This window comes from Nonomuraea sp. NPDC049504 (assembly GCF_040676845.1).
Taxonomy (GTDB): domain Bacteria; phylum Actinomycetota; class Actinomycetes; order Streptosporangiales; family Streptosporangiaceae; genus Nonomuraea; species Nonomuraea salmonea.
Map to the genome: position 1 here is coordinate 60,511 of NZ_JBFAPT010000012.1, position 54,194 is coordinate 114,704.

60 protein-coding genes, 3 tRNA genes and 2 pseudogenes (1 of these 65 running past the window's edge) are annotated in these 54,194 nt (G+C 72.2%); 31 read left to right on the top strand and 34 right to left on the bottom strand.

Features of this window, described 5'->3' with window-relative positions; all coding sequences use genetic code 11:
- The 3 genes in view from AB0K28_RS23200 to AB0K28_RS23210 are tightly spaced (at most 54 nt apart) and all read right to left on the bottom strand, a layout consistent with a single transcriptional unit that may run on beyond the window.
- A protein-coding gene (locus tag AB0K28_RS23200; RefSeq protein WP_345386549.1) for a DUF3516 domain-containing protein crosses the window boundary here: on the bottom strand, positions 1-306 show its 5' end (the start). It extends 2,193 nt beyond the left edge of the window; only the first 306 of its 2,499 coding nucleotides appear in the window; it begins with the start codon at positions 304-306; its stop codon lies off the left edge, out of view.
- 54 nt (positions 307-360) lie between these two features.
- On the bottom strand, positions 361-864 hold the full coding sequence (locus tag AB0K28_RS23205) for an N-acetyltransferase family protein (protein WP_364373443.1): 504 nt from the start codon (positions 862-864) through the stop codon (positions 361-363).
- A 46-nt stretch (positions 865-910) separates the two neighbouring features.
- Positions 911-2,188 (bottom strand): acyltransferase, encoded by a 1,278-nt coding sequence (locus tag AB0K28_RS23210; RefSeq protein WP_364373446.1) that lies wholly within the window; start codon positions 2,186-2,188, stop codon positions 911-913.
- Positions 2,189-2,374: 186 nt separating this feature from the next.
- On the opposite strand from AB0K28_RS23210, the gene AB0K28_RS23215 reads away from it, so the two are divergent.
- Together AB0K28_RS23215 and AB0K28_RS23220 are read left to right on the top strand one after the other, a co-directional pair.
- Positions 2,375-3,622, top strand: coding sequence for a sensor domain-containing protein (locus tag AB0K28_RS23215; RefSeq protein WP_364373448.1), 1,248 nt, complete (start codon positions 2,375-2,377; stop codon positions 3,620-3,622).
- Positions 3,613-4,260 (top strand): response regulator transcription factor, encoded by a 648-nt coding sequence (locus AB0K28_RS23220; RefSeq protein ID WP_364373450.1) that lies wholly within the window; start codon positions 3,613-3,615, stop codon positions 4,258-4,260. The genes AB0K28_RS23215 and AB0K28_RS23220 overlap by 10 nt, the downstream gene beginning before the upstream one ends.
- A gap of 284 nt (positions 4,261-4,544) precedes the next feature.
- Here AB0K28_RS23220 and mihF read toward each other — a convergent pair whose 3' ends face one another.
- Both mihF and AB0K28_RS23230 read right to left on the bottom strand, forming a co-directional pair.
- Positions 4,545-4,850: an integration host factor, actinobacterial type gene (gene mihF, locus AB0K28_RS23225; RefSeq protein WP_043641121.1), complete on the bottom strand. Its 306-nt coding sequence runs from the start codon at positions 4,848-4,850 to the stop codon at positions 4,545-4,547.
- Positions 4,851-5,453: 603 nt separating this feature from the next.
- On the bottom strand, positions 5,454-6,707 hold the full coding sequence (locus AB0K28_RS23230) for an ROK family protein (RefSeq protein ID WP_364373453.1): 1,254 nt from the start codon (positions 6,705-6,707) through the stop codon (positions 5,454-5,456).
- A gap of 23 nt (positions 6,708-6,730) precedes the next feature.
- Between AB0K28_RS23230 and AB0K28_RS23235 the strand changes: the two genes are divergently transcribed.
- The 10 genes from AB0K28_RS23235 (at position 6,731) to rbsK (ending at position 17,583) form a co-directional block, all read left to right on the top strand.
- Entirely contained in the window at positions 6,731-8,032 is a 1,302-nt protein-coding gene (locus AB0K28_RS23235) for an MFS transporter (protein WP_364373456.1), read from the top strand.
- A gap of 183 nt (positions 8,033-8,215) precedes the next feature.
- Positions 8,216-9,256 (top strand): LacI family DNA-binding transcriptional regulator, encoded by a 1,041-nt coding sequence (locus AB0K28_RS23240; RefSeq protein WP_364373459.1) that lies wholly within the window; start codon positions 8,216-8,218, stop codon positions 9,254-9,256.
- A complete protein-coding gene (locus AB0K28_RS23245; RefSeq protein ID WP_364373462.1) occupies positions 9,253-10,167 on the top strand; it encodes a sugar ABC transporter permease in 915 nt (304 codons plus the stop codon). The genes AB0K28_RS23240 and AB0K28_RS23245 overlap by 4 nt, the downstream gene beginning before the upstream one ends.
- Positions 10,164-10,982, top strand: coding sequence for a carbohydrate ABC transporter permease (locus tag AB0K28_RS23250; protein WP_345386530.1), 819 nt, complete (start codon positions 10,164-10,166; stop codon positions 10,980-10,982). The genes AB0K28_RS23245 and AB0K28_RS23250 overlap by 4 nt, the downstream gene beginning before the upstream one ends.
- Positions 10,983-10,991: 9 nt before the next feature.
- Positions 10,992-12,290, top strand: a complete 1,299-nt coding sequence (locus AB0K28_RS23255) for a sugar ABC transporter substrate-binding protein (RefSeq protein ID WP_364373465.1) — start codon at positions 10,992-10,994, stop codon at positions 12,288-12,290.
- Complete coding sequence (locus AB0K28_RS23260) at positions 12,287-13,237, top strand: ADP-ribosylglycohydrolase family protein (protein WP_364373468.1); 951 nt, start codon at positions 12,287-12,289, stop codon at positions 13,235-13,237. The genes AB0K28_RS23255 and AB0K28_RS23260 overlap by 4 nt, the downstream gene beginning before the upstream one ends.
- Positions 13,238-13,242: 5 nt before the next feature.
- A complete protein-coding gene (locus AB0K28_RS23265; RefSeq protein ID WP_364373471.1) occupies positions 13,243-14,241 on the top strand; it encodes an ADP-ribosylglycohydrolase family protein in 999 nt (332 codons plus the stop codon).
- On the top strand, positions 14,238-15,374 hold the full coding sequence (locus tag AB0K28_RS23270; RefSeq protein ID WP_364373474.1) for an ADP-ribosylglycohydrolase family protein: 1,137 nt from the start codon (positions 14,238-14,240) through the stop codon (positions 15,372-15,374). The genes AB0K28_RS23265 and AB0K28_RS23270 overlap by 4 nt, the downstream gene beginning before the upstream one ends.
- Positions 15,371-16,702 carry an ADP-ribosylglycohydrolase family protein gene (locus tag AB0K28_RS23275; protein WP_345386522.1) on the top strand — a complete coding sequence of 444 codons (1,332 nt, stop codon included), beginning with the start codon at positions 15,371-15,373 and terminating at the stop codon, positions 16,700-16,702. The genes AB0K28_RS23270 and AB0K28_RS23275 overlap by 4 nt, the downstream gene beginning before the upstream one ends.
- Positions 16,699-17,583 (top strand): ribokinase, encoded by an 885-nt coding sequence (gene rbsK / locus AB0K28_RS23280; RefSeq protein WP_364373478.1) that lies wholly within the window; start codon positions 16,699-16,701, stop codon positions 17,581-17,583. The genes AB0K28_RS23275 and rbsK overlap by 4 nt, the downstream gene beginning before the upstream one ends.
- A gap of 139 nt (positions 17,584-17,722) precedes the next feature.
- On the opposite strand, the gene AB0K28_RS23285 is transcribed toward rbsK, so the two are convergent.
- The gene (locus AB0K28_RS23285) at positions 17,723-18,217 is read right to left on the bottom strand and encodes an NUDIX domain-containing protein (protein WP_364373481.1); all 495 of its coding nucleotides are present in this window, start codon (positions 18,215-18,217) and stop codon (positions 17,723-17,725) included.
- A gap of 42 nt (positions 18,218-18,259) precedes the next feature.
- Here AB0K28_RS23285 and AB0K28_RS23290 point away from each other — a divergent pair, with 42 nt between their 5' ends.
- Positions 18,260-18,469, top strand: coding sequence for a hypothetical protein (locus AB0K28_RS23290; RefSeq protein ID WP_345386518.1), 210 nt, complete (start codon positions 18,260-18,262; stop codon positions 18,467-18,469).
- Between the two features lie 353 nt (positions 18,470-18,822).
- Here the strand turns inward: AB0K28_RS23290 and AB0K28_RS23295 are convergent, their stop codons facing one another.
- Positions 18,823-19,527: an FCD domain-containing protein gene (locus AB0K28_RS23295; protein WP_364373484.1), complete on the bottom strand. Its 705-nt coding sequence runs from the start codon at positions 19,525-19,527 to the stop codon at positions 18,823-18,825.
- 174 nt (positions 19,528-19,701) lie between these two features.
- Here AB0K28_RS23295 and leuA point away from each other — a divergent pair, with 174 nt between their 5' ends.
- A complete protein-coding gene (leuA, locus tag AB0K28_RS23300) occupies positions 19,702-21,417 on the top strand; it encodes a 2-isopropylmalate synthase (protein ID WP_345386514.1) in 1,716 nt (571 codons plus the stop codon).
- A 54-nt stretch (positions 21,418-21,471) separates the two neighbouring features.
- Here leuA and pyrF read toward each other — a convergent pair whose 3' ends face one another.
- Positions 21,472-22,296 (bottom strand): orotidine-5'-phosphate decarboxylase, encoded by an 825-nt coding sequence (gene pyrF, locus AB0K28_RS23305; RefSeq protein WP_345386512.1) that lies wholly within the window; start codon positions 22,294-22,296, stop codon positions 21,472-21,474.
- 149 nt (positions 22,297-22,445) lie between these two features.
- Between pyrF and AB0K28_RS23310 the strand changes: the two genes are divergently transcribed.
- Together AB0K28_RS23310 and AB0K28_RS23315 are read left to right on the top strand one after the other, a co-directional pair.
- Positions 22,446-23,552 (top strand): RNA-guided endonuclease TnpB family protein, encoded by a 1,107-nt coding sequence (locus tag AB0K28_RS23310; protein WP_345409257.1) that lies wholly within the window; start codon positions 22,446-22,448, stop codon positions 23,550-23,552.
- A 243-nt stretch (positions 23,553-23,795) separates the two neighbouring features.
- Positions 23,796-24,290: a DUF2283 domain-containing protein gene (locus AB0K28_RS23315; RefSeq protein WP_364373489.1), complete on the top strand. Its 495-nt coding sequence runs from the start codon at positions 23,796-23,798 to the stop codon at positions 24,288-24,290.
- A gap of 121 nt (positions 24,291-24,411) precedes the next feature.
- Here AB0K28_RS23315 and AB0K28_RS23320 read toward each other — a convergent pair whose 3' ends face one another.
- Positions 24,412-24,777, bottom strand: coding sequence for a hypothetical protein (locus AB0K28_RS23320; RefSeq protein ID WP_345386508.1), 366 nt, complete (start codon positions 24,775-24,777; stop codon positions 24,412-24,414).
- Positions 24,778-25,117: 340 nt separating this feature from the next.
- On the opposite strand from AB0K28_RS23320, the gene AB0K28_RS23325 reads away from it, so the two are divergent.
- On the top strand, positions 25,118-25,951 hold the full coding sequence (locus AB0K28_RS23325; RefSeq protein ID WP_364373492.1) for an HAD family hydrolase: 834 nt from the start codon (positions 25,118-25,120) through the stop codon (positions 25,949-25,951).
- Between the two features lie 60 nt (positions 25,952-26,011).
- Here the strand turns inward: AB0K28_RS23325 and AB0K28_RS23330 are convergent, their stop codons facing one another.
- The 5 genes from AB0K28_RS23330 to AB0K28_RS23350 all read right to left on the bottom strand — a co-directional run bounded on the left by AB0K28_RS23330 (position 26,012) and on the right by AB0K28_RS23350 (position 28,084).
- On the bottom strand, positions 26,012-26,452 hold the full coding sequence (locus AB0K28_RS23330; RefSeq protein WP_364373495.1) for a hypothetical protein: 441 nt from the start codon (positions 26,450-26,452) through the stop codon (positions 26,012-26,014).
- 128 nt (positions 26,453-26,580) lie between these two features.
- Positions 26,581-27,126, bottom strand: a complete 546-nt coding sequence (locus AB0K28_RS23335) for a TIGR00645 family protein (protein ID WP_345386502.1) — start codon at positions 27,124-27,126, stop codon at positions 26,581-26,583.
- A gap of 74 nt (positions 27,127-27,200) precedes the next feature.
- The gene (locus AB0K28_RS23340; protein WP_345386500.1) at positions 27,201-27,347 is read right to left on the bottom strand and encodes a hypothetical protein; all 147 of its coding nucleotides are present in this window, start codon (positions 27,345-27,347) and stop codon (positions 27,201-27,203) included.
- 97 nt (positions 27,348-27,444) lie between these two features.
- The gene (locus AB0K28_RS23345) at positions 27,445-27,651 is read right to left on the bottom strand and encodes a hypothetical protein (RefSeq protein ID WP_345386498.1); all 207 of its coding nucleotides are present in this window, start codon (positions 27,649-27,651) and stop codon (positions 27,445-27,447) included.
- A gap of 82 nt (positions 27,652-27,733) precedes the next feature.
- Complete coding sequence (locus AB0K28_RS23350; RefSeq protein WP_345386496.1) at positions 27,734-28,084, bottom strand: helix-turn-helix domain-containing protein; 351 nt, start codon at positions 28,082-28,084, stop codon at positions 27,734-27,736.
- Positions 28,085-28,189: 105 nt separating this feature from the next.
- Between AB0K28_RS23350 and AB0K28_RS23355 the strand changes: the two genes are divergently transcribed.
- Complete coding sequence (locus tag AB0K28_RS23355) at positions 28,190-28,948, top strand: NAD(P)-binding domain-containing protein (RefSeq protein ID WP_364373501.1); 759 nt, start codon at positions 28,190-28,192, stop codon at positions 28,946-28,948.
- A 119-nt stretch (positions 28,949-29,067) separates the two neighbouring features.
- Positions 29,068-29,439, top strand: coding sequence for a hypothetical protein (locus tag AB0K28_RS23360; RefSeq protein ID WP_364373504.1), 372 nt, complete (start codon positions 29,068-29,070; stop codon positions 29,437-29,439).
- A 56-nt stretch (positions 29,440-29,495) separates the two neighbouring features.
- On the opposite strand, the gene AB0K28_RS23365 is transcribed toward AB0K28_RS23360, so the two are convergent.
- Positions 29,496-30,152 (bottom strand): endonuclease V, encoded by a 657-nt coding sequence (locus AB0K28_RS23365; protein WP_364373507.1) that lies wholly within the window; start codon positions 30,150-30,152, stop codon positions 29,496-29,498.
- A gap of 36 nt (positions 30,153-30,188) precedes the next feature.
- On the opposite strand from AB0K28_RS23365, the gene AB0K28_RS23370 reads away from it, so the two are divergent.
- Positions 30,189-31,316 (top strand): alpha/beta hydrolase, encoded by a 1,128-nt coding sequence (locus AB0K28_RS23370; RefSeq protein WP_364373510.1) that lies wholly within the window; start codon positions 30,189-30,191, stop codon positions 31,314-31,316.
- On the opposite strand, the gene AB0K28_RS23375 is transcribed toward AB0K28_RS23370, so the two are convergent.
- The 4 genes from AB0K28_RS23375 to AB0K28_RS23390 form a co-directional block, all read right to left on the bottom strand.
- The gene (locus AB0K28_RS23375; protein WP_364373860.1) at positions 31,297-32,016 is read right to left on the bottom strand and encodes a type 1 glutamine amidotransferase; all 720 of its coding nucleotides are present in this window, start codon (positions 32,014-32,016) and stop codon (positions 31,297-31,299) included. The two genes, AB0K28_RS23370 and AB0K28_RS23375, sit on opposite strands and share 20 nt — an antisense overlap.
- Before the next feature lie 163 nt (positions 32,017-32,179).
- The gene (locus AB0K28_RS23380) at positions 32,180-33,007 is read right to left on the bottom strand and encodes a bifunctional 5,10-methylenetetrahydrofolate dehydrogenase/5,10-methenyltetrahydrofolate cyclohydrolase (RefSeq protein ID WP_364373513.1); all 828 of its coding nucleotides are present in this window, start codon (positions 33,005-33,007) and stop codon (positions 32,180-32,182) included.
- A 122-nt stretch (positions 33,008-33,129) separates the two neighbouring features.
- Positions 33,130-33,735: a cyclodeaminase/cyclohydrolase family protein gene (locus tag AB0K28_RS23385; protein ID WP_364373516.1), complete on the bottom strand. Its 606-nt coding sequence runs from the start codon at positions 33,733-33,735 to the stop codon at positions 33,130-33,132.
- A 28-nt stretch (positions 33,736-33,763) separates the two neighbouring features.
- Positions 33,764-34,285, bottom strand: coding sequence for a hypothetical protein (locus AB0K28_RS23390; protein WP_364373519.1), 522 nt, complete (start codon positions 34,283-34,285; stop codon positions 33,764-33,766).
- 158 nt (positions 34,286-34,443) lie between these two features.
- Between AB0K28_RS23390 and AB0K28_RS23395 the strand changes: the two genes are divergently transcribed.
- The gene (locus AB0K28_RS23395) at positions 34,444-35,361 is read left to right on the top strand and encodes a superoxide dismutase (RefSeq protein WP_364373522.1); all 918 of its coding nucleotides are present in this window, start codon (positions 34,444-34,446) and stop codon (positions 35,359-35,361) included.
- A 38-nt stretch (positions 35,362-35,399) separates the two neighbouring features.
- Here AB0K28_RS23395 and AB0K28_RS23400 read toward each other — a convergent pair whose 3' ends face one another.
- From AB0K28_RS23400 to AB0K28_RS23415, 4 genes are all read right to left on the bottom strand, one after another.
- A complete protein-coding gene (locus tag AB0K28_RS23400) occupies positions 35,400-36,035 on the bottom strand; it encodes an FMN reductase (protein WP_364373525.1) in 636 nt (211 codons plus the stop codon).
- A gap of 36 nt (positions 36,036-36,071) precedes the next feature.
- Positions 36,072-37,166 (bottom strand): LLM class flavin-dependent oxidoreductase, encoded by a 1,095-nt coding sequence (locus AB0K28_RS23405; RefSeq protein WP_364373528.1) that lies wholly within the window; start codon positions 37,164-37,166, stop codon positions 36,072-36,074.
- A gap of 78 nt (positions 37,167-37,244) precedes the next feature.
- Complete coding sequence (locus AB0K28_RS23410) at positions 37,245-37,895, bottom strand: NAD(P)H-binding protein (protein WP_364373531.1); 651 nt, start codon at positions 37,893-37,895, stop codon at positions 37,245-37,247.
- 10 nt (positions 37,896-37,905) lie between these two features.
- A complete protein-coding gene (locus AB0K28_RS23415; protein WP_364373534.1) occupies positions 37,906-38,634 on the bottom strand; it encodes a helix-turn-helix domain-containing protein in 729 nt (242 codons plus the stop codon).
- A 71-nt stretch (positions 38,635-38,705) separates the two neighbouring features.
- Between AB0K28_RS23415 and AB0K28_RS23420 the strand changes: the two genes are divergently transcribed.
- Complete coding sequence (locus tag AB0K28_RS23420; protein ID WP_364373537.1) at positions 38,706-39,074, top strand: metal-sulfur cluster assembly factor; 369 nt, start codon at positions 38,706-38,708, stop codon at positions 39,072-39,074.
- Entirely contained in the window at positions 39,071-40,054 is a 984-nt protein-coding gene (locus tag AB0K28_RS23425; protein ID WP_345386466.1) for an amidohydrolase family protein, read from the top strand. The genes AB0K28_RS23420 and AB0K28_RS23425 overlap by 4 nt, the downstream gene beginning before the upstream one ends.
- Here AB0K28_RS23425 and AB0K28_RS23430 read toward each other — a convergent pair.
- From AB0K28_RS23430 to AB0K28_RS23465, 8 genes and pseudogenes are all read right to left on the bottom strand, one after another.
- Entirely contained in the window at positions 40,016-40,126 is a 111-nt protein-coding gene (locus tag AB0K28_RS23430; RefSeq protein WP_364373863.1) for an FtsW/RodA/SpoVE family cell cycle protein, read from the bottom strand. The two genes, AB0K28_RS23425 and AB0K28_RS23430, sit on opposite strands and share 39 nt — an antisense overlap.
- Before the next feature lie 73 nt (positions 40,127-40,199).
- Positions 40,200-40,781, bottom strand: a pseudogene (locus AB0K28_RS23435) (FtsW/RodA/SpoVE family cell cycle protein); the annotation flags it as partial.
- A 37-nt stretch (positions 40,782-40,818) separates the two neighbouring features.
- A pseudogene (locus AB0K28_RS23440) lies at positions 40,819-41,085 on the bottom strand (rod shape-determining protein MreC); the annotation flags it as partial.
- Between the two features lie 12 nt (positions 41,086-41,097).
- The gene (locus tag AB0K28_RS23445) at positions 41,098-41,529 is read right to left on the bottom strand and encodes a nuclear transport factor 2 family protein (RefSeq protein WP_364373541.1); all 432 of its coding nucleotides are present in this window, start codon (positions 41,527-41,529) and stop codon (positions 41,098-41,100) included.
- A 607-nt stretch (positions 41,530-42,136) separates the two neighbouring features.
- Positions 42,137-42,208, bottom strand: a tRNA-Val gene (locus AB0K28_RS23450).
- Positions 42,209-42,216: 8 nt separating this feature from the next.
- Positions 42,217-42,287, bottom strand: a tRNA-Cys gene (locus AB0K28_RS23455).
- Between the two features lie 15 nt (positions 42,288-42,302).
- Positions 42,303-42,374, bottom strand: a tRNA-Gly gene (locus tag AB0K28_RS23460).
- 79 nt (positions 42,375-42,453) lie between these two features.
- Complete coding sequence (locus AB0K28_RS23465) at positions 42,454-43,653, bottom strand: hypothetical protein (protein WP_364373543.1); 1,200 nt, start codon at positions 43,651-43,653, stop codon at positions 42,454-42,456.
- Between the two features lie 124 nt (positions 43,654-43,777).
- Between AB0K28_RS23465 and AB0K28_RS23470 the strand changes: the two genes are divergently transcribed.
- Genes AB0K28_RS23470 through hutH form a run of 3 tightly spaced genes read left to right on the top strand, consistent with a single transcriptional unit; the run spans position 43,778 to position 46,647 of the window.
- A complete protein-coding gene (locus tag AB0K28_RS23470; RefSeq protein ID WP_345386454.1) occupies positions 43,778-44,329 on the top strand; it encodes a hemerythrin domain-containing protein in 552 nt (183 codons plus the stop codon).
- A 43-nt stretch (positions 44,330-44,372) separates the two neighbouring features.
- The gene (locus tag AB0K28_RS23475) at positions 44,373-45,080 is read left to right on the top strand and encodes a helix-turn-helix domain-containing protein (RefSeq protein WP_345386452.1); all 708 of its coding nucleotides are present in this window, start codon (positions 44,373-44,375) and stop codon (positions 45,078-45,080) included.
- A 16-nt stretch (positions 45,081-45,096) separates the two neighbouring features.
- Positions 45,097-46,647 (top strand): histidine ammonia-lyase, encoded by a 1,551-nt coding sequence (gene hutH / locus AB0K28_RS23480; RefSeq protein ID WP_364373547.1) that lies wholly within the window; start codon positions 45,097-45,099, stop codon positions 46,645-46,647.
- A gap of 4 nt (positions 46,648-46,651) precedes the next feature.
- On the opposite strand, the gene AB0K28_RS23485 is transcribed toward hutH, so the two are convergent.
- Entirely contained in the window at positions 46,652-47,851 is a 1,200-nt protein-coding gene (locus AB0K28_RS23485) for a Rid family hydrolase (protein ID WP_364373550.1), read from the bottom strand.
- A gap of 24 nt (positions 47,852-47,875) precedes the next feature.
- Between AB0K28_RS23485 and AB0K28_RS23490 the strand changes: the two genes are divergently transcribed.
- The 4 genes from AB0K28_RS23490 to AB0K28_RS23505 all read left to right on the top strand — a co-directional run bounded on the left by AB0K28_RS23490 (position 47,876) and on the right by AB0K28_RS23505 (position 51,236).
- Entirely contained in the window at positions 47,876-48,793 is a 918-nt protein-coding gene (locus AB0K28_RS23490; RefSeq protein WP_364373552.1) for a LysR family transcriptional regulator, read from the top strand.
- Entirely contained in the window at positions 48,760-49,773 is a 1,014-nt protein-coding gene (locus tag AB0K28_RS23495; protein ID WP_345386444.1) for a chorismate-binding protein, read from the top strand. Before AB0K28_RS23490 ends, AB0K28_RS23495 begins: the two co-directional genes overlap by 34 nt.
- The gene (locus AB0K28_RS23500) at positions 49,770-50,600 is read left to right on the top strand and encodes an aminotransferase class IV (RefSeq protein ID WP_364373555.1); all 831 of its coding nucleotides are present in this window, start codon (positions 49,770-49,772) and stop codon (positions 50,598-50,600) included. The genes AB0K28_RS23495 and AB0K28_RS23500 overlap by 4 nt, the downstream gene beginning before the upstream one ends.
- A gap of 123 nt (positions 50,601-50,723) precedes the next feature.
- Positions 50,724-51,236, top strand: coding sequence for a hypothetical protein (locus tag AB0K28_RS23505; RefSeq protein WP_364373558.1), 513 nt, complete (start codon positions 50,724-50,726; stop codon positions 51,234-51,236).
- Positions 51,237-51,245: 9 nt separating this feature from the next.
- Here AB0K28_RS23505 and AB0K28_RS23510 read toward each other — a convergent pair whose 3' ends face one another.
- Entirely contained in the window at positions 51,246-52,640 is a 1,395-nt protein-coding gene (locus AB0K28_RS23510) for a hypothetical protein (RefSeq protein ID WP_364373561.1), read from the bottom strand.
- Between the two features lie 173 nt (positions 52,641-52,813).
- On the opposite strand from AB0K28_RS23510, the gene AB0K28_RS23515 reads away from it, so the two are divergent.
- A complete protein-coding gene (locus tag AB0K28_RS23515; RefSeq protein WP_364373564.1) occupies positions 52,814-53,353 on the top strand; it encodes a DUF305 domain-containing protein in 540 nt (179 codons plus the stop codon).
- A 69-nt stretch (positions 53,354-53,422) separates the two neighbouring features.
- On the opposite strand, the gene AB0K28_RS23520 is transcribed toward AB0K28_RS23515, so the two are convergent.
- Positions 53,423-53,839, bottom strand: coding sequence for an SsgA family sporulation/cell division regulator (locus tag AB0K28_RS23520; RefSeq protein ID WP_103958541.1), 417 nt, complete (start codon positions 53,837-53,839; stop codon positions 53,423-53,425).
- Between the last annotated feature and the right edge of the window lie 355 nt (positions 53,840-54,194).

Sequence of the window (54,194 nt, forward strand, 5' to 3'; positions counted from 1 at the left end):
GGTGCCGAAGACGGCGCACAGGTCGAAGAACTTCTCCGACACCAGGGCCTTGATCGGCGCGGTGTAGAACGTGCGCATGTCGCGCGTCAGCGCCGTGAAGTGGGCGCCCGCCGCCACCAGCGACTTGCCCGACCCCGTCGGCGTGGCCAGGATCAGGTTGTTGCCGGAGACCACCTCGATGAGGGCCTCTTCCTGGGCGGGATAGAGGGTGAGCCCCCGCTCGGCGTTCCACGCGACGAACGCGTCGAAGATGGCGTCGGGATCGGCGTCGAGGTCTTCGGGCAGGCGGTCAACGAGTAGGCTCACACCCCTATCCTGCCGAAGTTTGCCGGGTGGTCGGACCGCCCGGGCCCAAGTGAGTCAGGTGGCGCGCAGATCCAGCTGGAAGAGCGCGGTGTCGACCCAGCGGCCCAGCTTGAATCCCACCCCGCTCAGCCGGCCCGCCGCGCGGAAGCCGAACTTCTCGTGCAGCCGCGCCGACGACGGGTCGCCCGCGTCCGCGATCACCGCGACGAGCTGCCTGGCGTGCGTCTCGCGGGCCCGCCCGATCAGCTCGCCCAGCAGCCGCCCGCCCAGGCCCTTGCCGGTGTACTCGGGGGCCAGGTAGATGCTGTCCTCCAAGGTGTGGCGGTAGGCGGGCTTCGGGCGGTATTGGGCGAGGTAGGCGTACCCGGCGATCTCGCCGTCCACCTCGGTCACCAGGAACGGCAGCCTCGCCGCCGCGACGGCCGCCGCCTTGGCCCGCCAGTCGGCGAGCTCAGGGGGCGTCTCGTCGAAGGTCACCGCGGTCGCCGTCACGTAGTGGGCGTAGATGCCGGCGACGGCCGGCAGGTCCTTGTCCTCAAGAGGGCGAATCGTCGTCATGCAGTCATTGTCGTGATCGGCGGATGACATCCGTGTTTCCTGCTCGTCACGCGCGCAGCCTGGGCGCCGTCATCAGCAGGCCGGCGAGCAGCGCCAGCACCGCCAGGAACGGCCCGGCGCCGGGCGCGAACCCGCCCACCGTCAGCGTCAGCACCCCGGCGCCGACCAGGCCCGACGCCACCAGCATGCCGCCCTGCCCGGCCGTGCCGTACGGCAGCGCGGGCGGCGCCTCGAACCGGGCGAACCCCTTCAGTAGCGGCCACATGACCAGGCACAGCAGCCCGAACCAGACCGGCCACCCGGCGAACCACAGCACGCTGCCCGGCCGCGGCGTGTCCACGCCCAGCAGCACCACGACCACCCCGGTCACCGCGAACAGGGCCGGCATGTGCCACAGGTACACCGTCATGACGCGCGGCCCGGCCCAGTCCAGCAGGCGGGCCAGCGGCAGCCGCATCAGAGCGGGACGCAGCAGCACGGCCAGCCCGATCTGGCCGACGCCGACCGCCAGCATGGCGAGCGTGGGCGGCGCCATGTTCGACACCTCCGCGCCGGGCAGGCCGATCATGCTGCCCGGGTACGGCCCGTACGCCACCAGCAGCGCCGCCGCCCCGAAGCCGCCCGCCGCCAGCAGGCCCGCCCCGCGCAGCCGGCCCTCGGCGTAGAAGAAGCCGAGCTGGTGCACGGCCAGCCAGACGTACACCACGTTCACGTACCCCAAGGCGTCGAAACCGGTCGAGAACCGCGCCACGTCCGTCACCACCGCACCCAGCGCCAGCACGACCGGCACCCGCCAGCCGTGACGCTCGTGCAGCCGCAGCGCGTACGGGGTGGCGACCACCGCCAGCAGATACACCGCGAGGAACCACAACAACTGCCCGGTCAGCCTCGCCCCCACCTCCAGCGGCTGCGCCGGCACGCCCAAGCTGAGCAGCAGCTGCGGCAGCGGGATCCACACCGCCGCCAGGGGCAGCAGCGGCCAGGCCAGCCGCCGCAGCCGCACCGCCTGCCACGCCGGCGCCGCCGTCCCGGCCCGCCGCGCGCGGGTGAAGCCGATCGCGTTCGCCGCGCCGCCCGCGAAGAACACCAGCGGCATCACCTGGCTCAGCCACGTCACCACCCACACGCCCGGCGTGGACAGCGCGTTGCCGGTCGTCAGCCGGCCGTCCTCGTAGTCGAGCACCGGGATCGTCCAGTGCTGGAGGACGACCAGCGCCATGCCGGCCACCCGCAACAGGTCGATGAAGTGATCGCGGCGCGCGATCGCAGGCGGCGCGGGCGGCGCGGGTGCCGCGACGGCCGGGCGGTCCAGCAGGACGGTCATGGGGAAGCCTCATCTCAAGGGGAAGCGAACGCACTCAAGGCTCCCGCCGTACGGCTCCGGGCACATTGACGCGAGCCGCAGTCCTCAGGTCGGCGTGCCACCACCCCAGGGGGTAGGGCCAGCCCTACCAAGGGACACCGGCGCACCCGCTCGTCCGGGCCCGCCCCACGACCTACCGTGGTCACCATGCGCTCCCTGACGAGGCGTGTCCTCCTCGACACCCGTTACACACTGGTCGGCTTCCCGACGACCCTGATCGGCTTCGTGCTCATGCTGCCGGGCTTCGCCGCCGGGCTGGGCAGCATGGTCATCTGGGTCGGGGTGCCGCTGCTGGCCGGCACCCTGCTGATCGCGCGCGGGTTCGCGGACGCGGAGCGAGGCTGGCTGTCGGACGTGCTGCGCAGGCCGCCCGTACGGCCCCGCTACAAGCCCGCCCCGCCGGGCGCCGGCCGCTTCCGCCGCCTTGTCAACCCCATGATGAGCGGGCAGTCCTGGCTCGACCTGCTGCACGGCATCATCAACCTGCCGTTCGCGATCCTCGCGTTCGTGCTGACCGTCGTGTTCTGGGCGGTGCCGATCGCCGGCCTCACCTGGCCGATCTACGGCATCGTCACCTCGCGCATCCCCGGCAACGTCGAGCTGCCCGAGCTGCTCGGCCTGGGCGACGGCTACGTCGTCAACGCGACCTTCTACTTCCTCGTCGGCCTGCTCTTCCTGCTGCTGATGCCGCTCGTCATCCGCGGCGCCGCGCTCCTGCGCGCCGGGCTCGGGCGGGCGCTGCTGACCGGCGTGGCCGAGCTGCACGAGCGCATCGACGACCTGGCGCAGGGCCGGGCCGCCGCCGTCTCCGCCGAGGCCAACGCGCTGCGCAAGCTGGAGCGCGACATCCACGACGGGCCGCAGCAGCGGCTGGTCTCGCTCGCCATGGAGCTGTCCAGGGCGCAGCGGCAGCTCGCCAAGGACCCCGAGGCGGCCCAGGCCACGCTCAAGTCGGCCATCAGCGCGACCCGCGAGACCCTCGACGAGCTGCGCGCGCTCTCGCGCGGCATCGCCCCGCCCATCCTGTCCGACCGCGGCCTCGCGCCCGCGCTGGCCGCGCTGGCCGGCCGGTGCACGGTCCCGGTCGACCTCGACGTGCAGACCGTGGAGCGCTACCAGGCCGCCGTCGAGAACGCCATCTACTTCGTCTGCGCCGAGACCCTCACGAACGTGGCCAAGCACAGCCGCGCGACCGTCTGCACCGTGCAGCTCGTCCGCCTCGGTGACGTCCTCATGCTGACGATCGGGGATGATGGGGTCGGCGGCGCACACGTCGCCAAGGGACATGGGCTCGCCGGGCTGGCCGACCGGCTGCGCGCCGTGGACGGTGAGCTGACCGTCCAGTCGCCCGACGGCGGGCCCACGGTGATCGTGGCGGAGGTTCCGTGCGGGTAGTCGTGGCCGATGACGCGGTGCTGATCAGGGAGGGCCTGGTCAGGCTGCTCGAAGAGTTCGGTTGCGAGGTGGTGGCGACCGTCGGCGACGGCGACGCCCTCGTGGAGGTGGTCGCGCAGCACAAGCCCGACGTGTCGGTGGTCGACGTGCGCATGCCGCCGTCGTTCACCGACGAGGGGCTGCGGGCCGCCGTCGAGGCCCGCCGCAGGGTGCCCGGCACGCCGGTGCTGATCCTGTCGCAGTACGTCGAGGTCTCCTACGCCGACGACCTGCTGGCCGACGCCAGGGGCGCGGTGGGCTACCTGCTGAAGGACCGCGTGGTGGACGTCGACGAGTTCCTGGAGGGCCTGCGGCGGGTGGCCGCGGGCGGCACGGTCTTCGATCCCCAGGTGGTGTCCCAGTTGATGGTGCGCAGGCGCAAGGACGATCCGCTGGCCCAGCTCACGCCGCGCGAGCGCGAGGTGCTCGGGCTCATGGCCGAGGGCCGCTCCAATCCGGCCATCGGACGGCAGCTCGTGATCAGTGACGGCGCCGTGGAGAAGCACATCAGGAGCATCTTCAACAAGCTCGGCCTCTACGCCGAGGACACCGACCAGCACCGCCGCGTCCTCGCCGTCCTGACCTACCTACGCTCCTGACCTACGCTCCTGACCGGTGTGCGCTCCCGGCGGGCCCGCGTCATGGAGTCGCCCGCGTTCTGCCGAGTTGCGGTTGTGACCGGCCACGCGGGCCTGGGGGATTCTGCTGTGGGGGGTGGGGGTGTGACCCCTCTGGGCGGGCCGGGGGTGGGGGTTCCGTGGGACGCCCGCCGGTCGAGCGGGGCGGCTCCGCTCGCCGGGCCCTGCCTGGCTGTGGGTGGCCGGGCTGTGAGGGGTCGCCGGCCGGTCCGCGCGGCGCTGCGCGCGGACCTGGCCGCCCGGCCTTAGCCGAGCGCGTCGACCAGCTTCTTGCGCTGCTGGGCGCCCAGGCCGCCGAGGCGGCGCTTCTCGTCGACGCCCGCCTCCTCCATCAGCGCGGTGGCCTTGGCCGGACCCACGCCCTTGACGGCGCGCAGCGCCTGCGACACCTTGATCTTCTTCGCGATGTCGTCGTCACGCTCCAGCAGCTGAGCGAACGTCAGCTCGCCCGCCTTGACCTTCGCCAGCAGGGCCGTGCGGGCGGCACGGGCCTCGGCTGCCTTGGCCAGAGCGGCTTGACGCTGCTCGGGGGTGAGAGTGGGAAGTGCCATCTCAGTTCTCTCCTCGGGGAGTTTTACGTTCGGGTTCTGTTACCCGTGGTGCAGTGGCTAATCATGGCGGATACCAGCGGTTCGTGTTGCGGAAAGTGCCCTGTCAACGTGCCTCCCGCATCGATGCGGCGGCCCCCGCACACGTCACGCCCGGCAGGACGGTGCCCCCGCTGACCCCTATGCCGCCGACCACGCGTTCTGTCACACCGTAGCCCGAAAAGAGCGGCATGCCGCTTTCTACGGGACGAATCCGGCACCCGCCGGGCCCGCCTGCCCGCCCCTGCCTCCGGAGCCTCCGCCGGTCTTCCTGATCGTCCGCCGACGCCTTGGGCGCGTCACCCGCCGGCGCCGGCCCGGCGATCTCGTGACCTGTCATGAGCTGGGCGGACGCCGCACCCGCCGCCCCGTCCACCGTCGGGACCAAGATCGCTGAGCGTCGTCGAACCCCAGCTCGACGGCCGCCTCGCCCGTGCGGGGCGCGGGTCCAGGACGTACGGGCACCCACCCCGGGGCCGGGAGGGGTGAGGCGGCTACGGACGGTTCCGTCCCGGCTTCCGGCTCTCTGGCCTGGCAAGATCGCCTACGGGGCCCTCAAGGGAGGCGTTATAGCGGCCTATCCCCGTCCGGGGTGGAATGCGTCACACTTTGCCGGTCGGGCGTGTCGGGGGCCTGGTCAGGGTGGTTTTTGCGCCACAGTTCAAGGCCCTCGACGGTCAGGAACGCGTCGAACACCGACTCCATCGCTCCCAGCAGCGCGCCCCGCCAGCCGAGCGCCGACCCCTCGATGCGCGGCGGCCGCTCCCGGCGGATCGCCATCAGGTACGGCTCGCCGGCCGCCAGGAGCGCCGCCCCCGCCCGCTCGAACAGCTCAGGGCCGTGGCCCGACAGGGTGACCACCTCGGGGTCGTGCGCGTTCACCAGGGCGGCGATGCCCCGGCCCAGCATCCGCGCGGTCGCCTCGACCGCCGCCGCGTCGTACGCGAGCACGTGCTCGGCCTGCTCGCGTCCCCGGCCGCCGCCGTGGGCCAGGCCGGCGTGCCGCAGCAGGGCGTTGGCTCCCACGTCGGCGCCCCAGCAGCCGAGGGCGCCGCACGCGCACAGCCGCCGGCTCTCCGTCAGCGGCATGTGGCCGAACTCGGCGCCGGCCCCGCCCGCCCCGGCGACCGGCCGCCCGTCCACCATCAGGACGCCGCCCAGGTCGAAGTCCACATGCAGGTGCAGCCCCACCCGCACGTCCCGCAGCCGCCCCCGCCGCGCCTCCGCCACCGCCGCGAACGCGGTGTCGTTCCCCACGACCGGCACCTCAGCCGGTGGACCCGCCTCGTCCCGGTCGCCGGCCGCCAGCAGGGCGGGGACGTCGACCCCGTGCCAGTCCAGGTGGGCGATGTCCACGAGGCCGCCGTGGCGTACCGGGCCGGCCAGAGCCACGCCCGTGCCGACGGCCCGGTGGCCGAGGCGGTCGCGGTGGGCGGCCAGGGCCGCGCCCAGCGGGCGGAGCGCGCCTTCCGGGGTGCCGTCGTGCGGGCGTATCTCTAGGACCGTGACGCGGCCGCCCAGCTCGCACTCCGCCAGCTCCCACGCGTCCTCGCGCACGTCCACGGCCAGCGCCACCGGTCCGTACGGATGCGGCCCAGGCACCTGCGTCGGCCGCCCGCGTGCGTGCTCACGCGCCGGCTCCTCGTGCAGCAGCTCGTCCTCGGCCAGCCCCGCCACCAGGACCGATGCCGTGCCTCTGGCCAGCCGCAGATCGCGGGTGAGCTGGGACCGGGTGCGGGTGGCCCCGCAGTCGTGCACGGCGCGCAGCAGCCTGACCCGGTTGTGCGCGCGCAGCTCGCCACTCGTCGTAGCACCATTCACGTTTCACAGTTTATGCTCTAGTCGTGAACAAAAGCGCCATTGTCGCCAGACGGGCTCGTGTCGGAGTTTTCGGATTCTTCTTCCTCGCCGGTCTTGTCATGGGGTTGTGGGCGGCCGGGCTGCCCTCGCTCAACGACCGGCTCGACCTCGGGCCCGCCCTGCTCGGCCGGGTCCTGCTGCTGATCTCCGCCGGTGCGCTGGCGTCGATGCTGCTCGCCGGGCGGCTGGTGGACCGGTGGGGGAGCAGGCGGTTGTGCTGGATCGCCGGGCCGCTGTCCGGGGTGGCCCTGCTGGGGCCCGCGCTGGCGCCGTCGGCCTGGGTGCTGATGGTGCTGGCGGTGGTGTTCGGCATGGGGCTCGGGGTGATGGAGATCGCCATGAACGCCCACTCCGTGGAGGTCGAGCGCTGCTACGGCCGGCCCGTCATCTCCGCCTTCCACGGCACCTGGAGCCTGGGCGGCGCGGCCGGCGGCGGCATCACCTCGCTGGTGCTCCAGGCCGGGCTGGACGCGCAGGGGCTGCTGGTGGTGGCGGCGATCGTGGTGCCCTTCCTGTACCTGCCCGCCGCCCGCCTCCTCCTCCCCGACGCCTGCACGAGCCCTGCCCCGCAGAACGCGGCCGAGGGCGTGGACGTGGACGTGGACGGGGGCGGCGGGAAGCCCGCTGAAGGTGCTGCGGGCGGCTCGGGTGGTGGGTCGCTCAAGTGGGGGCTCATCGCGCTGCTCGGGGTGGCGGCGTTCGCCGGGCATCTGAGCGAGGGCGCGGCCATCGACTGGGCCGCGCTGCACGCCAGGATGGTGCTGGAGACCGATCCCGCGCTCGCGCCGCTGGCGTACACGATCTTCTCGATCGCCATGACCACCGTGCGGCTGCTCGGCGACCCGATCAGGGCCCGGCTGGGCTCGGTGCTGACGATCAGGCTCGCGGGCGTGCTCGCCACCGCCGGGTACGTCCTGGTGCTGGTCTCGCCGCTGCTGGGTGACCCGCTGCGGGTGGTGTGCGCGTGGACCGGGTGGGCGCTGGCCGGGGTGGGGCTGGCGACGGTGGTGCCGGTGCTGTTCAGCGCGGTGGGCGCGGCCGGCGGCCGGGTCGGCAGGGCGCTGGCCATGGTGACCGCCTTCGGCTACACCGGCCTGCTGCTGGGCCCGGCGGTGCTGGGCTTCGTGGCGGAGGCGGCGTCCCTGCCGGTGGCGCTGTTCATCCCGGCCGTGCTGGCGGCCGTGGTCACGGTGGCCGGCTCCCCGGCCATCCGCGCCCTGCTCGCCCTTCCCGGCGCCACCCCGTCCCCGGAGGCGAGCCCGGCACCCGCTTCCGTGCGCGACTGAAAAAGTCCGACGGCCGCCCCGCCGCTGTCCGGCCGGGCGGCCGGTTTGCGTTCACCTGCTCTGACCTGGTGTTATGCGATCGTGACTTGACCTGCAAGTTACATCCAGGTTTCATGTGCCCCACGCCGTAAACGTTTACAGCAGATCATTCGTAAACGTTTACACCACGAGGGAAGGACAGCCTTGGGCGACGGACCCACGATCACCACCATCGCCGAGCGCGCCGGTGTCTCGATCGCCTCCGTGTCGCGGGTCCTGAACGGCCTGCCGACCAGGCAGGAGACCGTGCGCAAGGTGATGGCGGCCGCCGACGAGCTGGGCTACGTGCGCAACGCCGTGGCGAGGTCGCTCAAGTCGCGCCGCACCCACCAGATCGCGTTCGCCATGGCCGACGTCGGCAACCCCGCCTACCTGGCGATGCTGCGGGAGATACAGCCGGTGCTGAAGGCGGCCGGCTACCGGCTCGTGCTGCACTCCACCGACGCCGTCGTGGCCGACGAGATCGACGTGCTGCACAGCCTCGGCGAGCGGTACGTCGACGGCCTCATCATGAGCCCCCTGCGCGTCACCGACACCCACCTGCAGATGCTGGCCACGGCCAGGGCACCCGTCGTGATCATCGGCTCGGTGCCCGACGGGACGCGGGTGGACAACGTACGCGCCGACTCCCGCACCGGCGTCCGGCTGGCCGTCGACCACCTCTACGCGCTCGGCCGCCGCCGCATCGCCATGGTCAACGGCCCGCTCGACACGGTGCCGGGCGCCGCGCGCGGGGCCGCGTACCGGGAGGCGCTGACGGACCTCGGGCTGCCCTACGACGAGAACCTCGTGCAGATCGGCGACTTCTACCGCGAGGAGGGCCGCCGCGCGGTGGCCGAGCTGCTCGACCGCGCCCCCGAGATCGACGCGCTGATGTGCGCCAACGACCTGATCGCGCTCGGCGCGCTCGACGTGCTGCGCGCGAAGGGCCGGCGGGTCCCCGAGGACGTGGCGGTGGTCGGCATGGACGACACCAACCTGGCGGCGGCCTCGTGGCCGTCGCTGACCAGCGTCTCGCTCGGCTCGGCCGAGCGCGGCAAGGCGGCGGCGGAGCTGCTGCTGGAGCGGCTGCAGGGCGACGACGGCGGCCCCAAGCGGGTCACGGTGGCGCCCAGGCTGGCGATCCGCGCCTCCACGGCCGGCCCCGACTACGAGCGAACCCAGAGGAAGGAGGGCGGCGCGTGACGGCGACCGTGACGCGATCCGCGCCCCCGCGGCGGCCGGGAGCCCGGCGCCGTGCGGCGTCGCGGCAGCGGCGCGAGATGTGGCTGCTGATGCTGCCGGCGATGGTGCCGGTGGTGCTGTTCAGCGTGGGCCCGCTGCTGTACGGCATCGGCCTGGCGTTCACCGACGCCCGCAACACCCGTAACCACCAGACCGAGTTCGTGGGCCTGGAGAACTTCACCCGGCTGATGACGGACGACGAGTTCTGGGCGTCGTTCCAGATCGGCGCGATCTGGTCGGTGTCGGTGACGGTGCTGCAGTTCGTGGCCGCGCTCGGCCTGGCGCTGCTGCTCAACGAGAAGCTCAGGGGCCGCGGCGTGGCCAGGGTGCTGTCGGTGGTGCCGTGGGCGATGCCGCCGGTGGTGGTCGGCCTGATGTGGAAGCTCGTCTACCACCCCGACGCCGGCGTGCTCAACAACCTGCTCGGCACCGACATCAACTGGCTGGCCGACTTCTCGCTGGCGCTGCCGGCGATCATCGTGGTCGGCGTCTGGGCGGGCATGCCGCAGACGACGGTCGTGCTGCTCGCGGGCCTGCAGAACGTCCCGAAGGAGCTGTACGAGGCCGGCGCGATGGACGGCGCGGGCACCTGGCGGCGCTTCTGGAACATCACGCTGCCGCAGCTCCGCCCGGTGATCGTGGCGATCACCTCGCTCGACTTCGTGTGGAACATCAACCAGTTCGGCCTGGTCTACGTGCTTACGCAGGGCGGACCCGGTGGCCGCACCCGGCTGCCGATGTTGTTCGCCTACGAGGAGGCGTTCAGGTATCGCATGGCCGGTTACGCCTCGATGCTCGGCCTCGCCATGGCCATCGTCGTGCTCGCGGTGCTCGGTCTCTACCTGTGGCGCCAGATGAGGGAGGCCAGGTGAAGCGCGTCTCACAGTACGTCGCCCTGCTCGCGTACGTCGTCTTCCTGGCGTTCCCGCTGCTGTGGCTGTTGTCCACGGCGCTGAAGACGCCGCAGGAGATGGCGCTGACCGAGCCGACATGGATCCCGCGCGAGCCGACGCTGACCAACTTCGGCGCCGCGTTCGGCGAGCAGGACCTGGTCGGCGCGTCGCTGCGCAGCCTGGTGGTGGCGTTGTTCGCCAGCGTGATCACGGTGCTGATCTCGCTGCCCGCCTCCTACGCGATGGCCCGCTACCGGGGCCTGGTCAACAAGATCGCGATCGGGTGGGTGCTGGTCAGCCAGGTGTTCCCGTTCATCCTGATCATCATCCCGCTCTTCATGATCCTGCGTGACCTGGAGCTGGTGAACACGCTGCCCGGTCTGGTGCTCGTGCACGTCACGTTCACGCTGCCGTTCGCGCTGTGGATGCTGCAGGGGTACGTGCGCGCGGTGCCGCCCGAGCTGGAGGAGGCCGCGGCGGTGGACGGCGCCTCGCGGCTGCGCTCGATCGCGTCCGTGGTGGCCCCGCTGCTCGCACCCGGCGTGGTGGCGACGCTGCTGTTCTCCTTCATCTCGTCCTGGAACGAGTTCATGTTCGCGCTCGTCATCCTCCAGGACCCCGACGTCATGACACTCCCGCTGACGCTGGTGCGCTTCACCGGCCCGGAGGGGGTGGCCAGGCTCGGCCCGCTGGCCGCGGCGTCGCTCATGGCGACGATCCCGAGTCTGATCTTCTTTTCGATCATCCAGCGGCGTTTGAAGTCCGGCCTGATGGCCGGCGCCGTCAAGGGCTAGGAGGCTCATATGCGTATCACGTCCGCTCTGGCGGTGGCGGCGGTCCTCACGCTGGCCGCCGCGTGCGGCGGGGGAGGCGGCGAGTCGCCGGCTCCCGGCGAGCCGGTCACGATCGACTTCCTCAGCCTGGCGTGGCAGAAGGAGTCGGTGGCCGCGAACAAGCAGCTCGTGGACGAGTGGAACAAGGCCAACCCGGACATCCAGGTGACCTACGTCCAGGGCAGCTGGGACAACGTCAACGACCAGCTCGTCACCCAGTTCTCCGGCGGCACGGCGCCCGACGTCATCCACAACGACTCGCCCGCGCTGTCCGGTTTCGCCTCCGACGGCTACCTGCTGGACCTGAAGGACAAGCTGCCCGCCGAGCTGAAGAGCGACATCCCGCAGCCGGCCTGGGACACCGTCACCTTCGACGACGGCCAGGGCGGCCAGGGCGTGTACGGCGTGCCGTTCCTGCAGGAGTCGCAGGTCATCATCGCCAACAAGAAGCTGCTCGACGCCGCCGACGTCCGCGTGCCCACCCCGGACAATCCGTGGACGTGGGACGAGTTCTCCGCGGCGGCCAGGAAGATGACCAAGGGCGGCACGTACGGCGTGGCCTGGCCGATGAAGTCGCCGGTCAACAAGACGCTCAACCTGGCGCTCAACTTCGGCGGCACGTTCTTCCAGACCACCGACGGCAAGACCACCGTCAAGGTCGGCCCCGAGGAGCGCGAGGTGCTCCAGCGCATCCACGACCAGCTCCACAAGGACAAGTCGGCCGACCCGGCCGCGCTCGGCCAGGGCACCGCCGACCCGCTGCCCGCCTTCTACCAGGGCAAGTTCGCGATGCTGCCGACCGGCGTCTACCTGCGCCAGCAGGTGGCCGAGCAGGCTCCCGACGACTTCGAGTGGGTCACGCTGCCCGCGCCCAAGGGCACCAGCGCCTCGCAGGGCGCGGTCTCGCAGACGCTGTCGATCGCGCAGGACAGCAAGCACCCGGACGAGGCGATGAAGTTCATCGCGTTCTTCCTGAACGGCGCCAACCAGGCCAAGCTCGCCAAGGGCGACTGGCTGCTGCCGACCTCGCAGCAGGCCGCCGCCGACCCCGCCATCACCACCAAGGAGAACGGCTGGGACGTGGCGACCGCCTCCGCCAAGGACCTGGTCGTCGCGCCGTTCCTGAAGGTGAACGGGTTCGACGAGTGGAAGACCAAGGTCGCCACGCCGGTGCTGCAGGAGTACTTCGCCAACAAGATCTCCCTCGACGACGCGGCCAAGCGGCTGGTCGAGGACGGTAACAAGGTGCTGGAGCGGTACTACCGGTGATCTCACCACGCGACAGGGCCCGGGGGTGCCTGCTCGGCCTGGCGGCCGGCGACGCCCTCGGCGCCCCTGCCGAGAACCTGACCCCGGAGGAGATCCGCCGCCGGTGGGGCCGGCTCACCGAGATCGAGGGCGGCGGCACCGACGACACCGAGTACGCCATCTTCGCCGCCTCCCTGCTGGTCCGCCACGGTCACGCGCTCACCGCGGCCGACGTGGCGGCGGCCTACCGGGCCGAGGTCATCCCCAGCGTGCGGGGGCCGATGCGCGGCGCCGGGTTCTCCGAGCTGGGGACCGTCGAAGCGCTTCGCCGCGGGCTCGAACCGCCGCTGACCGGGCTGGTGCACTCGCACGGCTGGTCCGACGGCCTGGCCATGCGGGCGGCGCCGTACGGGATCTTCTGCCCGGGTGACCCGGCCGAGGCGGCCCGGCTGGTGGAGCAGGACGGGCTGGTCAGCGGGTCGGGCGAGGGCATCATGGGCGGCCGGGCGGTCGCCGGCGGGGTGGCCGCCGCCATGGGCGGCGCCTCGCCCGACGAGGTCGTCGACGCGGCGCTGTCGGTCGTCCCGGCCGACTCGTGGACCGCGCGGAACGTCACACGAGCCAGGGACGCTCTCAGGACCGGCGATCCCGCCGCGCTGCACGAGGCCGTCGTGGTCAGGCACTACCCGTGGACCGACGTCGCGCCCGAGGCCGTGGCGCTGGCGATGGCCGCGTTCCTCGCCGGGAACGGCGAGGTCGAGGCGGCCGTCACGTACGGCGTGGGCCTCGGCAGGGACGCCGACACGATCGGCGCCATCGCCGGCGCGCTGGCCGGAGCCGCCCAGGGAGAGGGCGGCGTGCCGGCGCGCTGGGCCGCGCGGATCGGGCCCGTGACGGGCAAATGCCTGCCCGTCGTGGCGGGAAGACACGTGCTGGACGTCGCCGACGAGCTGGCGGAAGGACTGTAGATCACATGTCGGGGGACAGAATCAGGGGAGCCTTCGCCGGGCTCGCCGCCGGTGACGCCGCGGGCTGGCCCGCGACCCGGCACCGCTCGGCCCGGCACGCGCCCTGGAGCCGCCGCCTGCACCGCGAGCTCGACGCGTTCGCCGAGGAGCATCGGGTGACCACGCTGCCGGTGCCGTTCGCGCTGAACCAGCCGGTCGCGCCGCTGCGGCTGGGCCCGTCGGACGACGCCGAATGGCTCGCCTGGACGGCGCTCACCATCGGCAGGCCGCGCGCGGAGGCGTACGGGGAGCTGGTGCCCGTACGCCCGGGCACCGGGCCGGAGAGCATCAGGGCCCGCATCTCCGTCGCGACCGCGCTGGACAACCTGGCCAAGGGGGTCGCGCCGCCCGCGTCGGGCCACGACAACCCGCACCACTTCGACGACGCCGCCGCCGTCAGGGCGGTCGCGTACGGGGCCGCCGGCAGCGACCCGACCCCCGACGCGCAGGTGACGAACGCGGGCGACGGCGTGCTGGCCGCCCGCGCGATGGCCGCCGCCGTGACCGCGGCCGTCGCGTCCGGACGGGTGGGCGCGGCGGTCGAGGCGGCACTGGCCGAGCTGCCCGAGGACACCGCCATCGGGCACAACGCCCGGCTCGCGCTGGCCGTCGCGCGGAAGGCGGGCGACGCGTTCGCCGCCGTCCCCGCGCTGGACGCGGCCCTGGTCGACCACGTCTACAGCTACGGCGTCGGCGCCGCGCAGACCGTGCCGGCCGCGCTCGCGCTGGCCGAGGCGGCGGGCGGCGACCTCACCCGCGCCGTGCCGGCGGCGGCCTGCCTGGCCGCGCTGGCCGACTCGGCGCCCGCGCTCACCGGAGCGCTCACCGGAGCCTGCGGCGGGTACGAGGCGGTCCCGGAGGGGTGGACCGCCTCGTCCCGCACGCTCACCGGCTGCTGCCTGCCCGACCTGGCGGGCCGAGACTTGATCGAAATAGCGGACACACTTTCGGAGGGAATCGCATGACGCCGCTTGAGGACAGGGCGACTGGCTGCGTGGCGGGGGCGGCGGTCGGTGACGCGCTGGGCGGCGCCACCGAAGGCTGGACCGCCGAACAGATCGTGGAACGTTACGGGGGCCGTGTCGAGGGCATCGTGCCGCCGTACAACGCCGACTGGCGCAACGCCAGGCCCATCGCCCCCTACCACAAGGGCGACGGCCACATCACCGACGACACCCTGATGACGCACGCGCTGATCCGCGTCTACGAGAAGGCCGGGCGCCACCTGGACGCGTACGCGGTGGCCGAGCACCTCGTGCCCGAGCTGATGGGCGAGAAGCGCTGGATCCCCGAGCTGGAGGCCGAGGCGCTGCCGCTGCAGCGCATCTTCCTGGCCGAGAAGTGGATCGTGGCCCGCCTGCACTACGGCCACGCCGACCCGCGCGAGGCCGGTGTCGGCAACATCGTCAACTGCGGCGCCGCCATGTACGTCGCCCCCGTCGGCATCGTCAACGCCGCCGACCCCGACGCCGCCTACGCCGAGGCGCTCGACCTGGGCGGCGCCCACCAGTCCAGCTACGGCCGCGAGGCCGCGGGCGTGATGGCCGCCGCCGTCGCCGAGGCCATGCGGCCGGGCGCCACCGCGGACTCCGTGGTCGGCGCCTGCCTGCGCCTGGCCAAGGACGGCACCAGGGCCGCCATCGAGGCCGTCTGCGAGACCGCTTCGGGGCTCGGCCACTGGGAGGGCTCGTTCGAGGCGCTGCGCGCGGCCGTCCGCCCGTACGACACGGTCGCCGACACCTACCGCGACCAGGGGCTGGGCGCGCGCAGGCCGAGTAGGGTGCACAGCATCGAGGAACTGCCGCTCGCCCTCGCCTTCCTGGTGATCGCCAAGGGCGACTACCGCGACACCGTGCTCGGCGGCGTCAACTACGGCCGCGACGCCGACTCGATCGCCTCCATGGGCGGCGCCATCGCGGGCGCGCTCGGCGGGCTGTCCAGTGTGCCGGCCGAGTGGGTCGAGCAGGTCGGCACGGCAAGCCGTACGGACCTGGTGGCCCCGGGGCGTGCCATCGCCGAGGTCGCGCGCCGCCTGCACACCGCCGACGTCACCCGCCGCCGCGCCCACGAGGCCGCGTTCGCCGAGCTCGACGCATGATCCGGCTCACCTGGGTCCAGCCCGAGGACCTGATCGGGCACGAGCTGCGCCAGGCCGCCGAGGACGGCCGCGACGCCCGCGAGATCGCCGCCCGCTGGCACGCCGCGGGCGGCCACGACGCGCCGCCGCGCGCCGGCGCCTCGGAGCCCGGGGCCGCCCGGCTGCGCGGCCTGGCCGAGGAATTGCTGGACGAGCTGGCCGCGCTCCCGGTGCCGCCCGGCGAGCCGTCCGACCTGGACGGCATCATCGCCGCCTGCCCCGACTGGCCCGCGCCCCGGCAGGGGAGCGCCGGCGTGGACCCCGGCCGGGTGCTGGGCGCCTGGCTCGGCCGGGCCGCCGGATGCGTGCTCGGCAAACCCGTCGAGAAGATCCCGCGCGAGGGCATCAGGGAGATCGCCGAGTCGACCGGCAACTGGCCGATCACCGGCTGGTTCACCGCCAAGGGCCTGCCGGACGACGTCGCCCGACGCTGGCCGTGGAACCGCCGCAGCGCCGTCAACTCCCTGGCCGAGAACATCGACGGCGTCCCCGAGGACGACGACCTCAACTACCCGCTGCTCGCCCTGTCCGTGCTGGAGCGCCACGGGCGCGGCTTCACCACCGACGACGTCGCCAAGCTCTGGCTGGACGAGCTGCCCGCAGGGCGCACGTTCACCGCCGAGCGGGTCGCGTACCGCAACCTCCTCGACGGCCTCGAACCGCCCGCCACCGCCACCCGCCGCAACCCGTTCAGGGAGTGGATCGGCGCGCTCATCAGGGCCGACGTGTACGGCTGGGTCAACCCGGGCGACCCGGCCACCGCCGCCGAGTACGCCTGGCGCGACGCCCGCCTCACCCACACCGCCAACGGCGTCTACGGGGCCATGTTCACGGCCGCGATGTGCGCCGCCTCGCTGGTCGCCACGTCGGCCGACGAAGTCGTGCGGGCCGGGCTGTCCGTGGTGCCCGCCGGGTCGCGGCTGCACGAGGCCGTCACCCTCGCCGTCGCCGACGCCCGGAGCGAGCCCGACTTCGAACGGGTCATCGACCGCCTGCACGAACGCCACGGGCACCTCCACTGGGTGCACACCGTCAACAACGCCGCCCTCGTCGCCGCCACCCTCGTGCACGGCCACGGCGACTTCACCGCCACCGTCGCGGGCGCGGTCGCCGGCGGCTGGGACACCGACTCCGCGGGAGCCACCGCCGGATCCGTGGCAGGCGCGCTGGGCGGCGGCGTGCCCGAGCGCTGGCGCATGCGCGACAGCCTGGCCAGCAGCCTGACCGGGTTCGACGGGGTGGGTCTTGCCGAGCTGGCCGCGCGTACACAGGAGATGATGGCGTCATGATCTCGGTTTTCGGCAGCGCCAACATGGACCTCGTCGCGTACGTCTCCCAGGCCCCCCGGCGTGGTGAGACCGTCACCGGCCACCGCTTCCGCACCGTGCCCGGCGGCAAGGGCGCCAACCAGGCGATCGCCGCGGCGCGGGCGGGCGGTGAGGTGGCGTTCCTGGGGGCCGTGGGCGACGACGGGTTCGGCGCCGAGATGCGGGTCACGCTCGCCGACGCCGGAGTCGACGTACGCGGGCTGCGCCAGGTGCCGGGGCCCAGCGGCATCGCGCACATCGTGGTGGACGACTCGGGCGGCAACTCGATCATCGTCGTCCCCGGCGCCAACGGCACGGTCACCGGGCCGTCCGGCTCCGACCTGGCCGCCATCGCGAGCTCCCAGGCGCTGCTGCTCCAGCTGGAGCTGCCCATGGAGGCCGTCGCCGGGGCCGCGCAGGCCGCCCGGGTGTCCGCCGTCCACGTCTACCTCACCCCGGCGCCCGCCCAGCCGCTGCCGGCCGAGCTGCTCGAGGCCGTCACCACGATCGTCCCGAACGAGCACGAGGCGGCCGCCATCACCGGCGTCTCCACTCCCGACGGGGCCCTCGACGCGCTGCTCGAACTCGTGCCAGAAGCGGTCATCACGCTCGGCTCGGAAGGCGCGCTCTACGGGGCGCGTTCGGGGGAGCGGCACCGGGTGCCCGCCGTCAAGGTGAACGCCGTGGACACGACCGCGGCCGGTGACACGTTCGTCGGCGCCCTCGCCGTCGCCCGGTCCGAGGGGATGGCGGTGCCGCGGGCGCTGGAGTTCGCCTCGGCGGCGGCGGCGCTGTCGGTGCAGCGGGAGGGCGCGAGCACCTCGATGCCCTCCCGCCGCGACATAGAAGACACCCTCACCTGAACATCCGCCGCATCTGCCGGTGCTTGCCCGCGCCGGCCCCCGTGCTTGCCCGCGCCGGACTTCAGGGTTTGCCCGCTCCGGCTCGGGGCCTCCCCGCCTGGGCTCGGCCGGCCGGCCGATTCGGGTGGCGACCGGCCGATCACCAGCCGAGCTTGACCGGCTCCGCCGGTCTGTCGCCGGCGAGCAGGGCCGGCAGGATGCCGGCCAGTCCGGGCGGGAAGACCGGCTCTTGGACGGCGGCCAGCTCGTCGGCACGCCACCACCGGTGCCCCCGCGCCAGCTCCTCCACCTCGTAGTCCTCCAGCGCGCCGGGCTCGAGCGTCGCCGCCGCCACCCGGGCGAAGAAGTAGGTGTGGACGCTGTAGAAGTGGCGTCCCAGGTTCGACCAGGGGCCCTCGTTCGTGGCCACCGGCCCGACGAGAGCCTGCGGGTCCAGCACGTGGCCGGTCTCCTCCCACGCCTCCCGTACGGCCGCGTCGGCCGCGCTCTCACCCGGCTCGATGCCGCCGCCGGGCAGGTGCCAGGAGAGCACGCGCGGCCAGGGATCGGGCGGGAGCAACCGGAGCATCAGCACCTGGTCGCCGGGATCGGCCAGAATGACGCGGGCGGTGGGGCGCTGCGTGTATAAGGGCATGCCCGGAAGGTAGCAAACCGGGCATCGGGGCAGGTGGGAGGCATGAGGAAGACATCCGATGAGCTCCCCGAAGCGATCGGCGGCGTGGACGGCGAGAGCGACATCGTCGCGGAACGCTCCGGCTGCAGCACCCCGCGCACCCGCCGCCCGGTGTCCGCCGACCCACCCGACGAGCAGGACGAGCCGGAACCGGAAGAGCTGCTCGACGAGGAAGAGGACATCATCCGCCCCGACATCGGCCCCACCGGCTGACCGGCCCTTCACGAGGCCACCGTCTCCTCTGCCCAGCGGGCGGGTGGTCCTCCAGCCTCCTCTGCACAGATCGCCGCCGCCTCCACCGGCCAACGACCACGGGCGCTCTTGACACGGATGTCCTGCGCTTGAATCGGGCTCACGAGCTCAGTTCGCTACTCCAAGTAGCAAAAAACCGGGCTCCTACGTATGCCTATGCGTCACCAGAGTCAACCCAACGGGACAGGAGACGCCGGTGCCACCGATGTCGCAGTAGCCGTTGGGGGCTTGAGAAGACATTGGTGGTGGCTGCGGTCGGCGGACAAGTTCGCTGGTCGCCCTCCACCTCCTGAGGACGGCGGTGGTGACTGCGGTCAGCTGCGGGGTGCGGGGTGCGTGTGGAGGTGGGTCAGGGTTTGGTGCAGCTCGGTGTGCAGGGTCTCGGCGGCGGCGTCGGCGTCGCCGTTCCTGATCGCGGCCACCAGTGCCGCGTGCGTGTCGTGGCCGATGTTGGGGTCGTGTTCGCGTAGCGACAGCAGCTCCATCAGGGAGATCAGCCCCTCCCTGAGCACGGGTGCGAACTCCTCGAACAGGTCGGTGAGCACGGGGTTGCGGGCCGCTGCCACGACCGCCGCGTGCAGCGCGATGTCGGCGGCGACGAAGGCGGCGTCGTCGCCATCCGCCGCCCGGGCGCGGGAGGCCAGAGCAGCCTCCAGGGCCACCACGTCCTCCTCGGTACGCCGCTCCGCCGCCAGCCGCGCCGCCTGGGTCTCGACGATGACGCGGACCTCGTACACGTCGGTGATGGCGGCCCGCCGCAGCCGGGCGGGCCAGTCCTCGGCCGGCTCGGTGGCGATCACGTAGACACCGGACCCCTGCCGCGCCTGCACCAGCCCGGCGCCGGCGAGCGCCCGCAACGCCTCGCGCACGGTCGAGCGCCCCACCCCCAGCGTCTTGGCCAGCGTGTTCTCCCCGGGCAGCCGGGTGCCGACCGGCCACTCTCCCTGGGTGATCTGCTCGCGCAGATGCTCGGTGGCCTGCTCGACGAGCGGGCTGGGGCGAAGGGAGCCGAGCGGCATGGGCGTCAACCTCTCAGGTTGTCTGAGGACCTGTGATGTGGTTAGTCTAGCCCGCATGTCGTACGGTCTGCTGCTTCTCGGCCGCCGCGGCGGGGCCTGACCGGACCGGCACCCCGCCGCGGTGGTCAGGGTGCCCGCCGGTCCCCCGAAGAGCGACCGAAGGACAGAGAAAAGATGTACGACTGGAACCGGCAGCGCCCGAGCGCGATGCCGTACCACCGCTACCGCCCCGCCCACGACCGCGTGGAGGTGCCGGCGGCGGACCGCGCCTGGCCCGCGCGGCGCATCACCGAGGCGCCCCTGTGGGTCCCGGTGGACCTGCGCGACGGCAACCAGGCGCTGGCCGAGCCGATGGACCCGGCACGCAAGCGCCGTATGTTCGAGCTGCTCACCACGATGGGCTACAAGGAGATCGAGGTCGGCTACCCCTCGGCCAGCCAGACCGACTTCGACTTCGTCCGCCACCTGGCCACCCCGGGCATGGTGCCGGACGACGTGAGCGTGGTGGTGTTCACGGCGGCGAGGCGCGACCTGATCGAGCGTACGTTCGCCGCCATCGAGGGCATGTCCCGCGTGGTCGTGCACCTCTACACGGCCACCGCCCCGACCTGGCGCGAGGTCGTGCTCGGCCACGACAGGGCCGAGCTGCACGCCCTGATCAGGGACGCCGCCGAGCACGTCGCCCGCCTGGCGGGCGACCGCGACATCCGCTTCCAGTTCTCGCCTGAGGTGTTCAACCTCACCGAGCCGGACTACGTCCTGGAGGTCTGCAACGGCCTGACGGCCCTGTGGGACGCCTCACCCGACCGCCCGGTGATCCACAACCTGCCGGCGACGGTCGAGGTGGCGACGCCCAACGTGTACGCCGACCAGATCGAGTACATGCACCGCCACCTCGACCGCAGGGACGCGGTGATCCTGTCGGTGCACCCGCACAACGACCGCGGCACCGGCGTGGCCTGCGCCGAGCTGGCCGTGCTGGCGGGGGCGCAGCGGGTGGAGGGCTGCCTGTTCGGCAACGGCGAGCGCACCGGCAACGTGGACCTGGTGACGCTGGCGCTCAACCTGCACTCCCAGGGCGTCGACCCGATGGTGGACTTGTCGGACATCGACGAGGTGCGCCGGGTGGTCGAGCACTGCAACAGGCTGCCGGTGCCCGACCGCCACCCCTACGCCGGCGACCTCGTCTACACCGCCTTCTCCGGCACCCACCAGGACGCCATCAACAAGGGCCTGGCCCACCACGCCAAGCGGGCCGCCGACCTGGGCGTGCCGCCCGAGCGGGCGCCGTGGGAGGTGCCGTACCTGCCGATCGACCCCGCCGACGTGGGCCGCGACTATCAGGCGGTCATCCGCGTCAACAGCCAGTCGGGCAAGGGCGGCATCGCGTACCTGCTGCACACCCGCTACGGCCTGGAGCTGCCGCGCCGCCTGCAGATCGACTTCTCGTCGGTCGTGCAGCGGGCCACCGACGGCAGCGGCGAGGAGATCACCGCAGAGCAGCTGTGGGAGCTGTTCCACGCCACCTACGTCGCGCCGGGCGAGGGCGCCGCGCCGGTGGAGTGGAGGACGGTGGAGAAGGCTCCCGGGGTGCACGTGTTCGAGGGGACGCTGCCCGGCGGGCGCCGCGTGCACGGCACCGGCAACGGCCCGCTGGCCGCGCTCACGGCGGCGCTCGCCGCCGGCGGCACGGAGGCGGACATCCTGCACTACGCCGAGCACGCGCTCGACCCCGGCAGGGGCGGCAGGGCCATCGCGTACGTCGAGCTGCGCGCGGGCGGCGTCACCCGCTGGGGCGCGGCCCAGGACACCTCGGTGCTGACGGCGTCGGTGCACGCCGTCATGGCCGCCGTCGCGCGGGCCCGCGAGGGGACAGCCGTTCAGGTTTGAGCACCCACGGGAGAGCCGCCGTTCAGAACTGAACGGCCCCGAGGGAGCCGCCGGTCAAAGGTGAGCGGCGGTCTGAGGTGACAGGTGGGCGGCGCATTCGTCGCGGTAGCGCAGCACGCGGGCGCGCAGCCGCTGCGGGTCGGCGAGCACGGCACGGGAGACGGACGGCACGACGGCGTGGCGTACCGGCCCGAACAGCCGCGCCACGTCGGCCGGCGTCGCCCCCTGGACGCCCATCCCCGGCGCCAGGATGGGGCCGTTGAGGTCGTCGAGCGGCAGGTCGAGCCGCTGCAGCGTCGCCCCGATCACCAGGCCGACCGGCCCGAACGGCGAGTGTCCCGCGTTCGCGGCCACGGCGCCCGCCAGCACCTGCCCGGCCACCGGCTGCTGGAAGTCCGCCGACTCGGGGTTGGAGGTGCGTGTCACCACGAACACGGCCGCGTCGTTGGCCACCGCCGACGTGATCGCGCCCTCCAGTGACCCGAACCCCTGATACGGGCTGAGCGTCACCGCGTCGGCCGCGAGCGGGCTGCCCCGGTCGAGGTAGGCCTCCGCGTAGGCCGTCATGGTGCTGCCGACGTCGCCGCGCTTGGCGTCGAGCAGCACCAGCGTGCCCGCCTCGCGCAGGTCGGCGATGGTGCGCTCCAGCACGGCGATGCCGCGGCTGCCCCAGCGCTCGAAGAAGGCCGACTGCGGCTTGACGACGGCGGCGACGTCGGCGACGGACTCGACGACCGTGCGGCTGAACCGCTCGATCCCGGCCGGCGCGTCGTCGAGCTCCCAGGCGTGCAGCAGCGCGGGGCTGGGATCGATACCGACACAGAGCGGCCCGTACGCGTCGAGCCTGGCGCGAAGGCGGGTCCCGAACGACTCGTTCATCAGATACCTCCGTGGCAACCCCCGCCTTCAGGCGGGGGAGGAATCGGACCCCTGCGGAGCAGGACAGGGGCAGCCGGTTCGCCGTCAGGCGAACCGTATTCATCGAACACGCATGCGACCTGTTGTTGATCGGCGGTAGGTTGTGGGTTGTGGCGCAGATCGTGAAGCGGGCCTACAAGTACCGCTTCCACCCGACCCCCGAGCAAGCCTTGGAGCTTGCCCGGACGTTCGGTTGCGTCCGTCTCGTTTACAACAAGGCACTCGAGGAGCGCACCCGCGCCTACCGGCTGGAAGGCCGCCGTGTCTCCTATGTGGAGTCTTCTGCGCGGCTGACGGAGTGGAAGCGCAGCGGCGAGTGCGGCTTCCTGTCGGAGGTGTCGTCGGTTCCTCTTCAGCAGGCGTTGCGGCATCTTCAGGCGGCGTTCGCGAACTTCTTCGCCAAGCGCGTCAAGTACCCCACGTTCAAGTCCCGGAAGAGGTCCCGGGCGTCGGCGGAGTACACCCGCTCGGCGTTCCGCTGGCGTGACGGGGAGTTGACGCTGGCCAAGATGGACACGCCGCTGGCCATCGTGTGGTCGCGTCCGCTGCCGGAGGGTGCGCGGCCGTCCACGGTCACCGTCTCCCGCGACAGCGCGGGACGCTGGTTCGTGTCCCTCCTGGTCGAGGAGAAGATCAGCCCGCTCCCGCCTACCGGGCGCAGCGTCGGTGTAGACGCCGGCATCACCGCGCTGCTGACATTCTCGACCGGCGAGAAGATCGTCAACCCCAAGCATGAGCGCGCCGATCGGCGCAGGCTGGCCAAGGCTCAGCGGGCCCTGGCCCGAAAGGAGAAGGGGTCGAACAACCGGGCCAAGGCCAGAGTGACGGTCGCCAGGGTGTACGCCCGGATCGCCGACCGCAGAAGAGATCACCTGCACAAGGTCACGACACGGCTTGTTCGCGAGAACCAAGTGATCGCCGTGGAAGACCTGACCGTCCGCACCATGGTCAAGAACCGTAGTCTGGCTCGCGCCATCTGCGACGCCTCGTGGCGAGAGATGCGCGGCATGCTGGAGTACAAGGCCGCGTGGTACGGGCGGACTGTGGTGGCGGTTGACCGCTGGTTCCCGTCGTCGAAGCTGTGCTCGGCGTGCGGGGCCCTGCGGGAGAAGATGCAGCTGAACGTCCGGGAGTGGAGTTGTGCCTGTGGTGCGGTCCATGACCGGGATGTGAACGCGGCCAGGAACGTGCTCGCCGCCGGGCTGGCGGAGAGCTGAAACGCCTGTGGAGCGGGTGTAAGACCTCAACGAGAGTCCTCTCGGACGGGCGACCGGCTGTGAAGCAGGAACCCTCACGGGCGACCGTGGGACCTCCCTCGTTCACGAGGGGGAGGATGTCAAGGAGGCTTCCTCACGGCCGCGACGGCGGCGGCCCCTGGGCGGCGTGGCACGAATGGTTCTCCGGCGACGATAAGGCACGGGGCCCGGCGTTGCCTAACCGAGTCTTCCGGGTGCGGCCCTATGGGTAGATCAGCAGACATGTACGAGATCGCCCAACGGGTGCTGGCGTTGCGTACCGATCCGCCGCGTGAAGTGGTCGTCACCATCGGCCTGCCGTACGAGGAGCCCACCGGCGAGTGGTCGTGCCCGTACCGGATCGACGGGCTGGAGGGGTGGGAGCACGAGCGGAAGGTGACGGGGCTCGACTCGCTGGAGGCGGTCGAGCGGGCGATGGTCATGGTGCGGGCGGCGCTGGCGGGCTCGCACGAGGCCAAGGAGGGGCTGCTGTCCTGGGAGGGCGTACCGGGCGGTCAGCGGGCCCAGACGGTGTACGTCACCGTGGACGACGAACGGAACATCGCCTATATCGCGATGAAGAATGAAATAGTGCCAGGTGAGGTGGTTCGTCAGGTCGCTGCGGAAGGTGTGGTCCTCGACTACGGCGACTCCGGCCGCCTCCTCGGCCTGGAACTCCCCGACGCCGCCGGCCTCCTCCCGTCGGAGATGCGCATCTGATTCCGGCGACGGCGCGGGTCCGACCGCCCGGCGGCCGCGGGGCCTCGGTCAGCGGGGGTCAGCGGGGCCTGGATCCAGCGGGGCCTGGATCCAGCGGGGCCTGGATCCAGCGAGGGCTGGGTCAGTGGGGCCTGGGTGCGCGGGACAGCAGCCACCGCCAGCGCGGCAGCTCCAGCACCACCGTCACCACCGCCAGTACCGTGACCACCGCGGCCGCCACGGCGTGCCACACCGTCCACGCCGCCGCCACGGCCGCCACGACCTGCAGAAGGACCAGCCCGATCGTCACGAACCCCGGCACCGCCACGACCACGTGCCGCTTGTCGCCGGGGGTGGCGAAGAACGTCGGCAGCCCGATCAGCAGCACCGTGGAGAGCACGGCCAGCGGGATCGAATACCCGGCCAGCGCCCACGGGACGGCCACCCAGGCCACCAGCTCGACGGCGAACCGGAACACCGACGCCAGCCGATCGGCCGGCCGGTCCACCGCGAGCAGGGAGGGCCGGGGCGGCGGGGGAAATGCGGCCGCGTCCGCGAACGGCGTGTGCCCGGGCGGCGTGTCCGCATACGGTACGTTTCCGGGCGGCGTGTGCCTGGACGGCGTGTCCGCATACGGTACGTTTCCGGGCGGCGTGTGCCCGGGCGGCGTGTCCGCATACGGCACGTTCCTGGACCGCGTGTTCGAGGTCAGTGGATCTCCGGAGGGGTTCGCCCAGGGCGAGCCGTCGGGCGGGGGCGGGTTCGAAGGGGGCGTGTTCGAGGACACGTGCGTACCATAACAATGCCTAGCAGGTGATCTAGGGATTGAAGTCGGGATAATCACGTTCGTGACTCCCACACCGTTCCCGCGCATCGTGGCCACCGACCTCGACGGCACCCTCCTCACGTCAGACGGCACCGTCAGCCCGCGTACCAGGCAGGCGTTGCGCGCGGCCCGCGCCGCCGGCGCCGAGATCGTCTTCGTCACCGCGCGGGCCCCGCGCGGCGTCAGGGAGATCGCCGCGCGGACCGGCGTGGACGGCACCGCCATCTGCAGCAACGGCGCCATCGTGTACGACGTCGCCACCGACGAGATCACCCACAGCAGCCCACTCACCCCGTCGGCCGCCCGCGAGGTCGCGGAGACCCTGGCCCAGGTGCTGCCCGGCGTCGGCCTGGCCATCGAGACGGGCAGGAACGTGCTGGCCGAGTCCGCCTACACCCGGCGAATCGAGGCGGACATGGCCTTCTACCGGGAGGTCGCCTCGGTGTTCGACGCCGGCCAGCCCATCGTCAAACTGCTCGCCATGTCGGCCGCGCACACGGCGGACGACATGTACGCCGCCGTGGCCGACGCCATCGGTGACCTGGCGGAGGTCACGTACTCGGGAGTGGAGGGGCTGCTGGAGATCAGCGCGGCCGGGGTGACGAAGGCGGCCACGCTGGACCGGATCTGCCAGGAGCGGGGAATCGACGCCGGGGAGGTGGTGGCGTTCGGCGACATGCCCAACGACCTGGCCGTCCTCATGTACGCGGGCGCGGGCTACGCGATGGCCAACGCGCACCCGCTCGTGCTGGCGGCGGCCCGGCACCGCACGCTGTCGAACGACGAGGACGGCGTCGCCGCCGCCCTGGAGGCGCTCTTTCCCCTGAGCCTCGGTCGCGGGATCCCGCGACGCTGACGGGGTGAGGCGTGCCCGCCCGTGCGGGGGGCGGGCACGTACGTCCTCACGCGTCCCTCCTCAGGCGTCGTCGTCCGATACCCGCGAGGCGCCCGGGCAGGACCCGGGTGCCTTGCTGAGCAGCGGCACCAGCCCGCCACAGGTCGTCACGGGCAGCGACACCGGCTCGACGATCTCGTCATTGAAGATGATGACGTTGCCGATCAGGGACCCGCCGGTCTTGGGCGGCGCCTCGGCCGCCTCAGGGGGCTCCGCCGGTTCGGCGGGCTGCGGGGCCTCGGCGGGCTGCGCGGCCTCGGTCGGCTGTGCGGGCTCGGCGGGCTGCGGTTTTGCGGGTTGCGCGGGCCCGGCGGCGTTCGCGGCCGGCTGCGCCGGGGGCGGCTGCACCGCCTTGGCGGGGCCGCCGAGCAGCGCCATCGCCACGACCGCGATCCCGGCCGCACCCCCCAGCCGAGCGACCCGCAGCCCACCCGGGGTGGCCGCCGTCGCTCTTGCCGCCATCGCCACTGACACTGCCGCCGTCGCCGTCGCCGTCGCCGTCGCCGCTGCCGCGTTGGCCGCTGCCGCGTTGGCCGCTGCCGCGTTCGCCGGTGCGGCCGCGCCAGGGAGCCGTGCCCTGTCCGGCCGCTCTAGGCGGCCATCCGCTGCTGCGGCATCTGGCCGGTGTCCTCGCTGCTGCCGGTGCCGTGGCTGGGACGCCCGCCTGCCATGATGCGGTCGATCATGGCGAGCGCCAGGGCCGAGACCACGAAGGTCAGGTGGATCAGCGTCTTCCATATGAGCTCCCTGTCGGTGATTTCAGGACGTGCCGCGTTGATGAATATCTGGAGGAGGTGGATGGAGGAGATGCCGATGATCGCCATCGCCAGCTTGACCTTCAGCACGTTGGCGTTCACGTGCGAGAGCCATTGCGGCTGGTCGGGATGCCCCTCGATGCGCAATCGGGAGACGAACGTCTCGTAGCCGCCGATGATGACCATGATGAGCAGGTTCGAGATCATCACGACGTCCACGAGCCCGAGGACGATCAGCATCACGGTGGTCTCCGCCGGCGTGCCGCCGAAGCCCAGGTGGACCAGATGGACCAGCTCCGCCATGAAGCGCCACACGTAGACGACCTGGGCCACGATCAGCCCGAGGTAGAGCGGCACCTGGATCCATCGGCTGAGGAACATGACGTAACCGACACGCCGGAGCGGGGACACTGGCCCGGCCGGCGTGTCGGTCACGGGCACCTGCGCGAGACGCACTACGACGTCAGGATGTTGATGTGCTGGACGAAGGTGTGCATCTCAATGAGGGGCGGATCCAACGAGCCGAGAGTGTCGAGGACGATAGGGGGCGTGCCGAACGCCATCGCCAGGGCGGCGACGGCGAGCAGGACTCGTGCCTTCAACGGAACTCCTTGCTGCTGCGCTTCGATGGCTGGGACCGGACGGCATGGGGGGCGCCGTCCGTACCGTGTCGAGGGGTGGTCCCTTACCGGTGTCGCGTCAGGGCGCGAGGCAGCCCGTCAGGGGCAGCTCGGCCGGCAGCCCGGGAGCGGCGGGGTCGATCAGCGTGGTGAGGTCGGTGGCGGTGGAGACGCAGCCGAGCACGAGGGCGGGATCGACGACGGCGTGCGACGCGGGTGCGGCCAGCAGCGTGAGACCACCGGCGACGACGGCGGCGACGGCTGCCCTGCGCAAAGCGACGTGCATGGAACCTCCTGGGAGTTGGTGAGGAACAACCTCCGTCTAGTTACCCAGAGTAGTTATTCAGTAACACTGCGTCTAAGTGAACTCAGGGAGAACGGGTGCCGTCCAACCGATCCTGCGCCTCCAGCACCTCGTCGGCGTGGTCAAAGGCCCATTCGCCGAACGCCGCGATCGGGGGTAGCAGGGAGTGGCCGAGCGCGGTGAGCTCGTACTCGACCCTGGGCGGGGCCTCGGCGTACGCGTGACGGGTCACCAGGCCGTTGTACTCCAGGCGGCGCAGCGTCTCGGTCAGCACCTTGGTGCTGATGCCGCCGATCGTGTCGCGTAGCTCTCCCGGCCGGCGCGGGCCGTGCCGCAGCGCCCACAGCACGACCGCGTTCCACGTGTTGCCCAGCAGGTCGAAGGCCAGCCTGGCCTGGCAGTCGGCGAGGAACAACAGCGGCCTCCGTTAGGCACCGAATGGTGTGCGACGAGCTTTCTAGTGTCCTCCTATCACGGTAAAGCCCCACATCGGGGGGCTTATGGATGGAAGGCAGGACATATGCGGATCGGGATCCTGGGCGCGGGCGGCATGGCGGACGCCCTGGGCACGCAGTGGGCACGTGCCGGACACGAGGTGATGGTCAGCGGCCGGAACGAGTCGAGCGGCGCCACACGCGCGAAGACCATGACCGCCGCCCTCGCCACCACGCCGGGCGAGGTGCGGCCAACCTCTTCTGGCGGGCCGGAGGAGGTTGGGGCGGGATCGTCCAGCGGGCCGGGCGAGGTGCGGCCCGGATCGCGCGGAGGGCCGGGAGAGGTGCGAAGTGGGTCGTTCGCGGAGGTGGCCGCGTTCGGTGAGGTCGTCGTGGTGGCGGTCAGGGAGGCGGGCCTGGCCGACACACTCAGAGCCACCGGTACGGCCCTGCGCGGCAAGCCGCTCATCGACGTCGTCAACACCGCCGACATCTTCGCCTACGACCCCACCCGCCCCATCGCGCGCCTGATCGCCGACGTCACCGGCGGCCACGTGGTGAAGGCGTTCAACCTGTGCAACGTGGACGTGTGGCGGATGACCCCGCCGGTGTTCGACGGCCGTCCGCTGGCGGTGCCCCTGTGCGGCGACGACCAGGAGGCGCTGGACGCCGCCCGTACGCTGGTCACCGCCCTCGGCTGCACCCCTGTGGACGGCGGCGGCCTCGACCGCGCGATGCTGCTGGAGGCGACGGCCGCGTTCGTGATCGGCCTGTGGTTCGGCGGCGCGGACGCCCAGGCGATCCTGCCGCCGCTGGCCTCGTCAGGTGCGCACCGCCGCACCTGATGCAGCACCTGATACATCAGCGGGCGTAGACAGGACCGCGACGTACGGCGGATGCCCGGCCCGATCTCCCGCCGACATGCTGAAGACCTTCGTCCACAGCGGTCAGAGGGAGAAGTCGAGTGGTCACCGAGGTCGCCGGCAAGACCGGATACGCCACCACGTTCAAGGTCGTCACCGTGCTCAACACGCTGGCCGTGCTGCTCCAGGCGGTGACGGCCGGGCAGCTCATGAGCGGGGGAGCGGCGGGCCTGCACGGCATGGGGGCGAGCGCGGTGCACCTGCTGGGGCTGGTGCAGCTCGTCGTCGCCGTGCTGCTGTGGCGGCCGGGGCGGGGCGCCGGGTGGCCGGCGGTGGTGAGCGCGGCGGTGCTGCTGCTCGGGTTCGTCCAGTCGATGCTGGGCGGGTCGGGGGCGGTGGCGGCGCACGTACCGCTCGGGATGGGCCTCTTCGGGCTCAGCGTCTGGCTGCTCGTCTGGGCCTGGCGCCGCTGACCCGCGGGCCGGGGGCTCGGCCGCCCGGCCCGCGCGGGGGCCGGGCCCGGCGACCGTCACGGGTGTCTGGCGAGGTGGTCGGCGTGGCGGATCGGCTCCGGCAGGCGGTAGCGGGCCGCCAGGCGCAGGACCTGCCCGGTGGCGACGTCCAGTGCGATGCGGTGGCCCTGGGAGACGTACACCGGCTTGACGCCCCGCTGTGTGCGCAGGGCGCGGCCCACCGTCGCGCCCTCGTGGACGATGGGCGTCCAGGAGCCGCGCTCGTCTCCGGGCGGCTCGTGCGTGCCGACGAACGGCGTCTTGCCCACTCCGAGCGACGGCAGCCCGGTCAGCACGCCCAGGTGACACGCCAGGCCGAACCCGCGCGGGTGCGCGAGTCCGTACCCGTCGCAGACGAGCAGGTCAGGCGTGGTCTTGAGCCGTTCTAGCGCCGTCACGAGCGCGGGCAGCTCGCGGAAGGCGAACAGCCCCGGCACGTACGGGAACGCCGCCTCCCCGTGCGCCACGACCTGCTCCACCGGCTCCAGCGTGCCCGCGTCCAGCACGACCACGGCCGCCGTCAGCGCGTCATCGCCGCGATAGTGCACGTCGAGCCCCGCGATCAGCTCGAACGCGGACGGCCCGTCCAGCTCGACCCTGGACCTGAGCCGATCCTGAAGGGCCTCCGCCTCGGGAACGCTCGACGGCCAGGGATGAAGCTGCTCCACATGCACCCGCCCAAGCTATCCCGTTCTGTAAGGTCGGGGATCATGAGCGAGGTCCTGGTCGTGGTCGGTCCCGGGGTGGTGGCGGACACCCGGCTGCTCAGGGAGATCGCCGACCGCGAGTTCGCGGCCCAGGGTGTGACGGGGGCCGTCGCGTTCGCCGAAGACCCCACCCACCTGCAGGTCCTGCTCGGGACGTGCGAGGCCGCCGTGGTCGTCGATCGACCCACCGGCCCGGTGACGGCCCCACCGGTGACCGTCTGGGTGGACCTCGAACGCACGGACTCCGGGGAGGGCGTGCGGCGTATCCAAGGGCGCGGCCTCCAGGGGCTGGCGTGGGGCATCCGACACGCCGTGCACCGCATGCGCTACCCCGGCATCAGGTGCGTCACCTACGGAACCGAGCCCGACCAGTGGGCCGACCTGTACGTGCCGGAAACACGCCGCCATGCGGACGGACGTGACGGGGCACAGGAGCCGTGGACCACCACCGGGACCGGCCTCCCGGTGGTGGCGCTGATCCACGGCGGCTACTGGCGCTCGATCTGGGCCGCCGACCTGATGGAGCCCCTCTGCGCCGACCTCCTCGGACGCGGCTTCGCCGTGTGGAACATCGAGTACCGCCGCCCCGACCTGCACGGCTGGAATGCCACGACCGCCGACATCGCCACCGCCCTGTCCACCCTCCACGACCCGGGCGCCACCGGCGGGTTGGGGCTGGACCTGAGCAGGGTGGCCGTCGTCGGCCATTCGGCAGGAGGGCAACTCGCCTTGCGGGCAGCGGCGGACGGGGCCCTCGTGTCGCTGGCCGTGTCGCTGGCGGGCGTACTCGACCTCGAAGCAGGCGACCGCCGCTGGCTCAGCGCCGGCGCAGTCGCCGCCGCACTGGGCCACCCGTCGCTCGGCCGGCCGCCGGGGCCTGCGCGGGCCGACCGGTACGCGGAGTCGTCGCCTCTCCGGCGCGTGCCGCTGGGCGTGCCGCAGCTCATCGTCCAGGGGGCCGAGGACGATCTGGACCTGGTCGACTTCTCCCGTCGTTACGCCGTGGCGGCCAGGGCGGCGGGGGACGACGTGACGTACCTGGAGCTGCCCGGCGGGCACTTCGACGTCATCGCTCCCACGGCCCCGATCTGGCAGGCCGCCGTGAGCGCCATCACGGACGCGCTCCGCTGACCGAGCGGCGCCGCTCGCCCGGCCCGGGTGCGGTGGCCAGGGCGGCGAAACGCCCGGCCACCTGCCGCCAGACCGGCGTGGACACCGGCTCGTCGGCCACGGCCTGCGCATAGACCTCGTCGGGGTCGAACCCGTCGACCTCCCACTGACGTATGCGCGCCGGCACCACCTCCGGATGGAACTGCACCCCCCACGCCCGCTCACCCACCCGGAACGCCTGGTACGGGCAGCGCTCGGTCTCGGCGAGGTGGACGGCGCCGCCGGGGAGCCGGGTGACGGCGTCCTTGTGGTGCTCGATGGCGGGCACGACGGGCGGCAGGCCGTGGAACAGCGGGTCGGCGGCGGCCTCGGCCCTGATCGTGACGGGGAGGCTGCCGTTCTCGGGCAGGCCGGTATCGCCGGTCACCTCGCCGCCCGCCACCTCGGCCAGCATCTGCCCGCCCAGGCAGATGCCGAACACCGGCACCTCATCGGCCAGCGCCTGCCCCATGAGCCGGCGGGCGTCCCGCAACCAGGGCGCACGGTGGTCCTCACTCGGGAGATAACCGCCGCCGAGCATGATCAGGGCATCATGCCGCAACCGCTCGGGCAACGCGGCCCCCTCGTGGGCGAGGACGACGTCAGGCCGCAACCCGGACTCGGCCAGCCAGTCGCCCAGACGGCCGGGACCGCCGCTCCTGCTGTTCTGAATGATGAGCACGTCAGGCAACGCCGGCCTCCACGAGATGGGAAAGATGAACGATCAAGGCTGGTGGACGATCTGCGCAAGGGAGCAGCTCAACAGAGGGCCCGCACCACACCACCGGGGCACCGGCCGCCGCGGACCTGCGCCACATGACCGGTGCGCTGTGGTTCGGGGGAGGTCACGGGAGGTTGGCGGCCCTGGCGGTGTGGCGGAGGAGGAGGGCGGTGGTGACCGGGCCGACGCCGCCGGGGACCGGGGTGAGGGCGGCGGCCACGTCCGCGACGGCGGTGGCGTCGACGTCGCCCGTGAGGCCGCCGTCGTCGGTGGGGTTGGTGCCGACGTCGATGACCACGGCGCCGGGGGCCACGTGGTCGCGGCCGATCAGGCCGGCGCGTCCGGCGGCGGCGACCAGCACCTCGGCCCGCGCGGTGACCGAGGCGAGGTCGCGGGTGCGCGAGTGGGCGACGGTGACCGTGGCGTGCCGGTCGAGCAGCAGGTGGGCGAGCGGCTTGCCGACCACGGTCGAGCGGCCGACCACCACGGCCCGCCGCCCCTCCAGCGGCACCTCGTAGTGGTCGAGCAGCGCCATCACGGCGGCCGCCGTGGCGGGCGGGAACGCGGGCAGCCCGGCGGCCAGCCGGCCGAGCGAGAGCGGGTTGGCGCCGTCGACGTCTTTACGCGGGTCGATGGCGGCGGCCAGCTGCTGCGCCGACGCGCCCGGGGGCAGCGGGGTCTGGAGCATGACGCCGTGGACGTCGGGCGCGGCGGAGAGCCTGGCCAGCGTCTCGGCGATCTGGTCGGGGGCGGCATCGGGACCGAGGTCGACGACGTCACAGGCGATGCCGAGGCCGGCCGCCGCCTTGGCGATCGAGCGGACGTACCACAGGCTCGCCTCGTCGGCGGTGGCCACCACCACGGCCAGTCGCGGCTGCACCCCCGCTGCGGCCTCCGCCTGCGTCTGCGCCCTGATCGCGGCCGCCAGGTCCTTGCCGGTCAGTGTCTTCAACGGTCGTCCTGCCCCCTGCTGTCGGACGGATGCCCCCACAGGACCCGCCACCTGTCCTCACGCGCCGCCGCGGCCACCGCTCGGCTCGCTCCCTGCTCCCAGGCCGACGCCGCCATCCGATCTCACGGCTTGATCTGTTCGCGTACTTCGGCGGTCACCCAGTCTGCCCTGGCGACGGCGGCGTCGACACCGGACATGCGGATGTTCAGCTCCTCGCGTACCCGCTGGTCCTTGATGCCGCCGAGGTTGATCTCGACGTTGACGCGGCCCGTGCTGAGGGCGGCGCGGGCCGCGTCCGCCGCGGCGGCCACGTCGCTGAGGACGTTGCGGTTGCAGATCGGCAGCAGCAGCTCGCACAGCTCGACCACGCGCGCGGCGGCCTCGATGACGCGGGCGGGCGGCTCGGCCGCCCCGGCCAGGGCCCTGGCGATGGTGGCGGTGCGCTCCTCGCCCTTGGGCAGCCGGTACGCGTCGGTGACGGCGGTGAAGGCGGCCGCGTCCTCCTCGGCCAGCCGCAGCGCCCGCGCCCGCAACGTGTCGGTCTCGGCGATCACGGCGTCGACGGTCTCGGCGTGGGCGGCGTACTTCTCGCCCGTGGTGTAGCGGGCCACCATGCCGAGCAGCGCGGCTCCCTGCGCCGCGTGCAGGGCCGCCGTGGCGCCGCCGCCGGGCGCGGGCACCCGGTCGGCCAGCCGGCTCAGGAAGTCGTCGATCGTCGTGTCGCGCATGGCGGCATTCTGTCAGGCCCGGGCAGGCTCATTCGCGGTACATCGGGCGCGTGGCGTCCTCGGGTCGCCCGGTGGGCGGCGGCAGGTAGGGGGAGGGCCCCGGCTGCCACTGCCCCTCGTACGGGTCCACCGCCTGCTCCCGCCCCCGCCACCGCGACGGGAACGCCGACACGACCAGCAGCGCCACGCCGAGCAGGAACTGCAGCCCCGAGTACGTCAAGGTCATGAACCCGCTCTGCAGGGAGGACGGCAGCAACGCGTCGGGCAGCAGCCGCGTCCCCGTGCTGATCTCGGCGAACGGCAGCACGCCCAGCCCCGTGTACGCCAGCCCGCCGAGCAGCGAGGCGACGGGCGACAGCCGCGAGCCGGCCAGGAAGGCGAGGAGGATCCCCGAGACGGCCAGCACCCCGAGGGCGACCCAGGAGACGCGCAGCTCCCGCTGGGCGGTGACGGACAGCTCGCCCACGCCGTACCAGAGGCCGGCGGCGAGCAGGGCGGGCAGGAGCAGCCCGGCGAGCACTCCCAGAGCGTGACGGGCACTATTTGTCATGATCTACCCCGTTTGCTTGGCTCTGTCCCAACCTACTCGCTGGGCCCGCCCGCCGCAGGACCCACGAAGCAGCACCTATGGGGCGGACAATCTGAGAAGTATCTGAGAAGCCGCGAACGGGTCTTTGCCGCAGAAGATCCCGCGGGCATCGTGGGCGCATGAGATCCGCGATCCAGAAGACCGCACTCAGCGCACTCGCCGCGGTCCTGCTCGGCGCCACGCTCCACGGCCCCGCGCAGGCGGCGACGAGAACCGACACGTTCCCCCTGCCCAACGGCTTCCAGCCGGAGGGCATCGCGATCGCCGGCGGCCACGCCTACTTCGGCTCGCGCGCCACGGGCGACATCTACCGCGCCGACCTGCGTACCGGCAGGGGGAGGGTGATCAGCAAGGGCCCCGGCACGCCGTCGCTCGGCCTGGAGACCGACGGCCGCGGGCGGCTGTTCGTGGCGGGCGGCAACGCGGGCGACGCCCGGGTGATCGACCTGCGCACCGGAAAGGTGCTCAAGTCGTACCGGCTCGCCACCGGCACGTCGTTCGTCAACGACGTGATCATCGTCGGCCGGGCCGCCTACTTCACCGACTCCAGCAACCCCGTCCTGTACAAGCTGGACCTCGGCCGCCGCGGCAGGCTGCCCGCCAAGGCCGTCAAGATCCGGCTCAGAGGAGCCATCAAGTACGGCGAGGGCATCAACGCCAACGGCATCGTCGCGAGCCCCGACGGCCGCTCGCTGCTCGTCGTCCAGTCGAACACCGGCAAGCTCTTCGAGGTCAACCCGCGGTCCGGGTTCACCGAGGAGGTCCGGCTCCGGGGCACGAACCTGACCAACGGCGACGGCCTGCTGCTGGAGGGCCGCACCCTGTACGCCGTCCAGAACAGGGACAACCGGATCGCGGTGATCAGGCTGTCCCGTGACGGCGAATCGGGCAGGCTCGTCAAGCGCATCACCCACCGCGAGTTCGACGTGCCCACGACGGTCGCCGCCCGCGGCCACCGCCTCTACCTCCCCAACGCCCGCTTCAGCACGACCCCGGCCCCCGACACGAAGTACGACGTCGTCTCGGTCAAGCGCTGATCACCCGCCCCGGGGCACCGCCCCGGGGCGTTCACCCGCTAGTCGGGCTCGCCCGGGCGCAGTGCCGCGAGCTGCTGCTCGAACGGCACGACCGCCTCCGGCTCGGGCCGCCGGGGCACGCGGTGGAGCAGCAGCGCGGCCAGCTCCTCGGCGGCGCGCTCGATGCGCTCGCCCAGCCCGTCGGTGAAGGCGTCCCTGCCGCCGCCCCAGTCCTCCGAGGCCGCGTACACGGCGGTCGGCACGACCACGGCCCGCAGGTACGCGAACAGCGGCCGCAGCGCGTGCTCCAGCGCCAGCGAGTGCCGCGCGGTGCCGCCGGTGGCCGCGATGAGCACCGGCTTGCCGGTCAGCGCGGTGTTGTCGATCACGTCGAAGAACGACTTGAACAGCCCGCTGTAGGACCCGCTGAAGATCGGCGTGACCGCGATGAGCGCGTCCGCCGCGGTCACGGTCTCGATGGCCGCGCGCAGCCGGCCGTTGGGGAAGCCGGTGACGAAGGCGTTGGCGATGTCCACGGCGAGGTCGCGCAGCTCCACGGTCTCGACCTCGGCGGCTTCCGCCCGCCCCGTGACCGCCTGGGTGACCGCCTGGGCGACCGCCTCGCCCAGGCGGTCGCCGAGCAGGCGGGTGGAGGAGGGCTGGGTCAGTCCCGCCGTGACGACGACGAGCTTCATGAGGGGAGGTCTCCTTTCGCAGCGAAGGAAGGCAGGTCAGGCGCCGACGGGAGCGGTCGCGTCCCGCGCCGCCAGCAGCGACGCGTGCGTGGGCGCGCCGGGCACCTCGGCGGGGCGGTCCTTGGCGAACTCCTTGCGCAGCACCGGCACGACCTCCTCGCCGAGGATGTCGAGCTGCTCCAGCACGGTCTTCAGCGGCAGGCCCGCGTGGTCCATGAGGAAGAGCTGGCGCTGGTAGTCGCCGAAGAGCTCCCTGAACTCGAGCGTCCTGTCGATGACCTGCTGCGGGCTGCCCACGGTGAGCGGCGTTTCGGCCGTGAACTCCTCCAGCGAGGGGCCGTGACCGTAGACGGGGGCGTTGTCGAAGTAGGGGCGGAACTCGCGTACCGCGTCCTGGGAGTTCTTGCGCATGAACACCTGCCCGCCGAGCCCCACGACGGCCTGCTCGGGCGTGCCGTGGCCGTAGTGGGCGTAGCGCTGCCGGTAGAGGTTGATCAGGCGCATGAAGTGCTCCTTCGGCCAGAAGATGTTGTTGGCGAAGAAGCCGTCGCCGTAGTAGGCGGCCTGCTCGGCGATCTCGGGGCTGCGGATCGAGCCGTGCCACACGAACGGCGGCACGCCGTCGAGCGGGCGCGGGGTGCTGGTGAAGCCCTGCAGCGGCGTACGGAAGCGGCCCTCCCAGTCGACGACGTCCTCGCGCCACAGCCGGTGCAGCAGCGCGTAGTTCTCGATGGCCAGCGGGATGCCCTGCCTGATGTCCTGCCCGAACCACGGGTAGACGGGCCCCGTGTTGCCGCGCCCCAGCATGAGGTCCACCCGGCCGTCGGCGAGGTGCTGCAGCATGGCGAAGTCTTCGGCGATCTTCACGGGGTCGTTGGTCGTGATCAGCGTCGTGGCCGTGGACAGCTGCAGGCGCTCGGTCCTGGCCGCGATGTAGCCCAGCATGGTGGTGGGCGAGGACGGCACGAAGGGCGGGTTGTGGTGCTCGCCGGTCGCGAAGACGTCGAGACCCACCTCCTCCGCCTTGAGCGCGATCGCCACCATCGCCTTGATCCGCTCGTGCTCCGACGGGGTTCTGCCGGTGGTGGGGTCGGTGGTGACGTCACCCACGCTGAAGATGCCGAACTGCACTTTAGTCACCATCCATGACTGTTGAACATTTGACGGCTACGGTAGCGCCAGAGCCCGCCGGGTTATTCCATCATCAGTTCAGAGGGCGTTGATGTCAGCGGGCCCGAGTATCCGCTTCGGCGCCCCGCGCTCGGCCACCGCGATCATCGCCTGCCCGATCCGCTCCGTCGTGGTCACCTGCGCGGCGAACAGCCGCCGCAGGATCGGGTAGAGCGGCCTGGTCGCCATGTACGCCAACCGGTAGAGCGCCGTGCGCGAGGTCACCCCGTGCACCGGCTGGATGTAGCCCGGCCGGAACATGTACGCCTCCAGCGGCAGCGCCAGCAGCGCGTTCTCGGTCTCGCCCTTCACCCGGGCCCACATGGCCCGCCCGCCGGCGTCGGTGCCCATGCCCGACACGTACACGAAGGTCGATCCCGGGCTGAGTCTGGCCAGCGTCCGGCCGGCCGCCAGCGCGAAGTCGTAGGTGACCCGGCGGTAGCCGGGCTCCCGCATGCCCGCCGACGACACCCCGAGGCAGAAGAAGCAGGCGTCGTGGCCGCGCAGCTCGTCCTCGACCGGGCTCAGGTCGTCGAGCGCGGCATGCCTCACCTCGCGCAGCTTCGGGTGCGTGACCCCGGTGGGGGCGCGGCCGACCGCCAGCACGGCCGTCACCCGCTCGTCGGCCAGGCACTCCCTGAGCACGCCGCGCCCGATCATGCCGGTCGCCCCGAACAGGATCACCTTCATGCCGTTCCTCTCACTTCAGGTCGCCGACGGCCTCCTCAAGGCGGGCGCGGGCGCGGGCGGGGATGGTCAGGCCATGGGCGGAGATGCCGATGGCCCACGACGTGCCGGGCACCACCGCGCCCGCGCAGGCCACCTCGTCCCTGAACTGCCCGTGCTCCTCCACCACCTGCCCCGGGGATAAGCGCGCCAGCTCCTCCTCGACGTCCTCCACGCTGGCGGGGGTGGAGGAGGTGAAGCGGCGCAGGCCGTACTCGGTCAATATGTCACGCCGCGTCCGCTGCGGGAGCGAGAGCAGCAGCGCCTTGCCGAGCGCGGTGGCGTGCGGCGCGGTGTCCAGGCCCGCCTGCAGGTCCTCGAGCCAGGGGGAGCGCGGCCCCTCGGCGACGTCCAGCACGATCAGCCGGCCGCCGAGCAGCTGCGCGAGGTACGCGGTGTGCCCCGTCACCGCCGACAGGTGACGCAGCACGACCGAGGCGCGGGGCGGGCGGTCGAAGGCGTCGATCATCTCGTGGAAGCGCTCGGCGACCTGGGTGCCCGGCAGGTAGTCGCCGTCCGGGCAGCGGTACAGGTAGCCCTCGTAGCACAGGGTGCGGACGAGGTGGTAGGAGGTCGACAGGTTCAGCCCGCACCGCCGTGCGATGACCTTGACCGACAGCGGCCGGTCGGCGCGCGAGACCTCCTCCAGGACGCGAAGGGCACGGGAGACGCTGCGTATCAGATCGCTCGGTTCTTCGGTCATCCCTCAAGCATGTGCGCTATCTGAAAATCGGACGCCTACCCCAGGCGGCACACCCGTCCGACGATGAGGCCATGCCGGAGATACCGCAGTGGGCCAGTGAGGCGCTGTCGGGGGTCTACGACCCGTGCTGCCGGGAGAAGGGCATCTCCGTCGTGGAGATGGGCCTCGTCAGGTCCGTCGAGGTGCGCGACGGGCGGGCCAGGGTGGAGCTGCTGCTGACGTCGGGCTGGTGCCCGTTCGCCGCCCGCGTGCTGTCGGAGGTGCGCGAGCGCATCGAGGAGCAGCCGGGCGTCCGCGAGGCCGAGGTCGAGATCGTCTGGGACGAGGTGTGGACGACGGAGCGGCTCTCCCCGAGGGCGGACCGGCTGCTGCGCTTCCTGCCCGACCCCGCGCAGGTGCCCGACAAAGCCGCCTACATCGCGAGAAGGGAACGACGGTGATCGACGACTTCTTCGTGTTCGACAGCGTGGCGCACGTCTTCAACTTCGAGCCCAAGAACGCCTTCGGCGACCCGGGCCGGATGTTCTCCAATCACCTGTACGCCTTCCACACCACCCTCACCCCGGAGGGCGAGCCCAAGCTGCCGCCCGAGGAGTTCCTGCGGCAGTGGACGATCGACGACATCCACCGCATGGTCTTCGACGAGTCCGACACCGACATGCTCGTCGCCATGCCGCTGCCGCTCACCGACCTCTACCACGACGGCCTGTCGCCCTGGCAGGAGTGCGCCGAGCTGGCCGCCCGCGACCCCGAGCGGGTCGTCTTCTGGGGCTCGGTCAACCCGCTGGAGGGCCGCAAGGCGCTGGACCTGATGGAACGCCAGGTGGGGGAGTACAACGCGCGCGCGTTCAAGCTCTACAACGTCCGCTACGACTACGGCTCGCCGTACCCGTGGCGGATGGACGACCCCCGGGTGGCCTTCCCCATCTTCGAGAAGGCCCGCGACCTCGGCGTCAACCTGATCGGCGTGCACAAGGGCGTCCCGCTGGGGCCGCAGCCGATCGAGCACACCCAGACGTGGGACATGGACGGCGCCGCCGCCAACTTCCCCGACATCAACTTCGTCATCTTCCACGTCGGCCTGCCGTTCCTGGACGAGACCTGCTGGCAGCTCATCCGCTACCCCAACCTGTACGCCGACCTCGCGGCCACGATCAACTTCATCGTGCGGGCGCCCAGGATGTTCGCCGAGATCCTCGGCAAGCTGCTCTTCTGGTGCGGCGAGGACAAGATCATCTACGGCTCTGAGGCGCCGATCTTCCACCCGCAGTGGGCGCTGCGCGCGTTCAGGGACTTCCGGATCCCGCAGGACCTGTGCGAGGGGTACGGCTACCCGCAGCTCACCGACCAGGCCAAGCGCAAGATCCTGGGCGAGAACCTGCTACGCCTGCACGGCCTTGCTCCGGTGCACGGCCTGTAGCAGCCCGGCGGCCACCAGACCGGCCACCGTGGCGGAGCCGCCGTACGAGACGAACGGCAGCGGCACCCCCACGATCGGCGTCAGCCCCCAGCGTCATGCCCACGTTCAGGAACGTCTGGAACCCCAGCCACGACACCAGCCCGCCCGCCAGCACCGTCCCGTACGGCGAGGCGGCGTGCCGGGCGATCGACAGTCCCCGCCACAGCAGCGCGGCCAGGGCCGGCACGATGAGCGCCGCGCCCGCGAAGCCCAGCTCCTCGCCCGCGACGGTGAAGATGAAGTCGATGTGCTGCTCGGGCACGAAGTGGCCGGCGGTCTGCTCGCCGTGGAACAGGCCCTTGCCGAGGAGCCCGCCCGAGCCGATCGCGATGCGCGCCTGAGCGGCGTTGTAGCCGGCGCCGCCGGGGTCGGCCGCGGGATTCGCGAGCACGAGCAGCCGTTGGAGGTGGTACGGCCGTACGAGCCCCCAATGCCAGGCCGCCGCGCCCGCCCCCGCCGCGCCCGCGGCCGGCACCAGCAGCCACCGCCTGGCCGCCCCCGACACCAGCAGCGCCCCCGTCACCATGGCCGAGAACACCAGCATCGTGCCCAGGTCGGGCTGCAGCGCGATCAGCCCGATGGGCGCCGCGGCCAGCGCCAGTGCCAGCAGCACCGCGCCGAACCCGGGCGGCCGCCGCCCGTCGCGCAGCTCCCCGAGCGGCACCGCGAACGCCGGCGCCAGCGCCACCTTCGCGAACCACGTACGGCCGCCCGCCCGCCGACCCCAGCGTCACCACCTGATCGCCAACGGCGAGCGGCGCGCCAGGGTCGAACAGGCGGAGCAGCAGCCGCCCCTCGCCCGGCACCCCGGTCACCACGCCCAGCTCGCCCGATCCGGCCATCCGCGCCCCCACCGTCGAGCCCGCGTCGGTGATCAGCGACACCGACGCCGTCCCAGGTCCCGCCCAGGTGACCCGGCCGACGAGCCCGTCGGCGTTCAGCACGGTCACGTCACGCGCCACGCCCGCCGCCGCCCCGGCGTCGATCGTCACCCTCCCCAGGGCTCAGGTGGCGGTGCGCCAGGACTGTTCCTCGACCAGCTCCACGCTGCGCCAGCCGCCGGGGGTGCGGCGGAGACGGTGGTGGTACCAGCCGCCGCCGTGCAGGAACCCCTTGGTCCGCGCGCCCGTCATCTCCCGCGTGGGGGCCAGCGTGTCGAGGAACGGCGCGCTCACCCGCGCCTCACCGTCGCAGAACGCGAACGTGGCCGCGCCCACCAGATGTGACCGGCCGGGCCAGTGCGAGAGCACCTCGGCCAGCCACGCCTTGACCTCGTCGCGGGTGCCGCTGATGCCTCCGGACGAGCGGTAGTCGATGCTCGCGTCCGGGGTGAACACCTCGTCCAGCAGGTCCCAGTGCCCCGAGTCGACGGCCCTGGTGTAGCGGGCCAGCAGCTCCGTGATCTCTGATCGGTCGGCGATCTCCTGCGCGTCCATGGAGTGATCGTCGCGTTAAGCGAGGCTCATGGCCAGCAGCCCTTGGAGGCGATGCGCGGGCACCCGTACGGAGAAGGACGCACACGGCACGCAGAAGTAGTCCCGGCCGAACGTGAACTCCACGCCACCGGGTGCGAGGTTCGGGCCCGCCCACGGCCCGCACCCCGTACGCCGGCCCCCACACCCACAGCGCCGCCACCCCGGCCACGCCACTCACGAGCCCCAGCACACCAGCAGCCCGGCCCCCGACCCCCGAACCACCGACGCACGAGCTGCCCACCGCAGACCACCACCAAGGAGAACGCGGCCACAGCCACCCCGACCGCGACGCCGTCCGACAGTCCATGCGGCGCGCCGATGCCCATCCCAAGCCCGGGAAACACCAGCACCCCGACGACCGGCCGCCTCTCCCAGCGTGACCCGGAACTGGCCCCCAGGTGACCACCCAACCGAAAACACGGCCTGTAGAGAGCATCCCGGTCCGGGGCAACCGGAGAACTACGAAGCCCCAGCCGGTCGCCTCCCTCCCCATAGGGAGCGTCGTGGTCCGAGGCGGGTCTAGGAAACACGAAGCCCCAGCCGCTGAGGGCTGGGGCTTCGTCAGGGGTGGACGATACTGGGATTGAACCAGTGACCTCTTCCGTGTCAGGGAAGCGCTCTCCCGCTGAGCTAATCGTCCTTGGTGTGAGGTGGCGACGGGATTTGAACCCGTGTGGACGGCTTTGCAGGCCGCTGCCTCGCCTCTCGGCCACGCCACCGAGCCGGAAGCTCCGAGCGGAAGACGGGATTCGAACCCGCGACCCTCACCTTGGCAAGGTGATGCTCTACCACTGAGCCACTTCCGCGTGTCGCCCCAGCCGCTGCCGGGTGACGTAGAGAACTCTAGCGAATCTCGGCCCACTCCCCAAACTGGAATCCGAACACCTACGGCGTGAGCCGCACGCCCACCGGATGCGGCCCCTCCGTCTCCAGCCGGTACTCCCGCCCGTTGATCGCCCGGTTGTGCTCGATGACCCGCTCCGACGGCGGCTGCTCCCCGCCCATGATCGCCTCCTGCATGCGGGTGAACCGCTCGTGGGCCTCGCGCACGTAGCCGGTGCCCAGGGTGGTGACGTCCACCTGCGTGGTGAGCAGGTCGCGCAGGTAGCCCTTGTTCGGCTCGAACGTCACGGGCGGCGGCAGCGCGGGCGCCAGCACCTGGTCGGGGTCGCGCCCGTCGAACCGCTTGAACAGCTCGGCGGCCAGCCGCAGATGTTCGAGCTCCATCATGAGGTGCAGCTCCCAGATCGCGCGCACCTTGGGCTCGGACTCGGTCTCCATGAAGGAGTGGTAGAGGTAGCACTCGTTGTACTCGTGGTTGAGCAGCATCTCCCACCAGCTCTCGCCGGGATCGACGAGCGACTCGTAGTGGGTGACGTGCTCCTCCTCGATGAGCCCGATCTCCTGGTAGAGCTGCCGCGCGATGGGCTCCATGTAGGTGGGGCCGACGTTCATGTAGAAGTTCATGGTCTGCTGCTCGGCCGCCATGATCGTCAGCGCGTGCAGCCGCGACAGCGGCTCGGTCTCGCGGCGCTCGTAGGGCCGGCGCACGTTGTCGATCGGGTCGCGATGATGCTGGTACGTCGGCCGCCCCGGCATGACCTCGGTGAGCTGGCCGACGATCTTCTCCGCCTTGCGGCGCTCGATCATCTCGTACAGGTTGGCGTAGCGGTAGAGATGGTCGAAGTCCTCCAGCACCCCGAACTGGTAGGCCTGCTTCAGGTACGGATCCGGCTCCATCCGCGCCACCCAGGCCGTCAGGTCCACCGCGACCTGCTCGTACGCGATCGTCGTCTCCAGCACCGACGACGAGCCGGGCAGCAGCCAGTTGACCGCCTTCTGCTGCTGCGCCTCGATGTAGCGCACCCGCGCGAGCTGCCGCTCGACCTCGAGGTCGGCGCAGTGCCTGGCGAGGTGGTGGCTGAACATGACGGCCTCGACCTCGATGCCGTTCATGGTGATGATCCGGCACCGCGTGTAAGGATCGGCGGCGTCGGGGTCGATCGGGGTGACGTTCAGCTCCCGCGAGGTGCGCAGCTGCTCGTCCAGCGGGATACCCCGCTCCTGGAGTGGGTCGAAGGACATGTCGCTGCGCGTACCCGCGCCGGTGCCGGGCAACCTCCGCGTTCGGTGCTCGAAGCGCCCGTGTTCGGTAAGGCGGCGCGTGCCCGGACGGCGCCGGGGTAGGGCGCTCGACGTGGCTGAACACGTGGCTGAACACGATGTCATCGAGCTCCTGATGGCCCAGCACGGGCGGATCAGGGACCTGTTCGACGAGGTGGAGCAGGCGCCTCCGGACAAGGTCGGGGAGGCGTTCGAGCGGTTGACGCGCCTGCTGTCGGTGCACGAGACCGCCGAGGAGGAGATCGTCCACCCGTACGCGCGCAGGAAGCTCGACAACGGCCAGGGCCTGGTGGCCGACCGGCTGGCCGAGGAGAACAAGGCCAAGCGCCTGCTCCTCGACCTGCACAAGGCGGGCGTGGACGACCCGCGGTTCTGGGAGGGGCTGGCGGAGCTGCGTACGGCGGTGACGGCGCACGCCCGCAGCGAGGAGCGCTACGAGTTCGCCAAGCTGCGCGCGCGGACGTCGGTGGCGGAGCGGCGGACGATGGCGGCGGCCGTGCGAGCGGCGGAGTCGATGGCGCCGACCCGCCCGCACCCCGGCACCGAGTCGATGACGAAGAACGTGCTGATGGGCACGCCCATGGCGATCATGGACCGAGCCCGCGACATGCTCCGCAAGGCATTGGGCAAGCGGTGACCCTTCGACGCGCAGCGAAATGTCGCCGTACTAGCGTCGAGGCATGGAACACATCGCCGCAGACGCCGACATCGCGCCCGTGGCGGCGCTGATCGCTGAGCCCGCGCGGGCCGCGATCCTGACCGCGCTGCTCGGCGGGCGCGCGCTGGCCGCCGGTGAGCTGGCCAGGATGGCCGGGGTGAGCGCCGCCACCGCTAGCGCCCACCTCGCCAGGCTGCTGGACGGCGGGCTGGTGGCCGTCGTCCGCCAGGGCCGCCACCGCTACTACCGCCTGGCCGGTCACGAGATCGCCGAGGTGCTGGAGGTGCTGGCGCGGATCAGCGCCCGCCCGCCGGTGCGCTCGCTGCGCCAGTCGCGCCAGGCCAGGCAGCTGGAGGAGGCCCGCACCTGCTACGACCACCTCGCGGGCCGCGCCGGGGTGAGCCTGCTCGACCGGCTCAAGGACGGCGGTCACTACGACGGCCACGACCTGACCGGGCAGGGGGAGCGGCTGCTGTCGCGGCTCGGCGTGGACGTCGCGGGCACGCGCAGGTCGCGACGGCGCTTCGCGCCCGAGTGCCTGGACTGGACCGAGCGCAGGGCGCACCTCGGCGGCGCGCTCGGCGCGGCGATCACGGAGGTGCTGTTCGAGCGCGACTGGCTGCGCCGGGGCGCCGTGCCGAGGGCCGTGACCTTGACCGACGCGGGACGGCAGGGGCTGGCGGAACTCTTCGGAAGTAAGGAGCTAACATCGGGTACGCCGGTTACCTAAGCGAGAGAGACGCACCATGCGCGACAACGAAGTCGTGACCGTCGGCCCAGAACCGCTGACCTTCGACGACGTCATCAGGGTGGCCCGCCACGGCGCCCCCGTACGCCTCAGCGACGACGCCGTCGCCGCCATCGCCGCCGCCCGGCAGCGAGTGGACGAGCTCGCCGAGACCCCCGTCCCCCACTACGGCATCTCCACCGGGTTCGGCGCCCTCGCCACCCGGCACATCGACCCGGCGCTGCGCGCCCAGCTCCAGCGCTCCCTCGTCCGCTCGCACGCGGCCGGCAGCGGCCCCGAGGTGGAGACCGAGGTGGTGCGGGCCCTCATGCTGCTGCGCCTGCACACCCTGGCCACCGGACACACCGGCATCCGGCCGACCACCGCCAGGACGCTGGCCGCGCTCATCAGCTCGGGCATCACGCCGATCGTGCACGAGTACGGCAGCCTCGGCTGCTCGGGCGACCTGGCGCCGCTGGCGCACGTGGCGCTGACGCTCATGGGCGAGGGCGTCGTCAGGGACGCGTCCGGCGCGGTGCGGCCCGCCGCGGAGGCGCTCAAGCAGGCCAGGATCGACCCGGTCGAGCTGGCCGCCAAAGAGGGCCTGGCGCTGATCAACGGCACCGACGGCATGCTCGGCATGCTCATCCTCGCCATCCACGACCTCACCAAGCTGGTCAGGACCGCCGACGTGAGCGCCGCGATGAGCGTCGAGGCGCTGCTCGGCACCGACCGGGTGTTCGCGCCCGAGCTGCAGGAGCTGCGCCCGCACCCGGGCCAGGCGCGCTCGGCCGCCAACATGGTGAAGGTGCTGCGCGGCTCCGGCATCATGGCCAGCCATCGCGACCCGGCCGCCTGCACGCGCGTGCAGGACGCGTACTCGCTGCGCTGCGCCCCGCAGGTGGCCGGCGCGGCCCGTGACACGATCGCGCACGCCGCCTCCGTCGCCGGGTGGGAGCTGGCCAGCGCCGTGGACAACCCGGCCGTGCTGGCCGACGGCCGGGTCGAGTCCAACGGCAACTTCCACGGGGCGCCGCTGGCTTACGTGCTGGACTTCCTCGCGATCGTGGCCGCCGACCTCGCCTCGATGGCGGAGCGGCGTACCGACCGGTTCCTCGACGTGGCCCGCAACCACGGCCTGCCGGCCTTCCTCGCCGACGACCCCGGCGTCGATTCAGGCCACATGATCGCCCAGTACACCCAGGCCGCCCTGGTCTCCGAGCTCAAGCGGCTGGCCGTGCCCGCCAGCGTCGACTCCATCCCCAGCTCGGCCATGCAGGAGGACCACGTCTCCATGGGCTGGTCGGCGGCCCGCAAGCTGCGCAAGTCGGTGGACGGGCTCACCCGGGTGCTGGCCGTCGAGGTGCTGACCGCCGCCCGCGCGATCGACCTGCGCGCCCCGCTGGAGCCCGCGCCCGCGACGGCCGCCGTCGTACGGGCGCTGCGCGAGACCGTGCCCGCCCCCGGCCCCGACCGGTTCCTGGCCCCGGAGATCGAGGCCGCGGTCCGGCTGGTCGCCGAGGGCGGCGTGGTCGCCGCCGCCGAGTCCGTGACGGGGCCGCTGGACTGACCGCCTACCGGTGCGGCAGGGCCACGATCAGGTCCACCTCCAGGCGCAACCCCGGCATGAACAGCTTCGACACCTCCACCGTCGTGCTGGCCGGGGGAGTGCCGGTGAGGTAGCGGCGGCGCACGTCGCGGTAGGCGAAGCGGTCCTCCATGTCCGTCAGGTACGTGCGGATGAACGCCACGTCCTCGAACGTCGCGCCCTGGTCCTCGAGGATCCGCGCGATGACCTGGAAGACGTGCTCGGCCTGCTCCTCCATGGTCTCGCCGACCACCTGGCCGCGCTCGTCGAAGGCGGCCTGGCCGGAGACGTAGAGCATGTCGCCGACCCGGGTGGCGTGCGAGTACGCGCCGTTCGTGGCGGGGATCGTCGCCAGGTTGAGCGGCACCGCCCGATGGACGGCCGTCCCGCTCACAGGTCCGGCGAGGTGGGTGGCGATGGCCGTCAGGTCGTGGCCGCCCAGGCCGGCCGCCTCGGCCTCCTGGAGGCGGGCGCGGGCGGCGGTGGCCAGGGTGGCGTCCTGCCAGGCGCCCAGCGCCAGGTCCTTGGCCGCGTGGCCGAGCGAGTAGCGGGTCTGCGCGGCCGGGGTGCGCAGCCGCTCGGCCAGCGCGCCTAGCGGGGTCGCCCCCAGCACGTCCGCCAGGGCGTCGCGATCCACGCCGTGCGCCTTCCCGTACGCGAACGTCTCGGCGAGCAGCACCTGGGCGGGCACGAGCGCGCTCATGACGGCGATCTTCATGGCCGCGCCGGCCCCCAGCGGGCCCAGCTCGCGCACCTGCCCGAACACCGACAGCGCCTCCCGGCACCCCGAGACGTCACCGCCGGCCAGCACGGTCAGCGTGCCGTCGGTCGCGGGCCCCACGCTGCCCAGCACCGGCGCGTCCACCAGGTTCACCGACGGCGGGAGCAGCGCGCGCAGCTCGCGCACCGCCTCCGGGCCGATCGTGGACATCTCCACGACGGTCGTCCCCGGCCGCAGCCCCTGTCGTGCGGCCGTGAGCACCTCGCGGACCGCGGCCGGGTCGCTGAGCATGGTGATGACCAGCTCCGCGCCCTCCACGGCGGCGGTCACGGGGCCGTCCGCCCGCCGCCACGTCGTCACCTCGTGCCCGGCGTCCACGAGCCGCCGGGCCATAGGGACGCCCATGCGTCCCTGTCCCAGAAAAGCAATCACGGTCCGAGTGAAGCCGTCCGTTTGGTATTCCACAAACAACTTGATTGCATGGCTGCCATGCCCGACACGAATGCCTTCGACACCGGCACGCTCCGGCTGTTCGACGAGGTGGCGCGGAGCGGGTCCATCACCGCCGCCGCCGAGCTGCTCGGCTACACCCAGTCGGCGCTCTCGCGGCGCATCGCCGCACTCGAACGCGCCGCGGGCGGGCCGCTGTTCGAACGCCTGCCGCGCGGCGTCCGCCTGACCCCCGCGGGCGCGGCCCTGCACCGGCACGCCGTCGCCGTGCTCGACCGGCTCGGCCGGGCCGGCGATGAGCTGGCCGCCATCCACCGGGGCGAGGGCGGGCAGCTGCGGGTCGGCGCGTTCGCCACCGCCAACGTCGCGCTCGTGCCGCACGCGCTCAGGCGGTTCGCCGCGCGGCGGCCCGGCGTCGAGCTGCGCCTGACCGAGGGGCTCAGCGCGCCGCTGGTCGAGCGGCTGCACGCCGGAGCGCTCGACGTGGCGGTGATCAGCGACTATCCGGCCGGGCTGCCTGCCGAGGAGACCCGTACGGTCCCGCTGCTGGCCGACCGGCTGCTCGTCGCGCTGCCCGCCGGGCACCGCCTGGCCGCCGAGCCCGACGTGGACCTGCGCGACCTCGCGGAGGAGACCTGGATCGAGGCCGCCCCGCGCGGCCAGCCGACGCTGCTGCTGCGGGCGTGCGCGGCGGCCGGGTTCACCCCGCGCGGCGGGCTGCGGGTGGCCGAATGGTCGGGCAAGTTCGGGTTCGTCGCGGCGGGGCTCGGGGTGACGCTGGTGCCGGAGCTGGCGGCGGGAGCCGTACCGGCCGGGCTGGTACTCAAACCCCTCAGGGGTACGGAGCCCGCACGCAAGGTCTACGCGGCCCTGCCCGATACGCCACTGCCCGCCGCGCTGGAGCTGGTCGAAATGCTGGGACAATGGGAGATGTGTACCGCGATTACGCCCACTTAGGACACGTTCTCGCCACCGGGCTGCGTGACGTGACCTCCGACCTCGCCGCGCTCGACGGCGAGGGCTGGTGGGCCGTCGTCGTCGACTACGAGGGCAAGGTGACGTGCGCCCGGTTCGACCACGTCCGCCCGGCGCCCCTGCCCACGCCCTCGGGGCCGTGGCGCGGCCCGCGTCCCGACCAGTGGCGCAGCTCGCTCGACCGCGCCGCGTACGAGCGGGGCGTCCAGGCCATCCGCGCTTACATCGAGCAGGGCGAGGTCTACCAGGCCAACCTCTGCCGCGTCCTGACCGCGCCGCTCGCCCCCGACGCCGACCCGCTCGCCCTGGCCGCCCGGCTGGCGGCGGGCAACCCGGCCAAGTACGGCGGCGTGATCAGCCTGCCCGGCCTGAGCGTCGTCACGGCCTCGCCCGAGCTCTACCTGTCGCGCGACGGCGACGTCGTGGAGTCGCGCCCGATCAAGGGCACCGGCGTCACGGAAGCCGACCTCCTCGACAAGGACTACGCCGAGAACGTCATGATCGTCGACCTGGTACGCAACGACCTGGGCAGGGTCGCCGAGGTCGGCTCGGTCGAGGTGCCCGCGCTGTGCGTGGCCGAGGAATACCCCGGCTCCGTCCACCTCGTCTCCACCGTGCGCGCCAGGCTCCAGGCGGGCGCGGGCTGGCCGGAGCTGTTCGAGGCGACGTTCCCGCCCGGGTCCGTCACGGGCGCGCCCAAGTCGTCGGCCCTGCGCATCATCAATGAGCTCGAACCAGCACCGCGCGGCCCGTACTGTGGGGCCGTGGGCTGGGTCGACGCCGACCGAGGCAGGGCGGCGCTGGCCGTAGGCATCAGAACATTCCAGATCTCGGCCGGCGAGATCCGGTTCGGCACGGGAGCGGGCATCACCTGGGGGAGCGACCCCGGGCGCGAATGGCTCGAGACCGAGCTCAAGGCAGCCAGGCTGATCGCGCTGGCATCACAGGAGGAAACTGCATGAACATCCCTGTCTGGGTCAACGGGGAGCTGATCGACCCCGCTGAGGCCACCGTCTCGGTCTTCGACCACGGGCTCATGGTCGGCGACGGCGTCTTCGAGACCATCAAGATCACGAACGGCAAGTCGTTCGCGCTCACCCGCCACCTCGATCGGCTCACCCTCTCCGCCCAGCGCATGGACCTGCCCGAGCCCGACGTCGAGGCCATCGCCGCCGGCATCGACAAGCTGCTCGACGCCGCCCCCGCCTGGGAGCTGGGCCGCATCCGCGTCACCTACACCAGCGGCCCCGGCCCCCTCGGCTCCGACCGTGGCGACCAGGGCACCACCAGCGTCGTCATCGTGGACGAGCAGAAGCCCTTCCCCGCCACCGCGAACGTCGCCGTCGTCCCCTGGCCGCGCAACGAGCGCGGCGCCCTGGCCGGCGTCAAGAGCACCTCCTACGGCGACAACGCCAAGGCCCTGCTGCACGCCAAGCGGCGCGGCGGCGGCGAGGCGATCTTCGGCAACCTGGCCGGCGACCTGTGCGAGGGCACCGGCTCCAACATCTTCGTCGTCCGCGACGGCCGGCTGCTCACCCCCACCCTCGCCTCCGGCTGCCTGGCCGGCGTCACCCGCGCGCTGGTGCTCGAATGGTGCGGCGCCGAAGAGGCGGACGTCCCCCTCCAGGCCCTGTACGAAGCCGACGAGGCGTTCCTCACCTCCACCACCCGCGACGTGCAGCCGATCAAGCTCGTCGACGACACCGAGCTGCCCGCCGCCCCCGGCCCCATCACCACCAAGGCCATGCGGATCTTCGCCGAGCGCTCCGCCGCCGACCTCAACCCGTGACCCAGGCCGCCCCGTCGTGACGCGCGGCGGGGCCGGACCGTTTTCGCATACCGCTCGGGGGTGGCGCGATCGCGGGGTTACCCTTGGGCTGCAGATGACGCCCGAAGCGAATGAGGGTTCGCTATGAGTGGGGAAGGCGGCGCCTGCGTGCCGCCGATCGCGAAACTGGGCGCGATCGTCACCGTGGAGCGGGTGCTCGCCCGCACGCCCGCGCTCGCCGTGCTGCTGCCGATGATCCAGGTCTACGACGTCGGCTGCCTGCTCAACCTCGACGTCGTGGCCCGCGACGCCGCCGCGCCGCCCGGCCTCGCATTGCAGCTCGACACGGCGTTCTCCGGCGAGGAGAGCACGTCGCTGCACCTCGTGCTGCGCTATCCGGGCGGCGCCGAGGTCCACTCCGACCACGACGGCGACTGCGCGCCGCCGAACCTGTCGTGGTTCCCCGGCGGCGTGCGCGGCGACGCCTCCCACACGCTGTACCACATGCCGCTGTGGTTGTTCCCGCTGCCGCCGCCCGACGAGCTGCTGCTCACCCTGGAGTGGCCGTGGGCCCGCATCGAACCCACGGCCGTCACGCTGGACGGCGCCGCCATCGCCCGCGCCGCCAAGCGCTCGTCGTCCTGCTGGCCCGCCTGACCGCCGGGGTCAGTACGACTGCTGCGTCTGGACGTTGAAGTCGTCCATCTTCACCTTCGCCGCCGGGTCGGTGAGCGGGTCGTCGATCTTCAGTACGTCCAGGCCGGCCCTGATGTCGCTGGAGTAGATGTAGCCGTTGTAGTAGTACGCCGACCACGTGCCCGCGATGCCGTCGCCCGGGAACGGGCCGCGGTCGAAGAACCCGATCTCCTTCGGGGCCGCCGAGTCGGTGAAGTCCCAGATGGACACGCCGCCCTGGTACCACGACTGCACCATGACGTCCTTGCCCGGCACCGGGATGAGCGAGCCGTTGTGCGCGACGCAGTTCTCGTTCTGCTGCTGCTCGCGCGGGATCTTGAAGTAGCCGCGCTTCTCCAGCCGGCCGTCCACCAGGTCGTAGATGGCGTTCGCGCCCTTGGTCTGCGGCGTGTTGCGGTCGCAGGTGGCCTGGCTGCCGCCGCCCAGCTCGTCGCCGAAGACGACCTTCGTCCCCTCGTTGTTGAACGTCGCCGAGTGCCAGATCTGGAAGTTCTCGGTGTCGGTGAGCTCCTGCAGCACCCGCGGGTTGACCGGGTCGCTGATGTCGAGCAGCATGCCGTCGCCGAAGCAGGCCGCCGCGGCCACCTTCTTCTCCGGGTAGGCGGTGATGTCGTGGCAGCCGGAGTCGAGGTCGCTGGTCGCGCGGTCGGGGAACAGGTTCGGCTTGGCGACCACCTTCGCGTTCTCCGGGGCCGCCAGGGGGACCTCCACGATCTGCAGCAGCTCGTGCGGGGACGGGCAGGTGGGGGAGCCGGGCTCGGGGCCGGGGGAGGAGACGTACACGTAGAGCGTCTCTCCGGCCGGGACCATCGTGTGGGTGTGCGAGCCGCACTCGGTCTGGACGGCGCCGACGTACCGCGGGCTCCGCTTGTCGCTGACGTCGAAGATCCGCAGGCCCTCCCACGCGCGGGGGCCGTCGGCGGCGTCGCACTCGGGGCCCGCGCGCGGCTCGTCGATCGACAGGATCAGCAGGTCACCGTGGATCGTCACGTCGTTCTGCTGGGCCGGGCAGGAGACCTGGCTGACCACCCTGGGCTTCTCCGGATCGCCGATGTCGTAGATCGCGAAGCCGCCGAAGTTGCCCACGTACGCGTAGTCGCCCTGGAAGGCGAGGTCGGTGTTGAAGTCCTCCTCGCCGTTCAGCGGGGCGGTCCGCGGCACGTTGGCGACATGCCGGACATTGGGGCTGGTCTGCGCGCCGCTCTCCTCCTCCGGGGAGCCGGTCGTGGCCGGCGCGGGCTCGGCGGAGGGCGCCGCTTCCGGTTCGGCGGCGGGCGCCGCGGCGCAGGCGGAGGCCAGGACCAGCACGGCCGACACCAGTGCGGCCCGCAGCGTGGTGCCGCGCACCTTGGTACCGCGCGACATGGCGAAGATCAACGCGCATCCCCTTTGTCTCGTAGCTCACTATGGAAGCTATGTCAGCAGGATCGGGGACGCGTACGGTAATCGTCACACTTATGGCGACATTTGCCCTTGCGGGGTGTGCCCAGGAGCCTCCCGCGCCGGCCGGGCCGTCACCCGTGGGCACCGAGGCGCCGGTGATCGTGCCAGGCAGCCCCGGGGCTCCCGCCCGCACCGCCCGGCCGGGGGAACGGGTCGGACGCACGCCGTCGGCCGCCGTCGCCGCCGACGTGCGCTTCGCCGAGGGCATGATCCCCCATCACCGCCAGGCGCTGGAGATGACCGCGCTGGTCGAGGCCCGTACGACGACCGGGAGCATCCGCTCGCTGGCCCGCCAGATCTCCGCCGCCCAGACGCCGGAGATCAAGGTCATGACGAACTGGCTCGCCGAGCTCGGCCGCCGCGCCCCCGCAGGTCACGACCACGCGCAGGGGGCCGCGTACGGGATGGCCACCCAGGAGCAGCTGAACGCGCTGCGGGGCGCCAGGAACGGCGCCTTCGACCGGCTGTTCCTGCAACTCATGACCCGCCATCACGAGGGCGCGGTCAAGATGGCCGGCGAGCAATTGGCCGGCGGGCGCGACCAGCGCATGCGGCTGCTCGCCAAGGACGTCTACTCGGGACAGAGCATCGAGATCGCGCGGATGCGCCGGGTGCTGGAGTCGCTGCCGGCGTAACGGGCCCTTGCATGATCACGTCCGGCGTTCCTGGGGGAGATCGCCGGACGACGTGCCGCCTTCTTCAGGTCAGGACGGCCAGAGCATGTTGGTCAGTTCGGCGTCGAGGTCCATGTAGTCGGTCTCGCGACCGGCCGGGACCTTCTCGTACGTGCGGTGCAGGAACTCCGTGAGCGGAGCCAGCGGCACCTCGAACAACGCCTGCCCGAACGGGGAGGTGAGGCTGATGTGCAGGGTGCGCTCGCCGTCGGCGCGTGCGGGCCACACCTGCACGTCGCCGTCACCGACACGCCGAACGATGCCCACGGTGAGCAACTCGCGGGCGAAGATCCACTCGACCGGCTCGTCGTTCCCTACGTGGAAGGCCATGCGGATGGCGTACGGATCGTCGGCTGTGTAGCTCAGCCCGGCGAGCAGGGGGACGGTAGTACGGTCGGGGACCACAAGCCGAAGGCCAAGCTCGGCGGAGACGGTGGTGCTGTTCATCGTCAGCCAAACCTTTTCGTCGTAGGTCCCCTCTTCGGGGCTTTCACTGCTCTGACGGACTTCGTCCGGAGCTATGACGCGGAACGAAGAAACCTGTAGGAAAGATTCCGCCCCAGGGGCCTTCTGTAACGCACATCACAGCTGGACATTTAGGCATCTACCAGGCTAAACGGCATCAATCGGGTCGTATTTACAAGGGTTTTGCGTGCTGTGGAGCCTGCCCCGGACGCACCGTCCATGAACGTTTCCCGCTCAAGATCCTGGCCGAAGATCGTGGCCGATGCTTCCCGGACAGGACGATGGTATGCCACACGCCCGCCGCGCCGGTGGGCAACCGCCGCGTTTCACCCGAATC

Coding starts and splice junctions, on each gene's coding strand:
- AB0K28_RS23205 (WP_364373443.1), bottom strand. CDS start 864: ATGACGACGATTCGCCCTCTTGAGGACAAGGACCTGCCGGCCGTCGCC.
- AB0K28_RS23210 (WP_364373446.1), bottom strand. CDS start 2,188: ATGACCGTCCTGCTGGACCGCCCGGCCGTCGCGGCACCCGCGCCGCCC.
- AB0K28_RS23215 (WP_364373448.1), top strand. CDS start 2,375: ATGCGCTCCCTGACGAGGCGTGTCCTCCTCGACACCCGTTACACACTG.
- mihF (WP_043641121.1), bottom strand. CDS start 4,850: ATGGCACTTCCCACTCTCACCCCCGAGCAGCGTCAAGCCGCTCTGGCC.
- AB0K28_RS23255 (WP_364373465.1), top strand. CDS start 10,992: ATGCGTATCACGTCCGCTCTGGCGGTGGCGGCGGTCCTCACGCTGGCC.
- AB0K28_RS23265 (WP_364373471.1), top strand. CDS start 13,243: ATGTCGGGGGACAGAATCAGGGGAGCCTTCGCCGGGCTCGCCGCCGGT.
- AB0K28_RS23270 (WP_364373474.1), top strand. CDS start 14,238: ATGACGCCGCTTGAGGACAGGGCGACTGGCTGCGTGGCGGGGGCGGCG.
- AB0K28_RS23275 (WP_345386522.1), top strand. CDS start 15,371: ATGATCCGGCTCACCTGGGTCCAGCCCGAGGACCTGATCGGGCACGAG.
- rbsK (WP_364373478.1), top strand. CDS start 16,699: ATGATCTCGGTTTTCGGCAGCGCCAACATGGACCTCGTCGCGTACGTC.
- AB0K28_RS23285 (WP_364373481.1), bottom strand. CDS start 18,217: ATGCCCTTATACACGCAGCGCCCCACCGCCCGCGTCATTCTGGCCGAT.
- AB0K28_RS23290 (WP_345386518.1), top strand. CDS start 18,260: ATGAGGAAGACATCCGATGAGCTCCCCGAAGCGATCGGCGGCGTGGAC.
- AB0K28_RS23295 (WP_364373484.1), bottom strand. CDS start 19,527: ATGCCGCTCGGCTCCCTTCGCCCCAGCCCGCTCGTCGAGCAGGCCACC.
- leuA (WP_345386514.1), top strand. CDS start 19,702: ATGTACGACTGGAACCGGCAGCGCCCGAGCGCGATGCCGTACCACCGC.
- pyrF (WP_345386512.1), bottom strand. CDS start 22,296: ATGAACGAGTCGTTCGGGACCCGCCTTCGCGCCAGGCTCGACGCGTAC.
- AB0K28_RS23315 (WP_364373489.1), top strand. CDS start 23,796: ATGGGTAGATCAGCAGACATGTACGAGATCGCCCAACGGGTGCTGGCG.
- AB0K28_RS23330 (WP_364373495.1), bottom strand. CDS start 26,452: ATGGCGGCAAGAGCGACGGCGGCCACCCCGGGTGGGCTGCGGGTCGCT.
- AB0K28_RS23335 (WP_345386502.1), bottom strand. CDS start 27,126: ATGTTCCTCAGCCGATGGATCCAGGTGCCGCTCTACCTCGGGCTGATC.
- AB0K28_RS23345 (WP_345386498.1), bottom strand. CDS start 27,651: ATGCACGTCGCTTTGCGCAGGGCAGCCGTCGCCGCCGTCGTCGCCGGT.
- AB0K28_RS23355 (WP_364373501.1), top strand. CDS start 28,190: ATGCGGATCGGGATCCTGGGCGCGGGCGGCATGGCGGACGCCCTGGGC.
- AB0K28_RS23370 (WP_364373510.1), top strand. CDS start 30,189: ATGAGCGAGGTCCTGGTCGTGGTCGGTCCCGGGGTGGTGGCGGACACC.
- AB0K28_RS23385 (WP_364373516.1), bottom strand. CDS start 33,735: ATGCGCGACACGACGATCGACGACTTCCTGAGCCGGCTGGCCGACCGG.
- AB0K28_RS23390 (WP_364373519.1), bottom strand. CDS start 34,285: ATGACAAATAGTGCCCGTCACGCTCTGGGAGTGCTCGCCGGGCTGCTC.
- AB0K28_RS23395 (WP_364373522.1), top strand. CDS start 34,444: ATGAGATCCGCGATCCAGAAGACCGCACTCAGCGCACTCGCCGCGGTC.
- AB0K28_RS23400 (WP_364373525.1), bottom strand. CDS start 36,035: ATGAAGCTCGTCGTCGTCACGGCGGGACTGACCCAGCCCTCCTCCACC.
- AB0K28_RS23410 (WP_364373531.1), bottom strand. CDS start 37,895: ATGAAGGTGATCCTGTTCGGGGCGACCGGCATGATCGGGCGCGGCGTG.
- AB0K28_RS23415 (WP_364373534.1), bottom strand. CDS start 38,634: ATGACCGAAGAACCGAGCGATCTGATACGCAGCGTCTCCCGTGCCCTT.
- AB0K28_RS23420 (WP_364373537.1), top strand. CDS start 38,706: ATGCCGGAGATACCGCAGTGGGCCAGTGAGGCGCTGTCGGGGGTCTAC.
- AB0K28_RS23445 (WP_364373541.1), bottom strand. CDS start 41,529: ATGGACGCGCAGGAGATCGCCGACCGATCAGAGATCACGGAGCTGCTG.
- AB0K28_RS23465 (WP_364373543.1), bottom strand. CDS start 43,653: ATGTCCTTCGACCCACTCCAGGAGCGGGGTATCCCGCTGGACGAGCAG.
- AB0K28_RS23475 (WP_345386452.1), top strand. CDS start 44,373: ATGGAACACATCGCCGCAGACGCCGACATCGCGCCCGTGGCGGCGCTG.
- hutH (WP_364373547.1), top strand. CDS start 45,097: ATGCGCGACAACGAAGTCGTGACCGTCGGCCCAGAACCGCTGACCTTC.
- AB0K28_RS23490 (WP_364373552.1), top strand. CDS start 47,876: ATGCCCGACACGAATGCCTTCGACACCGGCACGCTCCGGCTGTTCGAC.
- AB0K28_RS23495 (WP_345386444.1), top strand. CDS start 48,760: ATGGGAGATGTGTACCGCGATTACGCCCACTTAGGACACGTTCTCGCC.
- AB0K28_RS23500 (WP_364373555.1), top strand. CDS start 49,770: ATGAACATCCCTGTCTGGGTCAACGGGGAGCTGATCGACCCCGCTGAG.
- AB0K28_RS23505 (WP_364373558.1), top strand. CDS start 50,724: ATGAGTGGGGAAGGCGGCGCCTGCGTGCCGCCGATCGCGAAACTGGGC.
- AB0K28_RS23510 (WP_364373561.1), bottom strand. CDS start 52,640: ATGTCGCGCGGTACCAAGGTGCGCGGCACCACGCTGCGGGCCGCACTG.
- AB0K28_RS23520 (WP_103958541.1), bottom strand. CDS start 53,839: ATGAACAGCACCACCGTCTCCGCCGAGCTTGGCCTTCGGCTTGTGGTC.